At 70.1% G+C, this 56938-nt stretch carries 57 protein-coding genes and 3 tRNA genes (2 of these 60 only partly in view); 28 read left to right on the top strand and 32 right to left on the bottom strand.

Going from position 1 to position 56938, the window contains the following annotated elements:
* The 5 genes from VHA73_12940 to VHA73_12960 form a co-directional block, all read left to right on the top strand.
* Positions 1-401: the end of an MBL fold metallo-hydrolase gene (locus VHA73_12940; protein HVX18932.1), read on the top strand. The gene continues 655 nt to the left of window position 1, outside the view; the window shows 401 of its 1056 coding nt (coding positions 656-1056); the start codon falls outside the window, past its left edge; the stop codon is at positions 399-401.
* Positions 402-601: 200 nt separating this feature from the next.
* On the top strand, positions 602-832 hold the full coding sequence (locus tag VHA73_12945; GenBank protein HVX18933.1) for a hypothetical protein: 231 nt from the start codon (positions 602-604) through the stop codon (positions 830-832).
* 154 nt (positions 833-986) lie between these two features.
* A complete protein-coding gene (locus VHA73_12950; protein ID HVX18934.1) occupies positions 987-1358 on the top strand; it encodes a WhiB family transcriptional regulator in 372 nt (123 codons plus the stop codon).
* A gap of 267 nt (positions 1359-1625) precedes the next feature.
* The gene (locus VHA73_12955; protein HVX18935.1) at positions 1626-2210 is read left to right on the top strand and encodes a TlpA disulfide reductase family protein; all 585 of its coding nucleotides are present in this window, start codon (positions 1626-1628) and stop codon (positions 2208-2210) included.
* 4 nt (positions 2211-2214) lie between these two features.
* Positions 2215-3105, top strand: a complete 891-nt coding sequence (locus tag VHA73_12960) for a cytochrome c biogenesis CcdA family protein (GenBank protein HVX18936.1) — start codon at positions 2215-2217, stop codon at positions 3103-3105.
* Positions 3106-3129: 24 nt separating this feature from the next.
* Here VHA73_12960 and pdxH read toward each other — a convergent pair whose 3' ends face one another.
* The 4 genes from pdxH to VHA73_12980 all read right to left on the bottom strand — a co-directional run bounded on the left by pdxH (position 3130) and on the right by VHA73_12980 (position 6369).
* On the bottom strand, positions 3130-3753 hold the full coding sequence (gene pdxH, locus VHA73_12965; protein ID HVX18937.1) for a pyridoxamine 5'-phosphate oxidase: 624 nt from the start codon (positions 3751-3753) through the stop codon (positions 3130-3132).
* A 59-nt stretch (positions 3754-3812) separates the two neighbouring features.
* Complete coding sequence (locus VHA73_12970; protein HVX18938.1) at positions 3813-4793, bottom strand: glycine betaine ABC transporter substrate-binding protein; 981 nt, start codon at positions 4791-4793, stop codon at positions 3813-3815.
* Between the two features lie 77 nt (positions 4794-4870).
* Positions 4871-5662, bottom strand: a complete 792-nt coding sequence (locus VHA73_12975) for an ABC transporter permease (GenBank protein ID HVX18939.1) — start codon at positions 5660-5662, stop codon at positions 4871-4873.
* Positions 5659-6369 carry an ABC transporter permease gene (locus tag VHA73_12980; GenBank protein HVX18940.1) on the bottom strand — a complete coding sequence of 237 codons (711 nt, stop codon included), beginning with the start codon at positions 6367-6369 and terminating at the stop codon, positions 5659-5661. Before VHA73_12980 ends, VHA73_12975 begins: the two co-directional genes overlap by 4 nt.
* 189 nt (positions 6370-6558) lie before the next feature.
* Here VHA73_12980 and VHA73_12985 point away from each other — a divergent pair, with 189 nt between their 5' ends.
* Entirely contained in the window at positions 6559-7755 is a 1197-nt protein-coding gene (locus VHA73_12985) for a betaine/proline/choline family ABC transporter ATP-binding protein (protein HVX18941.1), read from the top strand.
* 45 nt (positions 7756-7800) lie between these two features.
* On the opposite strand, the gene serS is transcribed toward VHA73_12985, so the two are convergent.
* Entirely contained in the window at positions 7801-9093 is a 1293-nt protein-coding gene (gene serS / locus VHA73_12990) for a serine--tRNA ligase (GenBank protein HVX18942.1), read from the bottom strand.
* Positions 9094-9290: 197 nt separating this feature from the next.
* On the opposite strand from serS, the gene VHA73_12995 reads away from it, so the two are divergent.
* Complete coding sequence (locus tag VHA73_12995; GenBank protein ID HVX18943.1) at positions 9291-10313, top strand: ABC transporter ATP-binding protein; 1023 nt, start codon at positions 9291-9293, stop codon at positions 10311-10313.
* Positions 10310-11041, top strand: a complete 732-nt coding sequence (locus tag VHA73_13000; GenBank protein ID HVX18944.1) for an ABC transporter permease — start codon at positions 10310-10312, stop codon at positions 11039-11041. The genes VHA73_12995 and VHA73_13000 overlap by 4 nt, the downstream gene beginning before the upstream one ends.
* 182 nt (positions 11042-11223) lie before the next feature.
* Here the strand turns inward: VHA73_13000 and VHA73_13005 are convergent, their stop codons facing one another.
* From VHA73_13005 to VHA73_13045, 9 genes are all read right to left on the bottom strand, one after another.
* On the bottom strand, positions 11224-12222 hold the full coding sequence (locus tag VHA73_13005; GenBank protein ID HVX18945.1) for a cytochrome c oxidase assembly protein: 999 nt from the start codon (positions 12220-12222) through the stop codon (positions 11224-11226).
* A gap of 38 nt (positions 12223-12260) precedes the next feature.
* Positions 12261-12602, bottom strand: a complete 342-nt coding sequence (locus VHA73_13010; GenBank protein HVX18946.1) for a cytochrome C oxidase subunit IV family protein — start codon at positions 12600-12602, stop codon at positions 12261-12263.
* Between the two features lie 7 nt (positions 12603-12609).
* Positions 12610-13248: a cytochrome c oxidase subunit 3 gene (locus VHA73_13015; protein HVX18947.1), complete on the bottom strand. Its 639-nt coding sequence runs from the start codon at positions 13246-13248 to the stop codon at positions 12610-12612.
* Positions 13241-15271 carry a cytochrome c oxidase subunit I gene (gene ctaD / locus VHA73_13020; protein ID HVX18948.1) on the bottom strand — a complete coding sequence of 677 codons (2031 nt, stop codon included), beginning with the start codon at positions 15269-15271 and terminating at the stop codon, positions 13241-13243. Before ctaD ends, VHA73_13015 begins: the two co-directional genes overlap by 8 nt.
* A gap of 11 nt (positions 15272-15282) precedes the next feature.
* Positions 15283-16446: a cytochrome c oxidase subunit II gene (coxB, locus tag VHA73_13025; GenBank protein ID HVX18949.1), complete on the bottom strand. Its 1164-nt coding sequence runs from the start codon at positions 16444-16446 to the stop codon at positions 15283-15285.
* 26 nt (positions 16447-16472) lie between these two features.
* On the bottom strand, positions 16473-17360 hold the full coding sequence (locus VHA73_13030; GenBank protein HVX18950.1) for a hypothetical protein: 888 nt from the start codon (positions 17358-17360) through the stop codon (positions 16473-16475).
* A 13-nt stretch (positions 17361-17373) separates the two neighbouring features.
* The gene (locus tag VHA73_13035; GenBank protein ID HVX18951.1) at positions 17374-17973 is read right to left on the bottom strand and encodes a cytochrome c oxidase subunit 3; all 600 of its coding nucleotides are present in this window, start codon (positions 17971-17973) and stop codon (positions 17374-17376) included.
* The gene (locus VHA73_13040) at positions 17973-19595 is read right to left on the bottom strand and encodes a cbb3-type cytochrome c oxidase subunit I (protein HVX18952.1); all 1623 of its coding nucleotides are present in this window, start codon (positions 19593-19595) and stop codon (positions 17973-17975) included. Before VHA73_13040 ends, VHA73_13035 begins: the two co-directional genes overlap by 1 nt.
* A 108-nt stretch (positions 19596-19703) precedes the next feature.
* On the bottom strand, positions 19704-20606 hold the full coding sequence (locus VHA73_13045) for a heme o synthase (protein ID HVX18953.1): 903 nt from the start codon (positions 20604-20606) through the stop codon (positions 19704-19706).
* A gap of 127 nt (positions 20607-20733) precedes the next feature.
* Between VHA73_13045 and VHA73_13050 the strand changes: the two genes are divergently transcribed.
* From VHA73_13050 to VHA73_13075, 6 genes are all read left to right on the top strand, one after another.
* Positions 20734-21732, top strand: a complete 999-nt coding sequence (locus tag VHA73_13050; protein HVX18954.1) for a COX15/CtaA family protein — start codon at positions 20734-20736, stop codon at positions 21730-21732.
* Entirely contained in the window at positions 21683-21985 is a 303-nt protein-coding gene (gene clpS, locus VHA73_13055; GenBank protein HVX18955.1) for an ATP-dependent Clp protease adapter ClpS, read from the top strand. The genes VHA73_13050 and clpS overlap by 50 nt, the downstream gene beginning before the upstream one ends.
* A 9-nt stretch (positions 21986-21994) precedes the next feature.
* Positions 21995-22468 (top strand): DUF2017 family protein, encoded by a 474-nt coding sequence (locus VHA73_13060; protein HVX18956.1) that lies wholly within the window; start codon positions 21995-21997, stop codon positions 22466-22468.
* 109 nt (positions 22469-22577) lie between these two features.
* Positions 22578-22650 (top strand) — tRNA-Glu (locus VHA73_13065).
* A gap of 25 nt (positions 22651-22675) precedes the next feature.
* Positions 22676-22750, top strand: a tRNA-Asp gene (locus VHA73_13070).
* Between the two features lie 64 nt (positions 22751-22814).
* Positions 22815-22887: transfer RNA gene (locus VHA73_13075), tRNA-Phe, on the top strand.
* Positions 22888-22962: 75 nt separating this feature from the next.
* Here the strand turns inward: VHA73_13075 and VHA73_13080 are convergent.
* A complete protein-coding gene (locus VHA73_13080; protein ID HVX18957.1) occupies positions 22963-24384 on the bottom strand; it encodes an NAD-dependent malic enzyme in 1422 nt (473 codons plus the stop codon).
* Between the two features lie 142 nt (positions 24385-24526).
* The gene (locus VHA73_13085; protein HVX18958.1) at positions 24527-24769 is read right to left on the bottom strand and encodes a BldC family transcriptional regulator; all 243 of its coding nucleotides are present in this window, start codon (positions 24767-24769) and stop codon (positions 24527-24529) included.
* A gap of 160 nt (positions 24770-24929) precedes the next feature.
* On the opposite strand from VHA73_13085, the gene VHA73_13090 reads away from it, so the two are divergent.
* The 4 genes from VHA73_13090 to VHA73_13105 all read left to right on the top strand — a co-directional run bounded on the left by VHA73_13090 (position 24930) and on the right by VHA73_13105 (position 29865).
* Positions 24930-26072: a Glu/Leu/Phe/Val dehydrogenase dimerization domain-containing protein gene (locus VHA73_13090; GenBank protein ID HVX18959.1), complete on the top strand. Its 1143-nt coding sequence runs from the start codon at positions 24930-24932 to the stop codon at positions 26070-26072.
* A gap of 41 nt (positions 26073-26113) precedes the next feature.
* Positions 26114-28408, top strand: a complete 2295-nt coding sequence (locus VHA73_13095) for a thiamine pyrophosphate-dependent enzyme (protein ID HVX18960.1) — start codon at positions 26114-26116, stop codon at positions 28406-28408.
* A gap of 99 nt (positions 28409-28507) precedes the next feature.
* The gene (locus VHA73_13100) at positions 28508-29083 is read left to right on the top strand and encodes a hypothetical protein (GenBank protein ID HVX18961.1); all 576 of its coding nucleotides are present in this window, start codon (positions 28508-28510) and stop codon (positions 29081-29083) included.
* 41 nt (positions 29084-29124) lie between these two features.
* Entirely contained in the window at positions 29125-29865 is a 741-nt protein-coding gene (locus VHA73_13105) for a class I SAM-dependent methyltransferase (protein ID HVX18962.1), read from the top strand.
* A gap of 47 nt (positions 29866-29912) precedes the next feature.
* On the opposite strand, the gene VHA73_13110 is transcribed toward VHA73_13105, so the two are convergent.
* From VHA73_13110 to VHA73_13135, 6 genes are all read right to left on the bottom strand, one after another.
* Positions 29913-30506 carry a hypothetical protein gene (locus VHA73_13110; GenBank protein HVX18963.1) on the bottom strand — a complete coding sequence of 198 codons (594 nt, stop codon included), beginning with the start codon at positions 30504-30506 and terminating at the stop codon, positions 29913-29915.
* Positions 30503-31540, bottom strand: coding sequence for a phosphoribosylformylglycinamidine cyclo-ligase (purM, locus tag VHA73_13115; GenBank protein HVX18964.1), 1038 nt, complete (start codon positions 31538-31540; stop codon positions 30503-30505). Before purM ends, VHA73_13110 begins: the two co-directional genes overlap by 4 nt.
* Positions 31533-33128 carry an amidophosphoribosyltransferase gene (gene purF, locus VHA73_13120; GenBank protein ID HVX18965.1) on the bottom strand — a complete coding sequence of 532 codons (1596 nt, stop codon included), beginning with the start codon at positions 33126-33128 and terminating at the stop codon, positions 31533-31535. Before purF ends, purM begins: the two co-directional genes overlap by 8 nt.
* A gap of 73 nt (positions 33129-33201) precedes the next feature.
* The gene (locus VHA73_13125) at positions 33202-33870 is read right to left on the bottom strand and encodes a hypothetical protein (protein ID HVX18966.1); all 669 of its coding nucleotides are present in this window, start codon (positions 33868-33870) and stop codon (positions 33202-33204) included.
* 192 nt (positions 33871-34062) lie between these two features.
* The gene (locus VHA73_13130; protein HVX18967.1) at positions 34063-35997 is read right to left on the bottom strand and encodes a DUF4012 domain-containing protein; all 1935 of its coding nucleotides are present in this window, start codon (positions 35995-35997) and stop codon (positions 34063-34065) included.
* Entirely contained in the window at positions 35997-38246 is a 2250-nt protein-coding gene (locus tag VHA73_13135; GenBank protein ID HVX18968.1) for a hypothetical protein, read from the bottom strand. Before VHA73_13135 ends, VHA73_13130 begins: the two co-directional genes overlap by 1 nt.
* A 235-nt stretch (positions 38247-38481) precedes the next feature.
* On the opposite strand from VHA73_13135, the gene VHA73_13140 reads away from it, so the two are divergent.
* The 7 genes from VHA73_13140 to VHA73_13170 are packed head-to-tail and all read left to right on the top strand — an operon-like array spanning position 38482 to position 44356.
* Positions 38482-39255: a hypothetical protein gene (locus VHA73_13140; protein ID HVX18969.1), complete on the top strand. Its 774-nt coding sequence runs from the start codon at positions 38482-38484 to the stop codon at positions 39253-39255.
* Positions 39248-40102 (top strand): CpsD/CapB family tyrosine-protein kinase, encoded by an 855-nt coding sequence (locus VHA73_13145; protein ID HVX18970.1) that lies wholly within the window; start codon positions 39248-39250, stop codon positions 40100-40102. Before VHA73_13140 ends, VHA73_13145 begins: the two co-directional genes overlap by 8 nt.
* Before the next feature lie 2 nt (positions 40103-40104).
* Entirely contained in the window at positions 40105-41109 is a 1005-nt protein-coding gene (locus tag VHA73_13150; protein ID HVX18971.1) for an NAD-dependent epimerase/dehydratase family protein, read from the top strand.
* On the top strand, positions 41102-42040 hold the full coding sequence (locus VHA73_13155) for an NAD(P)-dependent oxidoreductase (protein HVX18972.1): 939 nt from the start codon (positions 41102-41104) through the stop codon (positions 42038-42040). The genes VHA73_13150 and VHA73_13155 overlap by 8 nt, the downstream gene beginning before the upstream one ends.
* Positions 42037-42492, top strand: a complete 456-nt coding sequence (locus VHA73_13160; GenBank protein ID HVX18973.1) for a dTDP-4-dehydrorhamnose 3,5-epimerase family protein — start codon at positions 42037-42039, stop codon at positions 42490-42492. The genes VHA73_13155 and VHA73_13160 overlap by 4 nt, the downstream gene beginning before the upstream one ends.
* A gap of 35 nt (positions 42493-42527) precedes the next feature.
* Positions 42528-43334: a class I SAM-dependent methyltransferase gene (locus tag VHA73_13165; GenBank protein HVX18974.1), complete on the top strand. Its 807-nt coding sequence runs from the start codon at positions 42528-42530 to the stop codon at positions 43332-43334.
* Positions 43335-43390: 56 nt separating this feature from the next.
* On the top strand, positions 43391-44356 hold the full coding sequence (locus tag VHA73_13170) for a sulfotransferase (protein ID HVX18975.1): 966 nt from the start codon (positions 43391-43393) through the stop codon (positions 44354-44356).
* Here the strand turns inward: VHA73_13170 and VHA73_13175 are convergent.
* Genes VHA73_13175 through VHA73_13190 form a run of 4 tightly spaced genes read right to left on the bottom strand, consistent with a single transcriptional unit; the run spans position 44335 to position 48056 of the window.
* On the bottom strand, positions 44335-45324 hold the full coding sequence (locus tag VHA73_13175; GenBank protein HVX18976.1) for a glycosyltransferase family 8 protein: 990 nt from the start codon (positions 45322-45324) through the stop codon (positions 44335-44337). The two genes, VHA73_13170 and VHA73_13175, sit on opposite strands and share 22 nt — an antisense overlap.
* Before the next feature lie 40 nt (positions 45325-45364).
* Complete coding sequence (locus VHA73_13180; GenBank protein HVX18977.1) at positions 45365-46414, bottom strand: hypothetical protein; 1050 nt, start codon at positions 46412-46414, stop codon at positions 45365-45367.
* The gene (locus tag VHA73_13185; GenBank protein ID HVX18978.1) at positions 46411-47259 is read right to left on the bottom strand and encodes an FkbM family methyltransferase; all 849 of its coding nucleotides are present in this window, start codon (positions 47257-47259) and stop codon (positions 46411-46413) included. The genes VHA73_13180 and VHA73_13185 overlap by 4 nt, the downstream gene beginning before the upstream one ends.
* Before the next feature lie 5 nt (positions 47260-47264).
* Positions 47265-48056, bottom strand: coding sequence for a methyltransferase domain-containing protein (locus VHA73_13190; protein HVX18979.1), 792 nt, complete (start codon positions 48054-48056; stop codon positions 47265-47267).
* Positions 48057-48154: 98 nt separating this feature from the next.
* Here VHA73_13190 and VHA73_13195 point away from each other — a divergent pair, with 98 nt between their 5' ends.
* Entirely contained in the window at positions 48155-48928 is a 774-nt protein-coding gene (locus VHA73_13195; GenBank protein HVX18980.1) for a TylF/MycF/NovP-related O-methyltransferase, read from the top strand.
* Positions 48929-49047: 119 nt separating this feature from the next.
* On the opposite strand, the gene VHA73_13200 is transcribed toward VHA73_13195, so the two are convergent.
* Positions 49048-50304 carry a polysaccharide ABC transporter ATP-binding protein gene (locus VHA73_13200; protein ID HVX18981.1) on the bottom strand — a complete coding sequence of 419 codons (1257 nt, stop codon included), beginning with the start codon at positions 50302-50304 and terminating at the stop codon, positions 49048-49050.
* Entirely contained in the window at positions 50301-51173 is an 873-nt protein-coding gene (locus VHA73_13205) for an ABC transporter permease (GenBank protein ID HVX18982.1), read from the bottom strand. The genes VHA73_13200 and VHA73_13205 overlap by 4 nt, the downstream gene beginning before the upstream one ends.
* A 107-nt stretch (positions 51174-51280) precedes the next feature.
* Between VHA73_13205 and VHA73_13210 the strand changes: the two genes are divergently transcribed.
* Positions 51281-52075 carry a sugar phosphate nucleotidyltransferase gene (locus tag VHA73_13210; protein HVX18983.1) on the top strand — a complete coding sequence of 265 codons (795 nt, stop codon included), beginning with the start codon at positions 51281-51283 and terminating at the stop codon, positions 52073-52075.
* A gap of 46 nt (positions 52076-52121) precedes the next feature.
* Here VHA73_13210 and VHA73_13215 read toward each other — a convergent pair whose 3' ends face one another.
* The 4 genes from VHA73_13215 to VHA73_13230 all read right to left on the bottom strand — a co-directional run bounded on the left by VHA73_13215 (position 52122) and on the right by VHA73_13230 (position 56301).
* On the bottom strand, positions 52122-52874 hold the full coding sequence (locus VHA73_13215) for a class I SAM-dependent methyltransferase (protein HVX18984.1): 753 nt from the start codon (positions 52872-52874) through the stop codon (positions 52122-52124).
* Between the two features lie 93 nt (positions 52875-52967).
* On the bottom strand, positions 52968-53654 hold the full coding sequence (locus tag VHA73_13220; protein HVX18985.1) for a sugar transferase: 687 nt from the start codon (positions 53652-53654) through the stop codon (positions 52968-52970).
* A gap of 44 nt (positions 53655-53698) precedes the next feature.
* Positions 53699-55294: a hypothetical protein gene (locus VHA73_13225; protein ID HVX18986.1), complete on the bottom strand. Its 1596-nt coding sequence runs from the start codon at positions 55292-55294 to the stop codon at positions 53699-53701.
* On the bottom strand, positions 55291-56301 hold the full coding sequence (locus tag VHA73_13230; GenBank protein HVX18987.1) for a glycosyltransferase: 1011 nt from the start codon (positions 56299-56301) through the stop codon (positions 55291-55293). Before VHA73_13230 ends, VHA73_13225 begins: the two co-directional genes overlap by 4 nt.
* A 70-nt stretch (positions 56302-56371) precedes the next feature.
* Here VHA73_13230 and VHA73_13235 point away from each other — a divergent pair, with 70 nt between their 5' ends.
* Positions 56372-56938: the 5' portion of a glycosyltransferase gene (locus VHA73_13235; protein HVX18988.1), read on the top strand. Its footprint extends 351 nt past the window's final position; the window shows 567 of its 918 coding nt (coding positions 1-567); its start codon is at positions 56372-56374; its stop codon lies off the right edge, out of view.

Consider the following 56938-nt stretch of genomic DNA (forward strand, 5'->3'; position numbering starts at 1 on the left):
TGTTGTCGGGCGACCACGTACTGCCCACCATCACCCCGCACATCGGCGGGGTGGGCATGGGGCGCGACCCGCTGCTGCGGTTCTTCCAGTCGCTCGAGCGGATGCACACGCTCGACGGCGTCAACCACGTGCTGCCGGCCCACGGCCACCCCTTCACCGACCTCGGCGGCCGCGCCGACGCCATCCGTCGCCACCACGAGGAGCGGCTCGACAAGCTGCGCAAGGCAATCGACGGCCTCGGGCCGAGCGACGTCACCGGGCTGTCGCACGAGCTGTTCCAACCCCGCTCGTGGGGTCCGATGGCCGAGAGCGAGACCTGGGCCCACCTCGAGCACCTCCGCCTGATCGGCGACGCCGAGCGCGACGAGGTCGCCGGCCGCCTCATCTACCGCACCGCCTGACCAACCCGCCCCCCGATCCAGGGCGCCCACCCGCCCCCCGCTGCTGTGAGCACTCAGCCACCTCCACGGTGGTCAAGTGCTCACACCACGACGGGGTTTGCGGCCGAACTGCCCAGCGCCCGGTGCCCACGCGGCGCGAAACCGGAAGATTTCGAGAAATCCTTTGACGCGGGGCTCGTGATCGTGGTCCCATAGCGGCCATGACCACGCATCCCTCGCACACGGCGCACCTGGCGTTTGCCGGCGCAGTGGCAGTGGTGCGTCCGTCCGCGGCTGCCGGACACTCCCCGGCTCCTTACGCCACCCCGGCCAAGGCCATGTGGCGAAAGGCCACCGCCGTCGACTGCACCACCACTGGGCTCAGCCAGGCCCCGGTGAACACGATCGACGGCACCGATCTCGCCACCCGGCGACCCCCTGGAGGAACGTGAGGGCACCAACCTCACTTCGCAGGACCTCCACGAGGCCGCCGGGTTCGCCCGGCGGCCGTTGTGTTTTTCTGCCGACCAACCCCAGCTGAGACCCCGACCACGACCCATCCACCCACGACAACCCCAGCGCAGTTCCGACGAGAAGGAACCTCCCATGTACGCCGAGTCCAACGAAGAACTCATCCTCGAGCCGCTGCAACCCGCCGAGCCGGAGGCCTGGTGGGGCGACGCACGCTGCCGCGACGGTGGTGGCGCCTTCGCCGGCCTGTTCTTCTCCGAGGAGCTCCAGGACATCGCCAAGGCCAAGCGCATGTGCGCCGAGTGCCAGGCGTTGGTGCCCTGCCTCGAAGGGGCGATCGCTCGGCGCGAGCCGTGGGGCGTGTGGGGCGGGCAGCTGTTCTTGAACGGGAAGGTCCTCGCCAGCAAGCGGCGTCGGGGCCGCCCGCCGAAAGTGGCACGGCCCGAGGACCAGCTCCCCGAGATCCCCGTGCCCGAGCACCTGGCCGGCCACCTCCGCACTGCCTGACACGGCCACCGGAACGCGGAGGACCGTCGGCCACCGGCACGGTTCACGACCTGGCAGCCGAGCGAGCCCGGGTGACGCAACAGGCGAGCCCCGGCCTGCACGATGCCACCACCACGCCGGCCCCACCCGGACTCCCCCACCGGGTGGGGCCGGGCGAGGCGGCCACGCCACCTGCCCCGACGGTGGGCCCGGGCGAGATGGCCCCACCACCTGACCCGTCGACTGTGGGGCCGGCCAGGGCCGGCAGTAGCGTTGGTCCGACCGGCCATGACCCGCACGATCCGCTTTCCCGCCGGCCGTCGCCTGGCCATCGTCGCCGCTGCGCTCGTGGTTGCAGCGCTCGCGGTGGCGCTCGCCGTCGACCTGATCGGCCGCCACGACCGCTCGTCGAACGCGTCGGGCGCCCACGCGGCGTTGCACGGTAGACCGCTGCCGTCGGTGCAGGTCAAGCGCTTCGATGCCACCGGCACCGAGGTCGACATCCGGTCCTTGGCCGAGGGCAAGCCCATGCTGATCAACGTGTGGAGCAGCACCTGCGAGCCGTGCAAGCGAGAGATGCCGGCGCTCGACAGGGTGTCGCGCCAACTGAAGGGGCGCGTCACGTTCGTCGGCGTGAACGTCTCGGACACCGCCGACACCGGCCGCCGCTTCTTCGAGCGCTACGGCGCGACGTACCTGCAAGTGCGCGACCCGCGCGCGTCGCTCGTGGCCGCGGTCGGCTCGCAAGTGCTACCGACCACCTTGATCGTCGACCGCAACGGCGACGTGGTCGACGGGCACCTCGGTGCACTCACCGCCCCAGAAGTGCGCGACCTGCTGCAAGCCGATCTCGGTATCAGGACGTCGGGCTGAGCCCGTGATCGACGCCCCGTTCGCCCTGGCGTTCGCCGGCGGGATGTTGGCCACGGTGAACCCGTGCGGGTTCGCCATGCTCCCCGCCTACTTGTCGTGGTTCCTCGGCGCCGAGGCCACCACCGACGACACGCCCGGCGGACCGCTGCGGGCACTGGTCGTGGGCGGGTCGGTCTCACTCGGCTTCATGGCGGTGTTCGCGGCGGCTGGCGCCCTGCTCGCATGGATCAGCCACCGCGTCTACAACGTCGCCCCCTGGATCAGCCTGGTGATCGGCGCCGGGCTGGTGATCGGCGGCGTGCTGTTGCTGGCCGGACGGGAGCTGCGCGTGGCCATGCCGAGGCTCGACCGCGGCGGGCGCACGCAGGGCCTCGGGTCGATGTTCGTGTTCGGGGTGTCGTACGCGATCGCGTCGATCGGCTGCACGTTGCCGGTGTTCTTCGCGACGCTGTCGACCACGTTCGGCAACAGCGTCGTGTCGGGCTTGGCGTACTTCGTGACGTACGGCTTGGGCATGGCGCTGGTGCTGATGGTGCTGACGCTGGCGCTCGCTCTCGTGGGCCGCTCGCTGGTGCACCACGTGCGGCGCATCCTTCCCGTCGTCAACCGAATCGCCGGGGGCCTGCTGGTGGTGGCCGGCGCGTACGTCACCTGGTACGGCATCGTCGAGATCCGTGGCAAGGGTGGCGACCACGGACCGGTCAAGGTGGTGACCGACTGGTCGGCGAGCATCCAGCGGTGGGTCGACCGGGTGGGCGCGGGCACGCTCGGCCTGATCCTGGCCCTGGTGTTGGCGGTGGCCGTGCTGGTCGCGCTGCTGCGGTGGCCGGCGGACGTGCCCGAAGCGGCCGACGCCGCCGAGCCCGCGGAGCCGGCCGAGCTGCGCGACCGCTGAGGCCTCGACCACGGCGGCGGATCGTCAGGGCATCAACCGCTCGACGACCCACGGATCGCCGGGCGACGCCCGCCGGTACACGAAGCGGTCGTGGAGCCGGAACGGCTGGCCCTGCCAGAACTCGATCTCGGCGGGCACCACCCGGTAGCCACCCCAGTGGTCGGGGCGCGCGACGGGGCGACCGTCGAACTTCGCTTCGAGGGCGTCGTAGCGGGCTTGCAGCGCGGCCCGGTCCGCCACCGGCTCGCTCTGGTCGGAGATCGACGCGGCCAGCTGGCTGCCGCGCAGCCGGGTGTCCCAGTACTGGTCGGACTCGGCGGCCGGCAACGGCTCGCACCGCCCGGTCACCCGCACCTGGCGGTCGTGGTCGATCCACCCGAACGTGAGGGCGACCCGTGGGTTGGCGGCGAGCTCACGGCCCTTGCGGCTGCGGTAGTTCGTGAAGAACTCGAAGCCCCGGGCGTCGTGCCCGCGCAGCAGGACGTAGCGCGCCGAGGGCTGCCCACCGGCACCGACCGTCGACACCACCATCGCCTCGGGGTTGGCGCGCGGCTCGCGGCGCCACGCCTCGTACCACCGGTCGAACTGCTCGATCGGGTCGTCGGCCAGGTCGGCGCGGCGCAGCGGCGGGTGCGGGAGGTCGACCACACCCTGAGCCTACGGGTGGGCCAGGCGTCGGGCCCGGCCCACCCGTCGACGCGGGGGCGTCAGCTCTGCTTGAACTTCAGGCCGTACACCTTCTCGAGGCCCAGCAGGCACGGCTCGCGGGTGGGGCACTCGGGCGGGCCGCCCATGGTGAGCTCGTCCTTCACCTTCGCCAGGTCGGAGATGGTCTTCAGGCCGTACTTCGACGCCGTGTCGGATCGCACGACGTAGACGTTGACGTCGTCGGCCGGTGCCGGCGTCAGCAACGTGAAGCCCTTCGCCTCGGCCAGCTTCTTGGCGTCGGCCGTGACCGTCGCCAAGTCCTGGGACACCGTGGCCTTCGGGTCGAGGAACGTCAACAGCGTGGCGGTGAACTCCGGCACGAGATCGAGGCTGCCGTTCTCGAGCGCCGGGAGGTAGACCTCACGGGCACCGATGTTGGGCTTGTTCTCCACGGTGACGCCGGCCGACTTCAACGCCTCGTAGTAGAGGTCGCCGACGATCTGCGACTCCGGGAAGTTGGCGCTGCCGACCTTGATGTTGCCGGTGGCTGTCAGGTCGCCGGGGAGCTTGTTGGTCTGCAACCAGTCCTTGGCGACGGCGTCGGCGTCCTGGCCGTCGATCACGACGGACTTCACCATGTTCTGGATGGCGTCGGGCGTGATCTTCGCGCTGACGGCGTCGAGCACCTTGGTGACCGCCGGCGTCGCCGCCGACGTGCGGATGGCCGGCACGAAGTGGTCGGGGGCCTGCAGGTGCTTGTCGTCTTGGAGCACCACCCAGTGGTAGGCCGGGATGTGCCCATCGACCGAGAACAGCACGGCGATGTCGATCGACTTCTGCTTGAGGGCGTCGACCGTGAGGGGACCACCGCTGTCGAGCGGCTTGAAGTGGAACGTCGCCGCCGCGCCGCCGGTGGAGGTCGCCGCCTTGCTCGATTTGGAACTGGTGCACCCGCTGAGGACCATCGCCACGCAGAGGCCGAGCGCGGCCCCAACCGCGAGCGGTCGCCGCCGGCGGGAACCGGATCGGACTTGCATCATCACTGTCTGCCTTTCGTTGGAGAGCACGGAGTCGTGGGGGACACGGGCGAGGGAGCGGGCCGGGCACGGCGCCAGCGTCACGCTGCTTCGGCGGCCACCGGCCGATCGTCGAGATCGAAGCCGGGCGTCGCTGCCGGCGCCAGCGCGGGACGGCCGCGGGTGCTGGACCGCAGGCCTTTCGCCGTGGTGGCCCGCTGGAGCGCCGCGAACGCGACTTCCACCAGCACCGCCAGCACGGCGACCAGCACCGCGCCGGCCACCAGCTGCGCCTTGCCGGCCGGGTCGACCCGACCGTCGATGATGAAGCGACCGAGGCCCCCAGCGCCGATCACCGCGGCGAGGGTCGCGGTGGCCACGACCTGCACAGCCGACGTGCGGATGCCGGCCATGACCAGCGGCAGCGCGATCGGCAGCTCGGCGCGGAACAGCTGCTGCGACTCCGACAGGCCCATACCCCGCGCCGCGTCGCGCAGCTCGTCGGGCACCTCGACCATGCCGACGTAGGAGTTGGTGACGATCGGCGGGATGGCGAGGACCAACATGGCGACGAACACGGGGATCGACCCGATGATCGGCCACTCGCGCAACCCCACCAACTTCACACCGACGGCCAAGATCGCGAACGACGGCAGCGCCCGGCCGACGTTGGAGACGTTCACGGCCAGCAGCCCGAACCGGCGCTTGTGCCCGAGCCAGACCGCCACCGGCACCGACACGGCGACTGCGACCGCGAGCGGCACGAACGACATCTGGAGGTGTTGCACCGTGCGGTGCACGATGCCTGCCGCGCCTTGCCAGTGCTCGGTCGCGCGCAACCAGTCGACCACTTGGCTGACGATCGAGGAGGCGACCACCGCAGCCCCGGTCACGACGATGCCCTCCCCGCACGGGCCCAGGGGGTGGCCAGGCGCTGCAAGCCCGCCAAGGTCACGTCGGCCACGACGGCCAACAGAACCGACAGGAGCGCGCCGACCGTGATCGCGGTGCGCGGCAAGGTGCCGCCGAGGCCGGAGTTGATCAGCTGGCCCAACCCGTCGAGCCCCAAGATCGCGGCGATGGTCAGCATGCCGATCGTGCTCACCGTGGCGATGCGGACCCCCGCGATGATGGCCGGCAGCGCCAGGGGCACTTCGACGGCCCACAGCCGCCGCACGCGCGTGTAGCCCATGCCGTCAGCCGCGTCCTTCACTTCGGCCGGCACCGAGTCGAGCCCCGTCACCACGTTGCGCACCAGGATCAGCAACGTGTAGGCCACCAACGGGATCAGCGCCGTGGTGCGGCTCAACCCCGTGTACGGCACCAGCAGCGCGAACGCCGCCAGCGACGGGATCGTGTAGAGCACCCCCGAGAACGCCAGGACGGGTCCGTACGCCCTGCGATGGCGGGCCGACCACAGGCCGAGCGGCAAGGCGATCGCCAACCCGATCACCACCGCCAGCACCGTCAGCTCGACGTGCGCCACCAACGAGCGCCAGATGAGGGGGCGGTGGCCGGTGATCCAGCGCCACACCCACCACGACTCGGTGGGGATCGGGGGCGGCAGCTTGCCCGGCACGGCGAGGAGTTGGAATGTCACGGTCCCCCTCCCGCTGGATCGCAGCGCCCCGGGGTTCGTCGCGGCCGACCGTTCGGGCGGCCGTTGGGTACGGGGCATGACGCTACCGGCCCGATCCCGAAGCGCGCCGGATTTCTGACAATCGTGCGGGTTCGGGGTCGCGGTGCCCTAACGTCATCGTGGCCATCGGCCACTGGGAGGCCTTCGGGCGTGATCCGCCTCGAACACGTCACCAAGCGCTACGACGACGGCACGGTCGCGGTCGACGAGCTCGACCTGGAGATCCCGACCGGCGAGCTGTGCGTGCTGATCGGTCCCTCCGGTTGCGGCAAGACCACGACGCTGCGGATGGTCAACCGCCTCATCGAGCCGTCGAGTGGTCGGATCTGGCTCGACGACGAAGACGTCACCCACGTCGACCCCGTCCAGCTGCGGCGCCGGATCGGCTACGTGATCCAACAAGTCGGCCTTTTCCCGCACCAGACCATCGGGACGAACATCGCCACCGTGCCCCGCCTGCTGGGCTGGGACCGCAAGCGCATCTCCGCCCGCGTCGACGAGCTGCTCGACCTCGTCAGTCTCGATCCCGCCACGTTCCGCGACCGCTACCCGCACCAGCTGTCGGGTGGGCAACGGCAGCGGGTCGGCGTGGCCCGTGCGCTGGCCGCCGACCCGCCGGTGCTGTTGATGGACGAGCCCTTCGGCGCCATCGACCCCATCAGCCGCGACCGGTTGCAAAAGGAGTTCCTCCGACTCCAGCACGAGCTCCGCAAGACGATCGTGTTCGTCACCCACGACATCTCCGAGGCCGTCAAGCTCGGCGACCGCATCGCGATCATGCAGGTCGGTGGTCGCCTCGCCCAGTACGACACCCCCTCGGAGATCCTCGGCAACCCGGCCGACGACTTCGTGGCCGAGTTCGTCGGGGCCGACCGTGGGCTCAAGCGGCTCGAGGTCACCGGCATCTCCGCTGCGCAGCTCGTTTCGCCGCCGGTGGTCACCGCCGCCACCACCGTCGCCGAGGTCCGTGCGCGCCTCAACGGCGACCGCCCGGCCATCGCGCTCGTGCTCGACGACCGCGGCGGGGTCGAGGGGTGGTTGGGTCGCGACGAGCTCGAGTCGCTCGACGGATCGGGCGCCGGGACGGCAGTCGGTGCGCCGACGGCGACCCGAGCCGGCCGGTCGCCGACCGTTGGCGAGCACCTCCGGCCGGTCGCTGCCACCGTCGGCGTCGACGATTCGTTGAGGGACGGGCTGTCGGCCCTGTTCCTGTCCGACGGCGGCTGGGTGCCGGTGGTCGACCGCGAGAACCGCTACGTCGGGGTGCTCACCCCTGACTCCGTGCAGGCAGCCGCGTCCGGCCGTTCGCCGGACACGTCCTCGGCGGACCCGGCGGCGGCGGACTGACCGGCCGGACCGCCGCGCCGCCCCCCGCTGGCGTCGGCGTGCGCCTCAGCTGATGGTCGTGGCGCCGCGGAGGTACGGGCGCAACACGTCGGGGACCGTCACCGAGCCGTCGGGCTGGCGGTACGTCTCCACGACGGCAGCCCACACGCGGGGCACCGCCAGCGCCGAGCCGTTGAGGGTGTGCACGTTGTCGATCGCGCCTTTGGCGCCGTTCACCGGCGCCTTGCGGAAGCGGATGTCGGCCCGGCGAGCCTGATAGTCGCTGAACCACGACACCGACGACACCTCGAGCCACTGGTCACAGCCGGGCGCGTAGACCTCGATGTCGAAGCTGCGGTGGTGCGACTGGCCGAGGTCGCCGGTGCAGATCTCGATGATGCGGTACGTGAGGCCGAGGTCCGCGATGCCGGACTCGGCCCGGGCCAGGAGCTCGTCGAGCATGCCGGGGGCCTGGTCGGGCGTGGCGTACGCCAGGATCTCGACTTTGTCGAACTCGTGAACGCGCAACATGCCGCGGGTGTCGCGTCCCGCCGAACCGGCTTCGCGGCGATAGCAGGGGGTGTAGGCCATCAGCCGCGTCGGCAGGTCGGCCTCGTCGAGGATCTCACCGGCGGCCAGCGACGTCAGCGGCACCTCGGCCGTCGGGATACACCACAGGTCGTCGCGAGGGATCGAGTAGGCGTCGTCGGCGAACTTGGGCAACTGGCCCGACGCGGTGAGCGTGGCGCTGGTGACCAGGGTCGGCGGGCGGATCTCCTCGAACGCGTCGGCGTTGCGGTCGAGCGCGTACTGGCACAGCGCCCGGTCAAGGGTGGCGCCCTGCTTGCGCAACATGGTGAACATGGCGCCGCTGATCTTGGTGGCCCGCTCGGTGTCGAGGATCCCGAGCGCCGCACCCGTCTCCCAGTGCGGCACCCGCTGGTGGTCGGCCCATTCGCCGTTGCGGGGGTCGACCCGTTTCACCACCGGGTTGTCGGCGTCGGACGCGCCGTCGGGGGCACCCGGGTGGGGGGTGTTCGGGATCCGCAACAGCAGCTCGTGGATCTGTCCGGCCAGGTCGTCGGCGGCCGCCGCGCGGCGGCGCTCCTCCTCGCCCAGCTCCCGGCTCTCGGCCTGCACCCGTTCGGCCCCCGCGGTGTCGCCACTCCCCCGCAGGCGGCCGACCTCCTTGGACAGGCCCTTGATCCGGCTGCGGAGCTCGTCGACCGCGGCCGCCGCGTCGCGCCGCTCGACGTCGAGCTCGCGGACCCGGTCGACGTCGGACACGTCGATCCCGCGCCGGCCGAGCTCTGCCTTGACCGCGTCGGGTTCGCTGCGGATCCGGCGGATGTCGAGCATGCGGCGACGTTAGAGCACACCGTCGCTCCCCCCGTCACGCGAATCGCACCCCCACCCCCACCCCCCACCCCCGAGCTGTGAGCACTCAGCCACCCACCAGGTGGCCCGCCGCTCACAGCAGGACGGGGGAGGTGGGCCGGGGGCGGTGGGCGCGGGGCCATTGCGGGGGGATGCAGGTTCGGAACTAGGTTCGGGGGGTGCCAGCGGTGACGGTCGAGGGGTTGGTGGTGCGCTACGGCCCGCTGGCCGCTGTCGACGGGCTGTCGTTCTCCGCGGAGCGGGGCGAGGTGGTGGCGCTGCTCGGTCCCAACGGCGCCGGCAAGACCACCACGGTCGAGACGCTCGAGGGGTTCCGACGCCCGGCCGCCGGGTCGGTGCGGGTGCTCGACCTCGACCCGATCCACGACCGGGCCGCGCTCACCCCACGGATCGGCGTCATGCCGCAAGACGGTGGCGTCTACACCGGGATCCGGCCCCTCGAGATGCTCGAGTTGTACGCGGCGTTCTTCGAGGACGCCGATTCGCCGGTCGACCTGCTCGACCGGGTCGGCCTGACGCATCGCCGGCGCTCGACCTGGCGTCAGCTCTCGGGCGGCGAGCAGCAACGCCTGTCGCTGGCGTTGGCGCTCATCGGTCGCCCAGAAGTGGCCATCCTCGACGAGCCCACCGCGGGCGTCGACGTCTCCGGCCGCCAGGTCATCCGCCAGATCATCAGCGACCTGCGCTCGGGCGGCGTGTGCGTCCTGCTGACCACCCACGAGCTCGCCGAGGCCGAGAAGGTGGCCGATCGCGTGGTGATCGTCGACCGGGGTCGGGCCGTCGCGGCCGGCACGCCGGCGGAGCTGATGTCGGCCGGTGCCAGCAACGAGATCCGCTTCGGCGCGCCTCCCGGCATCGACGTCGCTGCGCTCGGCAAGGCGCTGGTCGCGGCCGTCGACGAGGTGTCGCCCGGCGAGTACCTGGTCGAAGCCGCGGCCACGCCGAGCAACGTCGCGGCCCTGACGGCCTGGCTCGCCGAGCACGAGTTCCCCCTCGCCGATCTCCGCGCCGGTCGCCAGCGGCTGGAGGACGTGTTCTTGCGCCTCACGTCGATCACCGGGGAGCACCGGGCGGTGCCGGGCGACGTGGAGCTCGCGACCGACGAGCCGTACCGGCCGGGTGGGACCGCCGGGCGCCCACGGCGTCGGGATCGTCGGCGCGGGCGACGGACCCGCCCGTGATCCGCCGCACCCTGGCACAGACCAAGGTCGAGCTCCGGCTGACCTTGCGCCGCGGCGAGTCCGTGCTGCTCACCTTCGCGATCCCGATCCTGCTGCTCGGGTTCTTCTCGGCAGTCGACGTGCTGCCCAAGCCCGACGGCGTGAAGGATGCGGTCGACTTCCTGCTGCCCGGCATCTTGGCCCTGGCCGTGATGTCGACGGCGATGGTCAGCCTGGCGATCGCCACCGGGTTCGAGCGCGACACCGGGGTCCTCAAACGGCTCGGGGTCACGCCGTTGCGACGAAGTGAGCTGCTGGCCGCCAAGACGCTCACGATCCTCATCATCGAGGTCGTGCAGGTGGCGGTGCTGTTCGGCGAAGGCGTGGCGATCGGCTGGCGTCCCCACGGCGCCCTCCCCTGGCTCGCCGTCGGCGCCATGTTGTTGGCAACGGTGGCGTTCGCGGGGCTGGGTCTGCTGCTGGCCGGCACCCTGCCGGCCCTCACCACCCTCGCCGCGGCCAACGGGTTGTGGCTCGTGTTGTTGCTGGTGAGCGGGATGGTGTTCCCCATCGACCGGCTCCCCGGCGGGATGCAGGCCGTGGCCAAGGCGTTGCCATCGGGAGCGCTGGCCCAAGGCCTCGATCACGCGCTCGGCTACGGACCCGGCTCCGGCAAGCCGCTGCTGGTGCTCGCTGCGTGGGCCGTGATCTCACCGGTCGTCGCCGCCATCTGCTTCCGCTGGGAGTAACCGCCCACCACCGGGCAACCTCCGGCCCCCACCCCTGCCTTCCACTCACTCGGGCATCTGAGCGCGCCCCCTGGGGCGCGGTGAGGTGCCCAGAAACGGACCGGGCGGGCGGTAGCGACGGGCGAGCAGCGAGGCGGTTGCTCGGCGGGCGCGCCGGACCGGTCGAACTCGGCCTGGGGCGATCAGCGAGGGGGTTGCTCGGCGGGCGCGCCGGACCGGTCGAACTCGGCCTGCACCTCTTCGAAGGTGAGCTCCCCCTTGGGGCGGTGGCGGGGTGCGACGCCGAACGCCACCGCGGCCTCGACGCCCGCCCAGAACTCCTCGTCCTCCCGGCGACGGCGCTCGTCCTCGACGACCGCCTGCTCGTTGTGCCACCGGAAGAACAGCACGAAGATCAACAACCACAAGAACAAGCCGCCGACCACTTTCATGATGAACCCGGCGAGCTGCTGGTCGGTGGTGGCACCCATGCCGAACGCGTCGAACGGGTGGACGTAGGCCTTGTACACCGGCTTGTCGGCGAACACGAGCCAGCCGCCTGGCACGGTGGGCGGGATCGACAGCAGGAACAGGTAACCGATCTGCGCCGGGACCGAGATGCGCAGCTCCTTCAAGGGCCCGCACACACACGACCACATGAGCAGCGACGTGAGCACGTACAGGACGTGGTAGCCGAAGTGGAACGGCTCGCTCCGGGTCTGCAGGTCGACCACCGACGGCCAGTGGCCGAGCGCGAACACCGCGGCGTACAACAGACCGGCGATCAGCGGACGGGTCAGCCGGCGGTAGATCCGGTACGCCAAGTGCGACGAGTCGGGCCCGAGCACGAGCCGCGCCAGCCACACCGGGGTGGCGAGGAGCACAAGCGGCGGGATCACCATGGTCAGCAGCAGGTGCTGCACCATGTGGACGCTGTAGAGGTAGTCCTCGGCCCAGTCGTGCATCGGCCAGTCGGCCGCGATCCACAACGTGATGATCGCCGCCCACCAGCAGCGGCGCTGCACTTTCGTGAGGATCGGCTCGCCGGCGGGCACCACCTTCGGGCCGACCACCCGGGTGGCGTACAGCTCGCACAGCACGAGACCGACGACGAGGAGCCACACCTCGGGGTGGGCCCGCCAGTGCCAGAGGTCGGCCTTCGTCACCCCGCTGTTGCCGACGGCGACCAACAGACCGGACATGGCCGCCTACCGGGTTCGGGTGGGCGAGCTCGCGAAGCTCACACGAAGCTCGCGCTGAAGAAGTGGAACATCGCGAGCGCGGCGATGTACACGCCGACGGCGACGAACAAGCCGAAGTTGAACACCCGCCGACACGTGGGGGGGTCGAACTTCAAGTGCATGAAGTAGTAGGTCACCGTGAAGAACTTGATCACCATCAAGATGATCAGCAACGGGACTTCGACGTGGTGCTGGCGCAGCGAGTGGATGTACGTGACCGAGACCTCCATGGCCGTCACGATCACGAGGAAGGCGAAGACGAGCACGTACGTGCTGTCGGCCGGCGCGTGGTGCTCAGCGGGCGTGTGGCCCGGCGGCGCTTTCGTGACGGGGGTGGTCATACAGCCCTCACTTGATCAGGTAGACGACCGTGAAGATCACGATCCACACGATGTCGACGAAGTGCCAGTACAAGCCGACGATCTCGATGGCTTCGGCCTTCTCGGGACCCATCTTGCCGCGCAACGACATGCCGAACAGCGACAGCAACATGATGATGCCGATCGTGACGTGGATGCCGTGGAAGCCGGTCAGCGTGTAGAAGGCCGAGCCGAACAGGTTCGTCGTGTAGCCGAGCCCGTGGTGGTAGAAGGTCGTGAACTCGAAGACCTGACCGGCGATGAAGCACGAGCCCAGCGTCGCGGTGGTGAACAGCCACAGCCGCAGCCGGCGTGCGTCGGCCCGTTGGGCGGCGGACACGGCGAGCACCATGGTGAGCGAGCTCATCAGCAGCACGAACGAGCTCACCGAGGTGAACGGGATGTTGTAGACGTCTTCGGGGGTCGGGCCGGTGATGGCTCGGTGCTTGTAGAGCAGGTACGTCGAGATCAGCGCACCGAAGAGCAAGCAGTCCGACGCCAGGAACCACCACATCCCGAGCTTCTCGTTCGAGATGCCGGTGGCGGTGTCGTGGCCGAGGGCGTGGGTGCCCGGGCCGTCGTCGTGGGCGTGCTCCTCCGCGGCGGGGGAGATGGTGGTCTCAGTCAACGAGCGCCGCCTCCTCGGGAGTGGCGATGGCCCCTTCGGTGCCGCCGTCGCCGAGCGCAGGCTCGCCGTGGGGACCGTGGTGGGGCACGTCGGGATCGTCTGCCGGTTCGAGCGCCCAGCCGAAGGCGGCGATGAAGATCACCACACCGCCGAGCGCGGCGAGGCCGAGTTGGAAGATGATCCCGTAGCCGAGGATCATCACGCCGATCGCCAACACGATCGGCCAGTACGACGGCGCCGGTAGATGCACGTCGGTGGCGGTGCCGGGGTCGCAGATCTCATCGGCGTTGGCCACGCGCACCAGCCGGCCTTCGGCGTCCTCGCGGTACTTGCGGTACCAGAACTCGTCGAGCCGGGTGATGACGGGGATCTCGTCGAAGTTGTGGACCGGCGGCGGGTTCGGGAGCATCCACTCGGGGCTGCGGGCATCCCACGGGTCGAGGCCGGCGAAGCGCTGGTACTTGTGCGCCTTGTGGTGCGACACGATCACGTTGCCGAGGAACACCGCCACACCGATGGCGATCACGAAAGCACCGATGGTGGACACCAGGTTCCAGCTCCAGTCGATGCCCGCGAAGTGCCACTCGCCGAGGTAGCCGGCCTTGTACGTGTAGACGCGGCGGGGCATGCCTTGGAGGCCGAGGATGTGCTGCGGGCCGAACGTGAGGTTGAACCCGATGAAGGTCAGCCAGAAGTTGGCCTTCCCCCAACCTTCGTGGAGCTTGTAGCCGAACGCCTTGGGCCACCAGAAGAAGAAAGCACCCATGAAAGCGAGGAACGCACCGCCGAACAGCACGTAGTGGAAGTGGGCCACGATGTAGTACGTGTCGTGCTGCTGCGTGTCGGCCGGCGACGTGGCGTGCGTGACGCCCGAAAGGCCACCGATGGTGAACATGGTGACCATGCCGGCGGCGTAGAGCATCGGCGTGGTGAAGCGGATCTTGCCCCGCCACATGGTGGCCATCCAGTTGAAGATCTTCACGCCGGTGGGCACCGCGATGAGCATCGACGACACCGAGAACGCTGCCACCGACAGCGGGCCGATGCCCGACGTGAACATGTGGTGCGCCCACACGCCCCAGCCCATGAAGCCGATGGCGATGCTGGACACCACCATGACCGGGTAACCGAACAGCGGCTTGCGGCTGAACACCGGGATCAGCTCGGAGACCACGCCGAAGGCCGGCATGATCATGATGTAGACCTCCGGATGTCCGAAGATCCAGAACAAGTGCTCCCACAGCAACGGGTCGGCGCCGTGGGCAGCGTCGAAGAAGTGGGCACCGAAGCGGCGGTCGAACAGCAGCAGGAACTGCGCGGCGGTCAGCACCGGGATCGCAAACAGCAACATGACCTGACCCACGAGGGCCAGCCAGGTGAAGATCGGCATCTTCATGAGGGTCATGCCCGGTGCCCGCATGTTGACGATCGTCACGATGATGTTGATCGCACCGGTGACCGAACCGATACCGGTGATGATCAGACCGACGGTCCAGAAGTCGATCCCGTGGGTGGTCGTGAACGGCAATGAGCTGTTCGGTGCGTAGTTGTACCAACCGTTGTTCGGGGCACCACCGAGGATCCAGCTCGAGTTGAGCAGCACACCACCGGCGAGGAACACCCAGAAGCCGAAGGCGTTGAGCCGCGGGAACGCGACGTCGCGGGCGCCGACCTGCAACGGCACGAGGTAGTTGGCCAGCGCGGTACCGATCGGCATGACGACCAGGAAGATCATGGTCGTGCCGTGCATCGTGAAGACCTGGTTGTACAAGTCGGCCGACAGGACCTTGCCTTGGGGCACGGCGAGCTGCAGGCGGATCAGCAGGGCCTCGATGCCGCCGACCAGCAAGAAGAACAGCGCGACCGCGCCGTACATCTTGCCGATCTTCTTGTGGTCGATCGTGGTGACCCAGCTCCGCCAGCCTTCGGTGGCCCGCGGGCGGGCGAACGCGCCGAACGGTCGGGCGACTTGGCCGTTGCCCTCCTGCAGTGCCAGTGGGCGAGAGGGCTCGATGATGGTCATACGCGCTCCCGCTACTTCAGGGTCTCGAGGTAGGCGACCAGATTGTCGAGGTCACCCGGGGTGATGTTGGTGAACGCAGGCATGCCTTGCCGGTTGGCGGGATCCATCGGCAGCTGACCCGGTGCGTCGTGGATCCACGCGCGCAGGTCCGCTTCGTTCACACACGACGGGATGTCGTAGAGGATGCCCTGCGCCTTGCACTTGGCGGTGGGCTTGCGCAGGTCGAACTCGCCGCTCGCGAACGTGGTGCGGCTCATCAGGTGCGTGAGGTTCGGTGCCTCGCCCGACAGCAGCGCCTTCTTGACGTCGGCCGAGGTCGGTTGCTTGACGCCCTTGGACTCGAGGACGTGGCAGCCGGTGCAGAAGTTGTTGAACACCTCTTGGCCGGCGACCGCCTTGGGGCTGGTGGGGGTGGCGGCCGGTTGCTGCTGGTTGCGTAGCCAGTCCTGGAAGTCGCCGTTGGACAGAGCCACCACTTTGAAGCGCATGTTGGCGTGCGACAGGCCGCAGAACACCGTGCACTCACCCGTGTACTCACCCGGGTTGTCGGCTTCGACCGCGAAGTCGGTGGGATGGTTGGGCACGACGTCGCGCTTGCCGTTCAGGCGCGGGACCCACCAGCCGTGCAGCACGTCGCGCGAGGTCATGCGCAAGGCCACCTTCTGGCCCGCCGGGATGACCAACTCGGTCGAGGTGACGATGTCGTCGTACTTGCCGTCGTGGTTGAGGTCGTAGCGGTACTCCCACCACCACTGTTGGCCGACGACCTCGACGTGCAGCGCGTTCTTGCCGGGGTGCTTCGCCAAGTTGAGCACGGTGACCACCGTGAACACGCCGACGACCGCCAAGATCACCGCGGGGAGGACGGTCCAGCCGAGCTCCATCCGGAAGTTGCCGTGGATCTGCGGCGGCATGTGCGTGTCGTCGAGCCAGTCCTCGTCGTTGTTCACCCGGTAGCGCGCCGCGAAGTACAGCACGCCGCCCACCACGATCACGAGGATCACGCCGGCGATGATGAACACCGGCCAGATCAGGTTCCAGATCTGGTGGGCGTAGTAGCCCCTGGGCTTCAACGAGTCATTGGGCGCGTTGCGGGCGCAACCGCCCAGCACGAGCGAGGCGCCGACCAGTACGACGGTCAGCGAACGCAACCGGCTGGTGCGGCGACGGGGCATCGATCCTCCTCGGCGGGCGGGACGCTTCATGAGCTCACCCGCACCACGATGGTGGCCTGCTCGCCCATCGGCGCCAGGCCCTGGCTGGTCGCGCCACCGCTCGGGATGACGAAGGGCTGGAAGTGCTCGCCCTTGTGCTTCGACTCGACGGCGTGCTCACCCCGGGCGAGCCCGACGATGCCGCCGGCGAGGACGAGCAGCGCACCGGCCGCGAGCAGCCCGCCGACGAGCGTGCGGGCAACCTCGGGCCGGGCGTTGAGCACGACAGCGATGATCAGCACCGTGGCCGGCACCGCCGCGAAGATCACGGTCGCCACGTGCTCGTTCGACGACAGCAGCAACCGCGACACCGCGGTGACGAAGAAAGCGATGCCCACCAGCGCGAACAGCGGCAGTTCGAGGGGGTTGAGGATCCGGTGGCGCAGGGTGCGGTTCACGGCGGCGTCGCCGGTGGTGCGCTCGGACCAGGCTCGCACCGCCCACTCCAGGGCGGCGAGACCCACGATCACCCAACCGAACACGAACACTTTGCCGTCGCCGATGAGGCCGAGGATCACGATGGCGAACCCGAACGCGAGCACTGCGGGCCACCAGTTGGCGGTGGTCGGTGCGTTCGCCGCCGGGGCCGCTTCTTCCGGCGCGTCGGGCCCGGCCGCGAGCTCGGCGAGCGCCTTGGGGTCGGCGTCGCGGACCGCGCTGGCGACCACGCCCAGCACGGCGGACCCGGCCGCCAGGCCGACGAGGACGCCGTAACCGATGTGATCGCCGACGCCGCCCTTGTAGCCGAACGTGACGGCGCCGAGGAACGAGTTCAGGCTGATCGGATCGCCGTACGTGGACATCCCGTAGACCACCGCCGCGAGGAGCGCGAACGCGGTGATCCCGAAGAAGTACTTGGCGCCGGTGGTGACCATGTCCGAGGGATCCCTACTTCGTCACGTAGATCGAGTACCAGAGCACGGCGAAGATGGCCACGAGCACGTCCCAGTACAGGATCATCGCCGACATGAGCTCGCCGTCGTTGCGCACGTTGGCGTCGCCGAGGGTGCGGAGCCCGATGATCAACAGGAACAAGATGCCGAGGCCGATGAGGGCGACGTGCGCCCCCGTGACCGTGTACAGCATGAGGCCAGGCGTCTTGTCGACGCCGAGGTGCGAGTTCGACCAGATGTAGGTGCTGGCGTTGATGAACGCCACGCCGAGCAGGCAGGTGACCCCGATCGACACCCAGGTGTTGACGCGGTCGTTGGCCCGCACGGCCTGCCCCGCCCAGTGCACCAGCGGCACCGACAGCAACAGGGTGAACAGCGCCATGTTCGCGGGGGTCAGCGGGATCGATCCGGCAGGGAACCAGTCGCCTTTGGCGTGCGCCCGCGCCGACACGTACATGCCGATGAGGGCACCGAACGCCACGACGATCCCGGCGACCGCCAGCGCGGCGCCGATCAGCACCACACGAGGTCGGGCGGCGGGCGCAGCAGGAACGTCGATGACCGGGACGTCGCCAGCCAGCGTGGACGCAGCCATCAGCGGGCCTCCTCCTGCTCGGACGTCGACCCCGTGGCCTCACGGCGGTCGAGCAAGGGCGCCTCGGACGTCACGTAGGGCACCTCCGCGAAGTTGCCGGGCTCGGGCGGCGACGTCGTGAGCCACTCGAGCGTGTGCCCGTCCCACGGGTCGCTCGGGGCCTCGCCACCGCCGGGCCGCAGGGCAGGCAGGAGGTTGACGACGCCGAGGACGACCCCGAGCAGGGCGACCGCGCCGCCGGCGGCAGCCACGTAGTTCCACCCCACCATGCCGGTGGCGCCGGACTGCACCTGGTTGCCGAACCCGCCGTTGACCATCTCGGCGACGCCGTAGACGAACCCACCGGCGAGCACCAAGAACCCGGCGCCCGCCCCGGCGAGATCGTTCACGGGCTTGCCGATGATCTTCGTGGACCAAAAGTGCAGCGCGCCGATCGCCGCGGCGACCCCGGCGAGAAGGATCAACAAGAAGTGGCCGGAGTCGAACAGCGTGCCTTGGACCTTGGCGGGGGGCACCGAGCGCACCGCGCCGGCGATCGTGGCGACCACCAGCAACACCACGCCCGCCGTGGCGAACATGAACGCGGCGCCGACCTGCGGCTTGCCCACCTTGGCCCCACGGCGGAACAGGTCGCCCGACAGCGCGAGAAGGGCGAGCACGGGAAGGGGCGCCAGGAACGCCATCACGATGAACACGAGCGAGTGCGTCGTCCGGCCGACCGAGGTGACGAGGAAGGCGCCGAACCCGAGCACCGCGAAGGCCCCGATGTTGATGAGCGCGCCTTGGTACTCGAGCAGCTTGCTGTCGTAACGGGCCCGGGCCGTGACCGGCAAGACGTCGCCGAAGAACCCCAGCGCCGGCGCAGCGATCGCGTACAGCTCGGGCTGGCGGACCGCCCACAGCGTCTTGAAGTACAGGCTGCCGGTGGCGACGTCGCCCACCATGACGCCGCCATGGCGGAAGTCGACGTAGTACACGAGCAGCGAGGCCAGCAGGACCGGCAAGGTCAGCAGCCAGATCACCGAGGCGGCGAGGAAGCCCCACGTGAACAGCGGGACGCGGTCGAGGGTCATGCCCGGCGCGCGGAGCGCGAAGACGGTGGTGATGACGCAGCCGGCGGCCAGCAGCAGCGCGATGAGGACCAGCCCGAGGGCCAGGAACCACAGCTCGATGCCCTTGTTGCGGTCGCCTGCGAGACCGCCGTTGGCAGCGATGCTGGCGATCATCAGGGCACCGCCGAGCATGTACATGCCGTACGCCGCCGTGGCGGCGCGGGGGAAGGCGATCGTCCGGGCCCCGATCTGCAGGGGCACCACCACCAGCGCGATCCCGAGGAACAAGGGCAGCAGCCCCAGGAACACGCCCACGTACTCGTGCGTGGTGAACAGCTGCGTGAACGCCTTGGCGTTGGTGAGGAACAGGTGGTGGTCGCCGTGGTCCTCGAGCCGATCGACGGCGAGCAGCTCGGTGGCGGCCACCGCCGCCACGAGGAACACCAACGAGGTGATGATGAACAGCCGCCCGATCACCTTGTGGTCGCCCACGCCGAGCACTCCGAGGCCCGACGGGCGGCCCGCGGTCACGTCAGCAGGAACCTCAGTTCTGGTCTCGGTCAGCGCCATGCAGACAGGGTCCTCGAGGATGCGAGATGGACGGCTCGGGACATTACACAGACCCCCTCGACCGGCGACAACCGACGATCCCGCCCACGGTCCACAACGTAGGCCACGTCAGTGGCCCAACCGGATGAACTGGTCGACGGCCATGGCGCCGAACAGGAGCGTGACGTAGGTGATGGAGTAGCTGAACAGACGCATCGCCACCTTCGGGGTGGGTGTCCGGTACAGCCGCACGGCCAGCCAGGCGAACAGCGCACCGAGCAGCACGGCCGACACCAGATACACCGAACCCATGTCCGCGACCGGTGCGAACACCAACGTCAGCGCCCACAGCGCAACGGTGTACGCGAGGATCTCGAGGGCCACCGTGCGCATCGGCTTCACCGACGGGAGCATCGGCACGTCGGCCGCCCGGTAGTCGTCGCGGTACTTGATGGCGAGAGCCCAAAAGTGCGGCGGTGTCCAGATGAAGATCACGGCGAAGAGCACCGCAGGGGCCCAACCGAGGGTGCCGGTGACCGACGACCAACCGATGAGCACGGGCACGGCGCCGGCCGCCCCACCGATCACGATGTTCTGGCTCGACGTGCGCTTCAGCCACAACGTGTACACGCCGACGTAGAACGAACAGGCCGCCACCGCCAGCACCGCGCTCAACAAGTTGACCGTGCCCCACAGCCACACGAAAGCGACGATCTCGATCGTGACCGCGAACGTGAGCGCTGCCCGCGGGCTCATCACCCCGGTGACCAGCGGGCGGTTCTTGGTGCGGTTCATCACCGCGTCGATGTCGCGGTCGACGTACATGTTCATGGCGTTGGCGCCGCCGGCGGCCAGCGTGCCGCCGATCACGGTGGCCACGATCACCCACAGCCCGGGCCAACCCCGGGCCGCGACGATCTGCGTCGGCACGGTCGTCACGAGGAGGAGCTCGATGATGCGCGGCTTGGTGAGCGCGACGTAGCCGCCCACCCGGGTCCGGAGTGAAGGCCGCCGCGTCAACACGAGGCTCACGTTAGGACCGAACCGCGCGGCTGGGCCAAAGGGGCCACTCCGCCACGGCCGAGTGGCCTGGCGCACCCCGACTCGCGTCCGGTGCGGCGAATGGGCCGAGGTGGGTCGGGCGCCTTACCATCGGCTCGTGGCTCTGCTGCGGCGGCTGGCCGCGTCCCGCCTCTCCCCCGATGCGTACCGCCGGATCACGTTCGGCGCGGTGGTGCTGCTCGTGCTGATCGTCGTCACGGGCGGCGCCGTCCGTCTGACCGGCTCGGGGTTGGGCTGCACCGACTGGCCAACCTGTGAGAACAACCGGATCATCGCCCCCGGCCACTTCCATGCGTGGATGGAGTTCGGCAACCGCCTGGTGACCGGCGGGGTGGCGATCGCCGTCATCATCGCCGTGCTCGGCGCGCTGGTGCGGGTGCCTCGCCGCCGCGACCTGTTGTGGCTGGCGGTCGGCGAAGTGGTCGGTGTCATCGGCCAGATCGTGTTGGGCGGGCTCGTCGTGCTGTTCCACCTGTGGCCTCCACTGGTCATGAGCCACTTCGTGATCTCGCAGCTTCTCGTGCTCGACGCCCTGGTGCTCCACCACCGAGCCGGGCGGCCCGACGGCTTCGTGACCCGCCCCGACGTCGACCACCGCATGATCTTGCTCGGCCGGTTGCTCGTCGGGTTGGCGGCCCTGGCCATGTTCACCGGCACGATCGTGACCGGTGCCGGACCGCACTCCGGCAGCAACGGCAACGACCTCGTCAAACGCCTGCCGTTGGACATCTCGTCGGTCGCCCGGCTGCACGGGGTGATCGACATGACCTTCGTGGTGTCGGTGTTGGCGTTCGTGGTGCTCGCGCATCGCACCGGTGCTGCCGAGCGCGTCTACCAACGAGCCGAGCTGGTGCTGGCCGTCGGGATCCTGCAAGCCGGCATCGGCTACACGCAGTACTTCACGGGTGTTCCCGAACTGCTCGTCGGGCTGCACATCCTCGGCGCGACGGTGCTGTGGATCACGGTCCTGTGGCTGCATCTCGGCCTGTTCACCTATCCGAGCGACCAGTTGACCGAACGCGTCCCGGGTCCGGCAGACTCGCGGGGTGGACGCGCCGACCATCACCGCACCGGAGCGGACTTGGTCACCCAGTGACGAGGACGTCGTCGAACCCGATCTGCCGTGGATCGTGCTGGTCTGGAACGACCCCATCAACTTGATGACGTACGTGACGTGGGTCTTCCAGAAGCTGTTCGGCTACTCGAAGCACAAGGCGGAGCAACTGATGATGGACGTCCACACCAAAGGCAAGGCGGTGGTGTCGCAAGGCCCGCGTGAGAAAGCCGAGCTCGACGTCTTCCGGCTCCACGAGCACGGCCTCTGGGCCACCATGCAGCAGGACAAGTAGCGGGCGACCTTGGCGTTCTTCCTCCGGCGTTCGGTGAAGCGGCGCGGCGACGGCAACTTCGACCTGCGGATCGGGACGGAGGAGCGCGAGCTGTTGGTGCGCTTGATGGACGACTTCCAGACCGCGCTCGACGAGGAAGCTGACGACCCGTCGCTGCGCCGGTTGTTCCCGCCGACGTACGGCGACGACGCCGTGCTCGAGGCCGGATTCCAGATGATGGCCGGCGACGACTTGCGGCGCTCACGGATCGAGGCCGCGGCGACCGTGGCCGAATCGGCGCGCCGCGATCGACTCACCGAAGACGAAGCGGTGGCGCTGGCCCAGGCGCTCAATGCCGTGCGGCTGGTGCTCGGCACTCGGCTCGACATCGACGAGGAAGGCGGCGAGCCGCCGCCGCCCGACGACCCCTCCGCGCCGGCTTGGCACCTGTACCACTACCTGAGCGCGCTGCTCGGCGAACTCGTCGACGCGCTGGCCGGATGAACCGCGGCCCGGCCTCGGGGTCGGGCCGCAGCGGTGCCCGTGGCCCCGATCTGGCTGGCAGGTCACCGGCGGCCTGCTGCTAGAGTGCCCCTTCGCCCAACGGGTCTGAGCCCCCATCGTCCAGCGGCCTAGGACGCCTGCCTTTCACGCAGGTAACACGGGTTCGAATCCCGTTGGGGGTGCGAGACCACAACCGAATCACCTCCAGGTCCCGTGGTGCAGTTTGGAGTGCACGCCGCCCTGTCAAGGCGGAGGCCGCGGGTTCAAATCCCGTCGGGACCGCGGGTCGAGCTCCGGCTCGACCTCGGCCGCTCACGCGGCCATCGGCCGTCACGTGCGGCTGCCGGGTCGGGTAGCTCAGTTGGCAGAGCACGCGCCTGAAAAGCGCGGGGTCACCGGATCGACGCCGGTCCCGACCACCTCATCGCACCGCCCGGGCTTCCGGCCCGGGCGGTGGCGCGTCCGGGCGACCGTCGACCGTGCGTCGCGGACCGTCAGTCGCGGGTGACGCCCTCGGCCACCGCCGCGGCCGCGACCTGCCGCGCCACGATCGGCCCCACCGTGGTGTCGAACACCGACGGGATGACGTGGCCCGGCGCGAGGTCGTCGGACGACACCGCGCCTGCGATCGCATCCGCCGCGGCGAGCTTCATCGACTCGGTGATCTTGGTGGCGTGGACGTCGAGCGCGCCGCGGAAGATCCCGGGGAACGCCAGCACGTTGTTGATCTGGTTCGGGAAGTCGGACCGGCCGGTGGCCATGACGGCCGCGATCCCCTCGGCTTCCTCGGGTCGGATCTCGGGGTCCGGGTTGGCAAGGGCGAACACGATCGGATCGTGGTTCATCTTGCGGAGGTCGTCGGCCGTGATCAGCCCGGGGCCCGACACGCCGATGAACACGTCGGCGCCGTGCATCAGCTCGCCGAGCGGCCCGGAGATGCCATCGGGGTTGGTGAGCTCGGCGAAGCGCTGCTTGGCGACGTTGAGGTCGTCGCGACCACGGTGGATCGCGCCCTTGCGGTCGGCGCCGATGATCACGGGGACGCCGGCCTCGCGCAAGATGTTGGCGATCGCCACGCCGGCCGCGCCGACACCCGCGATCACCACCCGCAAGTCCTTCATCTCCTTGCCGACGATCTTGAGCGAGTTCTTCAGCGCGGCCAAGGCGACGACCGCGGTGCCGTGCTGGTCGTCGTGGAACACCGGGATGTCGAGCAGCTCCTTGAGCCGATCCTCGACCTCGAAGCACTGCGGTGCGGCGATGTCTTCGAGGTTGATGCCACCGAAGACCGGCGCGATCCGCTCGACGGTCTCGATGATCGCGTCGACCCGGGCCTCGAGCGTCTCGGCCTTCGACACGTCGACGCAGATCGGAAAGGCGTCGACTCCTGCGAAGTTCTTGAACAGCAGCGCCTTGCCTTCCATCACCGGCAGGGCGGCGGCGGGACCGATGTCGCCGAGGCCGAGCACGGCCGTGCCGTCGGTGACGATCGCGACCGTGTTCTTCTTGATGGTCAGGTCGTTGACCAGCGCGGGGGTCGCGGCGATGGCGTTGCAGACGCGGGCGACGCCCGGTGTGTAGGCCATCGACAAGTCGTCGCGGTCGTGCACGTGCGTGCGCGACACCGTCTCGATCTTGCCGCCCTCGTGCATCTCGAACGTGCGGTCCACCACTTCGAGCAAGTGCACGCCGTCGGCGTTGCGCACGGCTTCGGCGACCTGGTCCATGTGCGCTTCGGAGGAGCAGTGGACGATGATCCGCTCGGACAGCTGCGGCCCGGTGACCTCGAACCCGTCGATGGCGGCGATGTTGCCACCCACCTGCCCGATCGCGCTGGCAAGCGCCCCCAGCGAGCCAGGGCGGTTGTCGAGGGTGACGCGGAGGCGGATCGAGAACGCCGCGGACGGGGTTGGCATCTGCGTGACGGTACTCGCAGGGCCTTTGTCGCTCCCAAGTGGCGCCCTCGACCAGCCGGTGGGCTGACGGTGACCGGCCGGTCGCGGCAGCAGCGCCGCGGCGCACTGGCAGCCCGGCGGGCCGGCCGACCGGCTCGGGTGCTCAGTAGCGGTCGGCCTCGTGCGACATCTCGTCGAGGCAGCGCCGGATTTCCGAGGCACGGAAACGGCGGTGACCGCCGAGGGTGCGGATGGCGTGGAGCTTGCCGGCTCTCGCCCAGCGTGTGACCGTCTTGGGGTTCACCCGGAACATCGCGGCGACCTCGGCGGGCGTCAACAGGGCTTCGTTGCCGTTGACGTCGTCGGTGACAGCGTCGTGCGTGCTGTCGTTTGGGGTGTCGCTCATTTGGGTTCTCCGTTTGTTCGATTCGAGCGGCGTGGAGGATCTGGGGTGCAGATACCTTCTGTGCTGAAGGTACCGACCTACCCCTAAGTGGTCGATAGCCCATTCGGGCCATTTCCGGCATCCAGATCGCCGCCGGCCAGGCGGCGGTACCCTCGATTCCGTGACACTCGACACTGCCAACGATGCCAGTTTGACCGTCGAGAGTGGGCGCGGGCCAGAGCTGGCGCCGCAGGGGGTGTTCGACCACGCGCAGATGGAAGGCTTCGAGCAGATCGCGTTCTGCCACGAGCCGACCACCGGGCTGCGCGCCATCGTCGCCATCCACTCCACCACGCTGGGCCCGGCGCTCGGCGGAACCCGCTTCAAGCCGTACTCGTCGGAGCAGGCGGCGATCACCGACGCCTGCCGCCTGGCCCGAGGGATGACGTACAAGCACGCCGTGTCGGGCCTCGACCACGGCGGCGGCAAGGCCGTGATCCTCGGCGATCCGAACGTCCTCCGGAGCGAGGCGTTGCTGCGTGCGTACGCACGTTTCGTCGACGGCCTCGCCGGGCGCTACCTCACCGCGGAAGACGTCGGGACGACCCAGGCCGACATGGACCTCGTGCGCCGCGAGACGCCGTACGTCACCGGGGTCAGCGAGTCGCTGGGGGGCTCCGGCGACCCGTCCCCCGCCACGGCGTGGGGCGTCTGGGCCGCCATGCGAACCATCGGCGAGCGGCTGTGGGGCGACGCCGACTACGCCGGGCGGCACGTGGTGGTGTCGGGCGTCGGCAAGGTGGGCCGAGCGCTGGTGGAGCACCTCGCCGCGGCCGGTGCCCGCCTCACCGTCGCCGACGTCGACCCCGCCGCAGTCCGCTGGGCGGCCGAGCAGCACGGCGCCGCGCCGGTCGACCCGGCCGAGGCCCACAAGGTGTCCTGCGACGTCTTCGCGCCGTGCGCCCTCGGCGGGGTGCTGAGCGAGACGACGGTCCCGGAGCTACGGTGTGCAGCAGTGTGCGGATCGGCCAACAATCAGCTCGCTGACAGTGCAGATGGTCGTCGTTTGGCCGATATCGGTGTGCTGTATGCACCTGATTTCGTCGTGAATGCAGGCGGAGTGATCAACATCGCTGAGGAGCCCGCCGGCTATGACCACGACCGTGCCTGGCAGCGCATCTCCGGCATCGCCGACACGCTGCACCGCGTGCTCGATCGAGCCGAGCACGACCACTCCACGCCCGCCGAAGCAGCCGACCGGCTGGCCGAGGACCGCATCGAAGCCATGGCGCGGGTCCAGCGCATCCGCACCAGCCGCACCTGACATCGGGCCGGGGAGGCCCGCCCACCACCTTGGGGGACACGATGGCCAGATCGACCAACCCGGCAAAGCGCACGACCAGCGCCACCCGCACGGCCCGCTCACGGACCTCGACCCGCAAGTCGTCGACCGCCGCCGAGTCCGACCCGACCGCGGCCACCTTGGCCGCCGCGAGCAACGGCGACGGCACCGCGGAATCGGCGGCACACCGCACGGCCCGCCGACCGCACCAGCCCGCGGGCGACGATCTGGCCCGCCTCCACCTCCACGATCGTCACAGCGACCTCGGGCTGACCGACGACGACCTGGTCGGCATGTACTGGTCGATCCTCCTGGCGCGGCGCCTCGACCAGAAGATCTGGGGTCTGAACCGGATGGGCAAGGCGCCGTTCGTGGTCAGCGCCCAGGGCCACGAGGGGGCACAGGTGGGCTGCGGGTGGGCGTTGCGCGGCGGCGAGGACTGGGTGCTGCCGTACTACCGCGACACCGCGCTCATGCTCAGCCTCGGCATGTCGGCCGAGGAGATCCTGCTCGGCGTGTTCGCCCGTGCCGCCGACCCCAGCTCCGGCGGGCGCCAGATGCCCAACCACTGGGGCCACGCCGAGCTCAACATCGTCACCGGCTCGTCGCCGATCGCCACGCAGCTCCCCCACGGCGCAGGCCTGGCCTACGCCACGAAGCTCGCCCGCGACGGCAAGGTGGTCGCCTGCTTCTTCGGTGAAGGCGCCACCTCGAAGGGCGACTTCCACGAGGCCCTCAACTTCGCCGGCATCCACGACCTGCCGATCGTGTTCGTGTGCGAGAACAACGGTTACGCGATCTCCGTGCCGATGACCAAGGAGTCCGCCGTCGACAACGTGGCCGATCGGGCGCACGCCTACGGGTTCGGCGGCGTGATCGTCGACGGCAACGACCCCGTCGACGTGTACCGCTCGATGCACATGGCGCTGCGGCGGGCCAGAGCCGGGGAGGGTCCGACCCTGCTCGAGTGCAAGACGTACCGCTACCTTGCCCACACTTCCGACGACGACGACCGCACGTACCGCTCACCCGAAGAGATCGAGGCTTGGAAGCGCAAGGACCCGCTGCGCCGCATGAAGCAGTACCTCATCGAGCAGCGACTGCTGTCGGAAGCCGAAGAGGACCGGCTCGAGGCCGAGGTCACGTCGCACATCGAGGCCGCGACGGCCGCCGCAGAAGCTGCCGAGCCGCCCTCGCCCGCCGACGCGTACCGCCGGGTGTTCGCCCGCCCCCTCCGCCGACTCGCGGGGGCGGCCGCCGACCTCGGCGACCATGTCGACCCGCTGCCGGCGGCGACCGAGCCCGAGCCCGACCCCGCCACCGACGGCCCCTGCACCGAGCGCAACATCGTCGACACCGTCCGCCAGACACTCGACGACCTGCTGACCAACGACCCCCGCACGCTGGTGCTCGGCGAGGACGTCGGACCCCGTGGCGGGGTGTTCCGCGCCACGGATGACCTCGCCGCCAAGCACGGCGGCGGCCGCGTGCTCGACACGCCGCTGGCGGAGTCGTCGATCATCGGGATCGGCATCGGGCTGGCCGTCGCCGGCCTGCGGCCCATCGTGGAGATCCAGTTCGCCGACTTCATCCATTCCGGTTACGACCAGATCGCCAGCGAAGCTGCCCGTATCCACTACCGATCCAACGGCGCCTTCGACGTGCCGCTCGTCATCCGCGCGCCCTGGGGCGGTGGCGTGCACGGCGCGCTCTACCATTCGCAGTCCATCGAGGCCACCTACGCGCACGTGCCGGGACTGAAGGTCGTCGCACCGTCCACCCCTGCCGACGTCGCCGGGCTGTTGCGCTCGGCCGTCGACGATCCTGACCCCGTGTTGTTCCTCGAGCACAAGAAGACGTATCGGCTCGTGAAGGGCCCCGTGCCCGATCGCATGGATTGGACGGTGCCGATCGGCCTCGCGTCGATCGCCCGGGCCGGCACCGACTGCACCGTGGTCACGTACGGACTCCACCGTCACTTCGCAGTCGAGGCCGCGGATCGGCTGGCGCCCGACGGCATGTCGGTGGAGGTCGTCGACCTGCGAACCATCGCGCCGCTCGACACCGACACGGTCGTGGCGTCGGTGTGCAAGACCGGCCGCTGCCTCGTGGTCCACGAAGACAACCGCAGCTTCGGGGTGGGCGCGGAGGTGGCCGCGCTGGTGGCCGACGAGTGCTTCTACGACCTCGACGCACCGGTCCGGCGCCTGGCCACGCCCGATGTGCCCGGGTTCCCGTTCGCGGCGCCCCTCGAAGCCGAGCTCACCATCGACGCCGCGCGCATCGAGGCGGCCCTCCGCGACTTGCTCTGCCACTGAGCGCGGCCCCTGCCAGCGAGCTCGGAGAGGCAGAACCGAGGGGGAGATTGGACGGGCCGGGGTGAATCTACCCAGACGGCCATCCCGGCCGCCGGAGCCATGCCTCGCCGTCACCGTCCCCGTCGCCGCCACGACCGGCGTGCTGCCGCAGCGTTCGCCGTGGCAGCCGTGGTGCTGCTCGCCGCCGGGCTGTGGCTGCTCACGGGGCGCGCCGCGTCGCACTCCACCGCCACGCCGGACACGCGCGAATCGGTCCGCTCGTTCGGCGGCATCCCCGGCGCCGACGTATCTCCTCTGTCGCAAGGCGACGACAGCCCGACCACGTTGCCGGGTGCGATCGGTGCCTTCTGCCAGCAGATCCACCAGCTGTATGTGCTGCGACCCCAGCTCAAGTACGCGTACAAGATCGGCAACTTCTTGCTGTACCAGTCGATCGTCGACGAGTTCGCGCTCCAGACCAGCTACTTGACACCGATCGCGCCTTCCGACGTCGCAGCCGACACGCAGGCGCTGGTCAAGAACGTCGACGACTTCAAGGAAGTCGTCGACCGCTCCACGAGCCTGGCGCCCATCACCGGCTACATGAACGCCAACTTCCCGTGGATCCTGAACGACGCCGTACCTTGGCTGACGTGGGTGGCGTCGTACTGTCCGCTCACGACGTTCCACCCGTGACCAGCCCGTCCCGCGACCCGCTCCGAGGAGCCCCAACCGACATGTCCCGAGACACCGACACCAGCCCGGCGCGCCAGGGCCCCCCTGACCTCGTGCGGGTGCTGCTGGAGGAGCGACCTTCGCTCCACGGCCAGGACGTGCAAGCTCCCGTGAACTGGCAGCTCGGCGATCAGCTGCTTCACTGGCTCGACGAGCACCTACCCGACGGCGCGCGGACGCTCGAGACCGGGTGCGGCTACTCGACGCTCGTGTTCGCGTCGCGAGCTGCCCACCACACCGTCGTGTCGCCGATCGGCGCCGAGCACGATCGGGTGCGGGCGTGGTGCGACGAGCACGGCCTCGACCACACTTCGGTGCGGTTCGTGTGCGAGCCGTCGCAGGCGTTCCTGCCGCGGGCCTGGGCCGCCTCGGAGCTCGGGGAGCTCGATCTGATCCTCATCGACGGCGACCACGCCTACCCCGCGGCCGGGATCGACTGGTACTACAGCGCGCCGGCGCTCAAAGTGGGCGGCCTGTTGATCGTCGACGACATCGCGATCCGTGCCTGCGGGCACCTCGCCGACTTCCTCGCCGCGGAGAAGGGTCTCTGGGAGAGCGTCGCGACCCTGAGCGACGCGACGGTGTTCCGGAAGGCGTCGCCGGCGGCCACCGAGTTCCGTCCCTGGGACTCCCAGCCCTGGAACCGGCGGCGCGTCACGGCGGCTGACGTCGTCCAGCGGGTCAAGTCCCGGACCAGGATCCGCAGCAGGATCCGCGCCCGGCGGTCAGCCCGGACGAGCTGAACGCGCCTGGCTCGTCGCGGTCGGCGCGGACCGGCACCGCCTCCGCGTCAGGCGACGTCGCGCTCGAAGGGGAAACCGAGGTCGGGTGCGCCGAGCAGCGGGCGGAACGCGATCCCCGCTTCCTTCGCCATCGCCTCGCACGTACCGCCCCGGTCGAGCACCGGCACCAACATGACGGGCACGGCGCCCGCCTCCCGCACCACTTCGGCGGCCTCGAGCATCGACACCCCGCGGGTGACGGCGTCCTCGGTGATGGCCACGCGGTCGCCCGGAGCGAGCGCACCGGCGATGCGGCCGCCGCCGCCGTGGTCTTTGACTTCCTTGCGGACGCTGAACGCCTTCAAGAAGCGGCCGCGGGTGGCAGCGATCCCGGCGGTGGCGAACGCGGCGGCGTCGGCGCCCATGGTGAGCCCGCCGAGCGCGGTGATCTCGGGCGGGAGGATCGACAGCAAGGCGTCGGCCACGAGCAGCATGCCGTCGGGACGGCACGTGGTCTGCTTGGCGTCGCAGAACCAGTTGGTGCGCTTCCCGGACTTCAGCACGAAGTCACCGACCTTCACCGAGTGCTCGAGCAGGTGGTCGCGCAAGCCCACGAACGGCACGTCGTCGGGTGGGGTCGACGGTTGGAGCGGAACGCTCATGAGGTGAACGTGACCTTGCCGGCGCCGGCGACGAGGCGGCCCACGGGCGTGGCGCCTCGGAGCCCGTGGCTGCGCAACACGTCGAGAGCGCGGTACTGGTCGTCTTCGGGCACCACCACGATCATCCCGATGCCGAGGTTGAAGACCTTGGCCAGCTCGTCGGGGTCGATGGCTCCCAGGCGTTGGATCTCGCCGAAGATGCGAGGCGGTTCCCACGTTCCCTGGTCGATGACCGCGTCGACACCCGCCGGCAGGATGCGAACCAGGTTGCCGGGGATGCCGCCGCCGGTGATGTGGGCCACGGCCCGCACGTCGACGACGCGCTGCAGCGCGAGGACCGCCGGCGCGTAGATGACCGACGGCTCGAGCAGCTCATCGGCCAACGTGTGATGGGCGCCCTCGAATGCCGGGTCGCGGAGCTCGCGGCCGGCCACGTCGAACAACACGCGGCGGGCCAGGGAATAGCCGTTGGAACGCAGGCCTGGCGAGGGCAGCCCGATCAGCACGTCGCCGGCCGCGGCACGCGACCCGGTGATGAGCTGGTCGCGCTCGGCGACCCCCACCGCGAAGCCCACGAGGTCGAACTCCCCCGCCTCCATGGCGCCGGGGTGTTCCGCCATCTCACCGCCGATCAGCGCGCAGCCCGCCTGCCGGCAACCTTCGGCCACGCCTTCGACGAGCTGCTCGATGTGATCGGGCTCGAGCTTGCCGACCGCGATGTAGTCGAGGAAGAACAACGGCTCGGCGCCCTGGCACACGAGGTCGTCGACGCACATGGCGACGAGGTCGACCCCGATCGTCTCGAAGCGCCCGGTGGCTTGGGCGATCAGGGCCTTGGTGCCGACACCGTCGGTCGACGACACGAGCACGGGCTGACGGAAGCGGTGCGACGGGAACGCGAACAGGCCACCGAAGCCGCCGATGTCGCCGATGACCTCTGGCCGGAACGTCGAGCGGACCTTGTCCTTGATGCGGTTGACGGCCTCCTCGCCGGCGTCGATGTCGACACCTGCACCGGCGTACGTCTCACCCACCGGCGCGACCCCGACGGCGGACGTCATCGGCTGGGAAGTGGGCCGCGTCCTCGCCGAGCAACGGCACCGCGACGGCGGACTCCCCTTCGACGGCGGCGGGGCCGTCGTCGGCTTCGAGCATCGCCTTGGTGAGCTCGACGGGCACCTCGACGGGGTAGTCGCCGGTGAAGCACGCCGTGCAGAACCCCGCGCCCGGCGCGCCAGTGGCTTCGGTGAGCCGATCGATGGACAAGTAGGCCAGCGAGTCGACGTCGAGGTACTGGGCGATCTCGTCGATGCTGAGGTTGGCCCCGAGCAGCTCCGAGCGGGTACCGGTGTCGATCCCGTAGAAGCACGGCCAGCGGACCGGCGGCGACGTGATCCGCAAGTGCACTTCGGCGGCTCCGGCTTCGCGCAGCATGGAGACGAGTTGGCGCTGGGTGGTGCCGCGCACGATCGAGTCGTCGACCACGACCAGTCGCTTCCCCGCGATGTTCTCGCGGAGCGGGTTGAGCTTCATCCGCACGCCACGCGCCCGCATGGCTTGGCTCGGCGCGATGAACGTGCGACCGATGTAGCGGTTCTTCACCAGCCCTTGGCCGTACGGGATGCCGCTGGCGCGGGCGAAGCCCTCGGCCGCGGGCAGGCCCGACTCGGGAACGCCCATCACCATGTCGGCTTCGGCGGGCGCCTGCGCGGCGAGCTCCTCGCCCATCTGGACCCGCGCTCGGTGCACGCTGCGGCCGTAGAGCTGGGCGTCGGGCCGGGCGAAGTACACGAACTCGAACAAGCAGAGCTTGGGGTCGAGCCGCTTGGCGGGGAACACCGCGGTCGACCGCACGCCCTCTGCGGAGTCGATGACGACCATCTCGCCGGGATCGAGCTCGCGGACGAACTTGGCGCCGACGATGTCGAACGCCGGCGACTCCGACGCCAACACCCAACCGTCGTCGAGGCGGCCGAGGGCCAAGGGGCGGAACCCGTTGGGGTCACGGACCCCGATCAGCCGATCGGCGTCCATCAACACAAACGAGAACGCACCACGCAGGCGGGGCAGCACGTCGACGAGCGCGGTCTCCAGCGCGCGGTCGGCCGGCACCGACGGATCCTGGCTGGCGATCGCCCGTGCCAGCAGCTCGGCCACGAGCGCGCTGTCGGACGTGGCGACACCCGGCAGCATCCCGAGCTCGTCGGCCAGCTCGGCGGTGTTCACCAGGTTGCCGTTGTGGCCCAGCGCGATGCCGGTGTCGCGGATGTCGCGGTACACGGGTTGGGCGTTGAGCCACGAGCTGGCGCCGGTGGTGGAGTAGCGCGTGTGGCCGATCGCCAAGTGCCCGGTGAGCGGTGCGAGCGTGCGCTCGCTGAACACGTTGGACACGAGCCCCATGTCCTTCACCACAGTGAGCGCCTCGCCGTCGCTCACCGCCATGCCGGCCGACTCCTGGCCCCGGTGCTGCAACGCGTACAGCCCGGCGTACGTGAGCTGGGCGACGGCCTGGCCGGGTGCGTAGACACCGAAGACGCCGCATGCTTCCTTCAGCGTGTCGTCGCTCAACGCGAGATCACCGGGCGTGTGGTCGGCTGACGTGTCGTCGGCGTCGGCTGGCACCTCGCCATGATCGCATGTCGGGCGCGCAAATCAACCATCACGCGACGTACCAGGTGCGGGAGGGGTGGGAGGTTCAGCGACGTGCAGGGCGCCGGCTGCGGCGGTACAGCACGTAGCCGGCGAAGAGCAGCGCCAGCGCGACGACCACCCACAGCAAGATCGTGGCGCCGGTGTGGGCCAGCGAGCCGCTCGAGCTCGACGGGCTGCTGGCCGCGCTGAGCGCACCGATGACCTCGAACGGCCCGAGGTTCTTGCTGAACGACTGGCCCGAGATCAGCCCGTTGTACGTGCGCAGCGCGATGGCCGGCACGTCGAAGGTGATGTGGGTCATCCCCGTGGTCTGCGCGGCGTGGTCGGGCACCGCAGCCCTGCCGAACGCGACGGCCGGGGCCGCCGCGGCGCCGTTGACCCCGTTGGGGGCGTCACCGGCGAGCAGCTGGCCGAGCGCCACTTGGATGTGGTCGAAGAACACCCGCACCGTGACACCGGGCGCCACGCCCGTGCACACGACCGAGACGCGGGTGCCGACGGGACCGCGGGTGATCGTGAAGTGGCACTGGATCTGGCTCGCCGGCGGCGTCGAGGTGGTGGTGCAGCCGTACGTGGGGTCACAGGTCTGCGCCGCGCTGCCAGCCGAAGTCGACCGGGCGCCGCTCGCGCCCGCCGGCAGTGCCAGCGCGAGCAGGCACGCCAAGGCAACGGTGACGAACAGCCCAACCTTGCGCTTCATCGCGGTGGTCATGGTGCAGGCTCCCGGGCGGTTGGGGGTTCCTGACGGGCGTCGGACCCAACACCTGAATCGTACAGAACGCGGAGTGTAGTGGCGAGTCACGGTGTTTGTCCGTGTTGTTCACTATATGTGGTTATGAGCACGCAGAACGTGTCGGTGAGGCTGACGGCCATCTGCCACCTCGCAGGGCGGCGGGCCTGACGATCAGCCGATGCGACTGCTCGCGGTCTTCGGACCGCTTGCGGGGATCGGGGCCCGCCCGCCTTGCAGCAACCACGACCCGGTGAGGGTCACGGACGCGTCGATCGGCTTGGTTCCGCTGGCCGTCAGGTTCACGCGCGCGGTCGTCGGCCGCACGCGCGCTTGGGGCACCAACAGCCACCCGATCGGGCTGGCGCTCGGCAACAGCGCGAGGTGGATCGTGAACGTGTCGGTGGTGGAAGCGCGCGTGTTCACCTCAAAGCTCACGACCTCACGCCCGCCCTCGGTGTACACCGCCGCCGGCGTACCGGTGGGCCCGTCGACCCCTTGCAGTTCGGTCCCGGTCGGCACGTACAGCGACGCGACGCCGTGGTACAGGCCGCGCTGCAGCGGCGCTTCGAACGGACCGAAGACGTACTGCAGGGTTCCGTTGGTCGGCGCGGTGTTGTGCAGGGAGACCTGCACGTCGACGAAGCGGCGCGTGTCGCCTTTGGGGGCAGCGACCGAACGCACGTCGAGCGCGGTGTCCATGTAGTAGTCGAGCTTGTTGCCGCTCATGTTCTGAAGCGTCAGCGACAAGTAGTCGGAGTCCGGTGCCGGCATCGCACCGTCGGCGTCGAAGAAGCGGAGCTGGGTCGATGCCACCGACTGGGTGGACCACATCAGGAGGTGGCGACCCCCGACCGCGTCGGACAACGAGCTCGCGAGCTGCCGCATGCTCGGGTAGTCGCCGTTCAACAGCCGGTCGAAGCAGGCACGAGCGACGTCGCCGAGCACGTTCTCGCGCTGGTCGCGGTCCTGGAACAAGAAGTACGCCTGGTTGACCGTGAAGTCGACCAGGTTGTCCGCGCTGACGCGGCCCACGCCGGGAACGTCGACGGGCCCGATGGCCTGCAGGATCGCGGCCAGCCCCGCCGGATCGATCTGGATGACCCCATCGACGGGCTTGCCGGTGGCGGTGGTGTACAGCTGCCCGAGCACGGGCGCCACCGTCGGGAAGTCCGCGCCGAGCGTGGCTTGGCGGAAGTTGGTGTCGTACGCGTAGCCGTCCCAGCGGCGCCGGAAGTCGTCGGGCAGCTGGTCACCGACGTGGGTCGTGACGGCCGGCAAGGTGCCGACGTTGCCGAACGGCCCGAGCGTGAAGCGGCCGTTCGCGGCGTCGAGCTCGCCGTACGACAGGATCATGCCGCCGGCGCCGCGCTCCTCGGCCGTGTTGGCGACGGCGATCAGGTAGCGGCGGGCCCCGTTCGCACCGGCCATGTCGTCGAGCAGCGCCATGCCGCGCGAGAGGATCTCGAGCTGGCGACGCCGCGCCACCGCCTCGTCGTGGACGCTGCGCTGGAGGTCGGCCACCGGGCCGATCAGCCCCGAGCTGCTCGGCTGCTGCGACGACCCCGGGAGCACCGAGGCGAGCTGCGCGGTGGCACGCTGCGCCGCGACCACGGTGCGCAAGGGGATGCCCCCTTTGTCGAGCGACACCTCGAGCTTGCCGTTCGGACCTTGGAGCGGCCGGGACACATCGAGGATCTGCGCGCCGCCGCTGACCATCGTGTAGGCCAAACCGACACTCGACCGCAGCGCGTGGATGTTCTGGTGGACGACCGGCAGCCAGTCGATGAGGTCGAACTCGATCCCCCCGTACACCCGGCTGTTCGCTCGCGAGATGATCCGCTGCGCCTGCGACAAGTTCGAGCGGGCGGCGGCGAGTTGCCCGTCGCTGACCTGCTGCTCCACGGTCTGCAAGATGTTGCGTGCGTGACGCAGATCGCTCGCCACGCTGCGGAGCTTCCACAGCGCCACGAGTCCCGCCACCACGAGGACCACGAACGCCACCAGCACGACGAAGACGAGCGCCTCCAGGCCAGGCCGGTCGCGCAGCCATCGGAAACGAGGTCGTCGCCGGCTCGATGAACGGGCCGCCGCCGAACGGACGGCCATCAGTCGGACGCGTCGGGCTCGAGCAGATCGCGGAGCCGCTTGGTGACGGCATCGGCCAGCCGATCAAGCTGCTCGTCGTCGAGGGCAACGGGCGAGGGGCGGGCCTTCAGGTTCAGCCGCCGGCGCAAAGCAGCGATCTCGGTGCGGAGCGCTTCGAGGGCTTCGGCGTCGGCCGTGCCGCCCGGCGCGGCCTTGCCTGCGCTCTTGCCAGCCCTCCCGGCGGCTGGCGCCGGCTGGCGCATGCCCTCGAGGCTCTCGCGCAGTTCGGCGAGGTCACGTCGAACCGCGGTCAGGCCCTTGTTCGACCCAGACGCCTCGATCAGGTTCCGCAGCTCGCTGAGCTCGGCGGCGACCTCGGCGGGGTCCACGTCCGAAGCCGAGTCGGCCCGCCATGACGCCAAGTCCGCGTCGAGCGCCGCGGCCGCGCGTCGCAGCTCGCCGACTTCGTTGCGCAGCGCCGCCAAGTCGGCCTGCACCGGCTCGAGGTCGACGGCAGCCAAACCTGCGGACGCAGCCGCCGGCGACGCCAGATCTTCGTCGTCTTCGATCGGGACGAGCTCGATCACCTCGCGCAGCTCCAACAAGCCGTCCGCTGCTTCGCTGAGGTGCAACTGACGCTCGTGCACCTCCTCGAGCAGCGCGCGCAGCTCGGTGACGTCGGGAGGCGAGACCGCGGGTGAAGGCCGCGCGTCGGTCTGGTCGGCAACCGAGTGCCGGAGCGCGGCGAGCTCCTCTTGGATGTCCGCGAGTTGGGCCGACAGCTGCTCGGGATCGAGCGACAGCGAGGCCAGACCACCGAGGTCGTCATGCAGCCGAGCCAACTGCCGGACGACTTCGGGTTGCGCCGCGGGCGGTGGAACCGACGCGAGCGACGCGCCTTCGAGCGACCCCGCCGGCGCGGCCTCGGCGAGCGACTTGCGGATCCGGGCGCTCTCGGCGCGGCCCGCACTTATCTCGGCTCCCAGCGCAGTGTCGAGCTCGTCGATCCGATCCAGCATGCGATCGCCGAACAAGTCGAGACCTTCGACGACCTGGCGCGACAGCTTGTCCGTGGCGATGGCGAGCTCGCGGCCGGAGTCGAGCTGGCTCGTCAGGCGTCTCGACATGTCGGCGATGACGGTCTCGAGCTCGCCGATCCGCACGCTCAACGAGTGCAGGGCGTCGTCGCCGTCAGCGGCCGCCCGCACGAGCTCGGCCAAGGAACGATCGGTGTTGCGGACGCGCTCCTCCGCTTCGTCGGCCTGGTTGCGGACGAGCCGGCTGACCGTGTCGGTGTGGTCCTCGAGCCGGTCGGTGAAGGCCGAACGGAGACCCGACGAGCTGGCGGCCAGCGCGTCGACCCGGGAGGAGAGCGTGCGAATGGCCGCCGACATGGCGTCGGCGTCGACCGGCCCCCGCGGGCCGACCGACGAGGCGGGCAGCGAACCGGGTCCGACCAAGTCGAGCGAGGTGCTGACCGGCGGCCAGGGCTCCTCCGCGGCAGGCCGAGCGCCGCCGGGCGTGGCCGCGGCCTCGTCGCGCGGGGCACGGTCGGAGCCCGCAGCGCGCGCCGAGCCGCCGGACGGAGCGGCAACCGGCGGCGGCTCCTCACGGGTCGCGTGCCCGCTGGAGGTCGCTTGGCCGACGGGCGTGACCAGGGCGGAGGGGTCCGGGGGCGGGAGCGCAGCCGATGATCCTTCGCGAGAAGCCTCGGACCCGGTCGTCGAGGTGGCAGCCGGGGTGCGGGCCGCCGGCGCATCGGCTGGCGACGCCGCCGCGGCGGCCCCCGGCGCGGCGGCTGCAACCGAGCCCGATCCCGGCGCGTCGGGCTCGGTGTCGGGGCTCCCCATCGGCACGTCGGCCCCTGGCCAACTCAGCCGCACACCGAAGTCAGAAGCCCCCGAGCTCGGCGCCGCCGCCGGCGGGGACGGCGGTGCCCCGCTGCCGGTCGCACGCGGTTCGTCGGCGGCGCCGGCGGGCGGCGTGCCGGCCGACTCGCGCGCAGACTCGTCCGCGGCAGATGCGACAGGAACGCCGGCGGTCGGCTCCTGGGCGCCGTGGTCGGGGGGTTCGCCCGGGGAGCTCGAGCTGGCCGGCGCGGCGCGCGGATCCGGCTCGTCGGTCGAGGTCGGCGAGTCGCGGCGGTCGGCCGCGGCGTCGGGGTCCGTCGCTCCCGCTCGCTCGCCGCGGTCGCGCGGCGCTACGTCGGGCTCGGCATCGTCCGCCAGACCGTCGCCTGCATCGTGATGGTTCGAATCGTCAACGGCCATGGTCGATCAGTTCTCCCCCGCTGCTGCACACCCCTGGCCCAGCCCACGGTTCGACGAGGCTACCGCCGCCCCTGGACCCCCCGCCGCCACCTGCCGCGGAGGCGCCGCCGGGGCGACGTGCGCTTCGCCGAGTGCAGGAGAGATGCCTCGCCGTGACGAACCGCTTCGCGAACGCCTAGATTGCGCCTTCGGTCCGGTGGCCCCTCTGGACGACCGCGCGCCCGCAAACCCCAACATGGAACTCCGTCGCTACCTGTCCATAGCTCGCCACCGGCTGCCCTTGATCATCGTGATCGTCCTGGCAGCCCTGCTCGGCGCGTACCTGATCACGCCACGCCAGTCGCGCTATTCGGCCACCACCACGATCTACGTCGGCCCAAAGACGCTGTCGCTCAACCAGACCGGTGCGGCGGCACAGGCCGGCTCTGCGACCACGGGTTACGACCGCTTCATCAACACGTTCGTGCAGATGATCCAGACGCTCGACATCGCGGACTCGGCACAGGCCAGGGCCGACGTGCCACGCACACCGAAGGAAGTCCTGAGCGAGGTCTCCGCCCAGCAGATCTTCGCCACGAACCTCATGCAGATCACCGTCACCGATCGTGACCCGACGGTGGCCAAGCAGCTCAGCCAGGCGGTGTCGGACGCCTTCATCGCCAAGGCGAACACGCTGTCGCAGGGCAACGACGCAGAGGCGTACGTGACCGTCCTGCAACCGCCGGTGCTGCCGACCACCCCGCTCGACAACGGCATCATCCGCAACATGCTCATCGGGCTCGCGCTGGGCGTCGTCGTGGCCGGCATCGTGGTGGCGTTGCTCGAATACGTCGACATCACCATCCGGGTGCCCGACGACGTGGAGCGGCGCCTCGGCCTCCCCGTGTTGGGGGTCATCCCCGCGCTGGGCGACCGCCTCCCGACGAGTCGCACGACCCGGGTCCAGCCGGCACGGGCTTCTCGCCGCCACGAGCCCACCAGCGCGCCGCGGGCGGCGTCCCATGGCTAAGCGCCGCGCGCCAGCCACCAGGCGTCGCCGCCGGGGCGGCGATCCCGACCAAGCCACTCGCACCGTCACGCGCGACGAAGCGTTCCGCGTGCTGCGCTCGAACCTGCAGGTGGCGATCGACGACTTGTCCAACCCGGTCGTGCTGATCACGTCCGCGCAGGGCAGCGAGGGCAAGACGTCGCTCAGCGTGAACTTGGCCGAGTCGCTCGCCATGGCGGGCTCACGGGTGGTGCTGGTCGACGCCGACTTCCGGAACCCCGACTCCCATCGATTGCTGGGCGCGCACAACGAGGTCGGCATGTCCGACGTGCTGCTCGAGCGCTCGACCCTCGAAGACGCGCTGCAGTACGTGGAGCTCCCCAGCCGCCGCACCGACACGCCCCCCGCCGGCCTCTACTTCTTGTCGACCGGGCAGGATGTCCACGACCCGGCTGAGCTGTTGGGGTCGCGACGCACGGGCAAGTTGCTCGAGGCACTCTCCAAGCAGGCCGACATCGTGCTGCTCGACACCCCTCCTGTCCTGCCGGTGGCGGACACGCTGGTGATCGGCCGTTTGGCAGCCGGCGCGGTCTTGGTGATCGAGGCCAGGCGCACGCCGATCCCTGCCGTGATCCGCGCCAAGGACGCGCTCACCCGGAACCAGACCCGGGTCCTCGGTGTGGCGTTGAACCGGTTGCAGGACCGCGACGCCGGCGAGAGCACCGGCTATGGCTACGGCTACGGCTACGGCTACGGATCGGGGGCCAGCGCCGGCGAGCGGCCACGGCCCGGCGAGCGGCGGCGCGGTGCCGACGACAACGGCCTGCCGCACCCCGAGTTGGTGGTCGACGGCCAAGCCGAGGAGTGACGATGGCGGGCTTCACCCCCGACCAGGGGTTCTGGCGCCACCGCCCGGTGGCGGTGACCGGCGCGACGGGCTTCCTGGGCAGCCACCTCGTGGCAAAGCTCGTGGAGCTCGGGGCCGACGTCGTGATCTTGCAGCGCGACCTCGTGCCCAGCCACCCGATCATCGACGGGTGGCGCGCACAGGTACACGTCGTCGAAGGCGCGGTCGAGGACCAGGCCAGGTGTGAACGGCTGCTGGGCGAGTACGAAGCGCGCACCGTCTTCCACCTCGCGGCGCAGACGCAGGTGGGCGTCACGAACCTGAACCCGATCTCGACGTTCGAGGCCAACATCACCGGCACGTGGGCGCTGCTCGAGGCGGCCCGACGCTCGCCTCGCGTCGAGCAGGTGGTGACCGCATCGAGCGACAAGGCGTACGGCGCGCAGCCGGTCCTCCCGTATGAGGAGACCATGCCGCTGACCCCCGTGCACCCTTACGACGTGTCGAAGGCCTGCGGCGACTTGATCGCGGCGAGCTACCACGCCACGTGGGAGGTCCCGGTGGCCGTCACCCGCTGCGGCAACTTCTTCGGCCCCGGCGACACGAACTGGGAACGCCTCGTGCCCGGCACGATCCGCTCCGTGCTCGAAGGTCGACGACCGATCGTGCGGTCCGACGGGACGTTGCTGCGCGACTACCTCTACGTCACCGACGGCGTGCTCGCGTATCTGTGCCTCGCCGAAGCGATGGCGGCCGACCCCGGGCTCGCCGGGGAGGCGTTCAACTTCTCCAACGAGCAGCCGCTCGACGTGCTGGGGCTGATCGCGCTCATCCAGGACGTGGCCGGCACCGATCTGGAGCCCGACATCCAGAGCACCGCGCGCCACGAGATCCAAGCGCAACACCTCTCGGCGGCGAAGGCCCGCAAACAGCTCGGTTGGGCGCCCACTTACACCATGCGCGAGGCGATCGAGGAGACGGTCGCGTGGTCGCGCGAAGTCCTCGCCGCCGGGGGCGCGAATGGCTGACCGACCCGTCGTGGCCGTGACCGGCGCGTCGGGCTACGTCGGCGGGCGACTGGTCGAGGCGCTCCGCGCCGCCGGCTGCCCGGTGCGGCCGCTGGTGCGCCACACGCACGCGTGGCTCGGCGCCGACCAAGTCGAGGTCGACCTTCTCGCCGCGGGGGCGTCCAGCCGGCTGGAAGGCACGTTCGATGGCGTCGACGCCGTGGTCCACTTGGCCGGGCCCAACGAGACGGCCGGCAGCGAAGAGATCCTGACCGCCACGATCGTCGGGACTGACCGGGTCGCCCGGGCTGCGCAGGCCGCTGGTGTCCAACGGCTCGTGTACCTGTCGACGATGCACGTGTACGGCGCCGCGATCCGCGACGGCGCCGTGCTCACCGAGGCGACGGTGCCCGAGCCTCGGCACCCGTACGGCGTGGCGCGGCTCGCCAGCGAGCACCTGGCTGCGAGCGGGCCCGACCCCGTGATCCTCCGCCTCACGAACTCGGTGGGTGCGCCGGCCGAGCCTTCGGTCGATCGTTGGTCGCTGGTCGCCAACGATCTCGCGAGGCAGGCGGTCACCACCGGCACGGTCCGGCTGGCCACGTCGGGCCGGCAACGCCGCGACTTCTGCGCGCTGGCCGACGTGTGCAGCTGGCTGACCGCGGCCGCGACCTCACGCGACCGCGTCGCCGCTGGCACGTACAACGTCGGGTCCGGCCACACCATCGAGGTGCTCGAGCTGGCCGGCCTGGTGGCCGACGCCGTCGCGCACGAGACAGGCCGCCGTCCGGAAGTGGTGGTGGGCCCCGACGGGCCGCAGGCCGTCGACTACCGGGTCGACGTCGGTCGGGCTGCCGGGGTCGGGCTCGGGCCCACCACCCCGCTCGGCGACGCCGTCGCCGAGACCGTGGCCGCCTGCCGCGACTGGTTCGCGAGAAAGGTGCACCAATGACCGACATCGACGGCGTGACCGTCCGGCCGCTGCGGCGCATCCCCGACGAGCGGGGCGCCATCTTCCACATGTTGCGGGTCGACGCACCTCATTTCGAGCAGTTCGGCGAGATCTACTTCTCGATGGTGCAGCCCGGTGCGATCAAGGCATGGCACCTCCATCGGGAGATGACGCTCAACTACGCGGTGCCGGTGGGGATGATCAAGCTGGTGTGCCACGATGCACGGCCGGGGTCGCCGACCGCGGGCAACACCCTCGAGCTGTTCGTGGGTGAGCTCGACTACCAGCTCGTGACGATCCCCCCGGGGGTGTGGAACGGTTTCAAGGGGATCGGCACCACGTCGGCGCTGGTGGCGAACTGTTCGACCATCCCCCACGACCCCGACGAGATCGAGCGGATGGATCCGTTCACTGACCAGATCGCCTATGACTGGGCGCTGCAGCACGGCTGAGCAGGGCGAGCAGCGGGCACTTGCAGGGAGACGACATGACCGAAGGAACCAACACGCTGGCCGACAAGATCGCGTCGGTGCCCTGGTACCACACGATCGACCTCGGCGGAGGCGTCAGCACGCCAGGTGAGTACGACCACCGGGAGATCGTCGACCGTGTGCCGATGCCGGCCCGCCTCGACGGTCTCCGCTGCCTCGACGTCGGAACCCACGACGGGTTCTGGGCCTTCGAGATGGAGAAGCGGGGGGCGGCCGAGGTGGTGGCCATCGACCTCGAGGACTGGCGCGAGCTCGACTGGCCCGCACCGCGCCCCGAGATCGATGACGGCACCCAGGAGTGGATGATCAAGCGGCAGCAGGCGTTCGGCATCGCCAAAGAGGCGCTGGGGTCCAACGTCGAGCGCAAGAACGTGTCGGTCTACGACCTGACCCCCGAGAAGGTGGGCGAGTTCGACCTGGCGTTCATCGGCACGCTGTTGCACCACCTGCGCGATCCAATCGGTGCGCTGATGGCGATCCGGCGGGTCACCAAGGGCACGTTGGTGGTGGCCGGCGTGATCTCGGTCTCGGAGACCGTGCTGCACCCGCGCAAGCCGCACGCCGAGCTGTACACGATCGACGGCCCGTTCTGGGCGCTGCCCAACTTGGCGGGCCTGAAGCGCCAGATCCGGGCCGGCGGCTGGGAGATCGAAGAGGTCGGCAAGCTGTTCTTCCACCCGTTCGGGTCCAACGTCCCCAAACCGAAGCTGGAGCTGTCGCGCGACAAGCTCACGTCGGTCCCGCGGCAGCTGCTGTACCGCAAGGGCATCCCCCACGTGGGCATCCGGGCCTCTGCCCGGTGAGAGGCCGGTGACCACTCCGTGACCACGTGGCGGTCCGGGGTGCCGGCGGGGCAGGCGTGAAGCACCGCGACGGTCGGCCGATCGTGGTGACCGGCGCGCCGCGCAGCGGCTCGACCTTTGTCGGCAACGTGCTCGCCTCGGCGCCAGGCGTCGGTTACGTCCACGAGCCGTTCAACAACGAGTTCGGTCTCGTCGGGGTCGAGCGGAACTTCCCGTACGTGTGGGCCGGCGCGCCGCACGAAGCCACCTACCGGCGCCTCGTCGACGACCTGCTCGCCGGCAAGGCGCGCTTTCGCACGCCACCCGACTACGTGCCACGCCCCGGGCTACCGGCCCGCGAGCGCCTCCGCGACGCCGTGGCCCGCCCGCTCGTCCGCAGCCGTGCCAACTTCATGTACACCCGCACGAAGCTCGACCCGCGGGCTCGCCGGTATCTCCTCAAGGATCCGTTCGCCTGCTTCTCGCTCGAGTGGCTGCACCGCTCGGTCGGCACCGACGCAGTGGTCCTGTTGCGCCACCCGGCGGCATACGTCGACTCGATGTTGCGCATGGGCTGGGCGCCGAGCCTCGACGACCTGCGCGGGCAGCCGGAGCTGCTGGCGCGGTTCCCGACGATCGGCGAGCTGGTGGCCGACCGGCCGGGTGGCCCGCTCACGGTCGTCGAGTCGCACGCGGTGTGGTGGGTGGCCATTTACTCGGTGCTGCTCGCGTTCGCCGACGCCAACCCCGCCATGGTGGTGGTGCGCCACGAGGACCTGGCGCTCGAACCGGTCGACCGGTTCGCGGCGCTGTTCTCGCAGCTCGACTTGGAGCTCACGGACCGGGTCCGGCGAGGGATCGCCGAGCGGACGGGCGTGGAGCGGGTGGTCAGCGGTTCCGAGCAGCGCGTGCACGTGCTGCGCCGCGACAGCGCGTCGGCCGTGCGTCGCTGGCGCGAACGGCTCGATGACGTGGACGTGGCCTGCATCGCGGCCATCACCGGGGTAACGGCCGCCGAGCACTACCCCCTCGCCGAGTGGTGAGGGTCGACCCGACGGACACGACCCCTCGCGGCGGCGGCACGCGCCCGGACCCGGGACGCCAGGCCGCGCTGGCGGTACCACCAGCGGTACACCGGTAGCTGGCGGTCCTGCGGGAGGCGCCGGATCAGCCGGGTGGCCGGCGTCCGGTCCTCCAACACGGCTTCGCCGGCCCACGGGGTGCGGGCCAGCGCGTCGCGGAACTCTCGCCAGTGCGGTGAGGTGGTCAGGTAGTGCCACGGCTTGCACGTCGACGGGCCTTCGAAGTGCCGGATGCCCGGACGGTCGCGGGCTTCGGCGAGCTCGCCGGCCGGTACGACGTTCGCGGCCAGCTCGGCGAGCGTGTAGTAGCTGTTCTGGGCGTTCCAGCGGGCAGCCAGCGGCCGCCAGGCGCCGGCGAAGCCGAGGTTCAAGACGTCCTGGTCGGGCCACCAGAGCTGCTCGCGGCGCTCGGCGCCGATGGAGAGGAGCCGTTCGACGCTGCCGATGGCGCGCATGGCCGCGAGGTCCATGAGGAGCACACCGCTGTTGAACACGGCGCCGGGCTCGAGGCCGAGCGCTCGGACGTGTGCGTCCATCTCGGCCTCCACCACGTTGCGCACCGCCCCGATCGGGGCACTGGCGAGGTCGGTCGCCCACAACGGCTCCAGGCTGTCGCACACCAGCGTGTCGGCGTCGAGGTACAGGACCCGGTCGGTTTCGGGCAACAAGCGCGGGAGCAGCAGGCGCATCGAGACGATCGGGCGGAAGATCCGCGAACCGGGCAGCCCGTCGACCACGGAGCTGTCGAGCGCGACGACGTCGAGGGCCGCGCCGTGCCCGTCGAGCCAGCGCGCCAGCCGGTCGGTGTCGGCGGCCGGGACACCGCCGTCGTGCAGGAAGTGGAAACGCAGCCGTCCCGGGTCGTGGTGGTCGAGCGCCGAGCGCATGACGGCCGCGGCGTACGGGAGGTAGCCGCGATCCACGCCCATGGCGACCTCTATGGGCGGCGCCGTCGGGTGCGGCACGGGCTCAGCGGGCCCGGGTGAACAAGCAGAACCGGTCGGGGACCTCGAGCAGCTCGCGCACCGCCCGGTCCTCGTACATCGGCCGATCGACCGTGAGGCGGTACCCGTGCCGCTCGATCACGCCCAAGTAGTCGAGGCGGGTCTTGTCGGGCTCGGTCGACAAGAAACCCTCGGGCTCGTTGGGCACGAGGAAGAACGTGGGCACGTCGAGCCGTTCGAGCTGCTGCATCCACCACTCGATGGCCACCAGCGGGCACTCCGAGAAACTGTGGATGTTGAACGCGAGGTCATAGCCGCCGGCGGGCAGGTCGGGCACGTTGGGCAGCTCGACCACGTCGACCCGGTCCAGCTCGCGAAAGCGCGTGTAGTACTCGCACAAGAACGTGGACTCGGGGATCGCGTCGAGGCACGTGTAGCGCGCGAGGCCAGGAACGGCCTGGCTGACCCGGTACGCCATCCGGCCGTAGCCCGCGCCGATGTCGAGCACCCGCAGGCCGTCGCTGCTCAAGATGCCGAGCTCCTTTTCGAGGAACAGCAGCTCGTTGACCGAGTCGAGCAAGTCGCGGCCCACCACCGGACGGTCGGGGTACTCGAACGTGAACGCACCGAACGCGCCGTCCTCGCCGAGCCGCTCGATGAGGTGGTGCTCGTCGAGCGCCGCTTCGTAACCGAGCAGCACGAAGTACTTCAGCTCGGTGATCCGCTCGGACTCGCGGTAGTGCCAGATGTAGGGGTTGTCACCCCGGAAGTACGCCAGGTTCAGCCAGGCGACGCTCAGCACTTCGCCCCAGCGGGAGCGCACGGACACGGGCCAGTCGAGCGCGTCGTAGCGCTCGTGCAACTCCCGGAGCCGGGGGTTGTCGCGCTGCAGGTACCCGGCGGCGCCGTCGGGCAGAAAGCCGCGGTGGTCGTGGTGGGTGGTGTCGTACGTGTCGTGATCGGGCGGTGGCGGGTCAAGGCGCACCACGCCGTAGCCGAGCTTCCCGAGCGCACGGCGGGCGACTCCGCCGATCACCTTGCGCGGCAACGGCTGCTGGCTCGAGGTGGGGCTCACGGCACTTCGACCCGGTGGTCGCCGCCGATCTCCCGCCACACTTTGCGGACCCGCTTGCTGGCGCCGCCGACCGGGGCCACCCGCAGGCACAGGGCGTCCATGACGTCGGTGTACACCTCGTACCCGTGCGCGCGAAGGTGTCGCCAGCTCGCCGTCTTGTCGTCGTCGCTCAAGTGGTAGTGCTCGAACATCAACAGCGTGGGCCGGTAGCGGTCGAGGTCGATCAGCTTGATGACCTCCCAGTCGAACCCCTCGGTGTCGATCTGGATGACGTCGACGGTGGCGAGGGCGTGCTCGGCGCACAGCGAGTCGAACGTGCGGCACGGCACGTCCATCGACGCGATGCGCTCGTCGATGTCAGGGATGAACTCCACGTGCTTGCGCAGCACGTCCTCCCGGAACGAGGCCAAGGCGTCGTACCACTGGGGCAGGCCGTCGTCGTCGGACTCAGGCAGGTAGTAGAGGGTGCGGCTGCCGTCTTCGTCTGCCACGGCGGCGTTGACCAGCGTGATGCGGTCGTGGCCGCCGTAGTTGCGCCGCAACCGATCGAACACGTAGGGCACCGGCTCGATCATCAGGCCGTGCCAGCTCGTGGTCTGGATCTCGTGACGCAGCGGGTCGCGCTGCTCGCCGTCGTTGGCGCCCACTTGCACGAAGGCCGCGTCGCGACAGCCTCGCCCGAACTCGTAGATCACTTGGCTGAACGGGTGGTCGATGGCAGGCCGCTCCTGGGGGAGCACGCGCCGCACCCGGCGCAGGCCGCGGTGCAGCCGGCCGTCGGTGGGGATGCGGCGGCGGACCTGGCCGGCGACCCGGTTCACGCCGGCGGCCACCCGTTGCTCCATCGCGGTCACGAGACGCCTCCTGCGAGATCAGGGCCGGCGCCGGCTGGCTCACCAACGGCCCGGCGTGCCAGCACGCCGAGCACCAGCGCGTTCTCGCGCCGCGACTGGTCGGAGTAGCGCCGGTCCGACCAGGCGATGGCCTTCTGGAACGCCAGCAGGTACGGCCGCCACAGCTTGCGCGGCAAGTGCTGGCAAGTGGCGTCCTGGAACAGCTGCAAGGCAGTGGGCGCCAAGCCGAGCAGCCCTTCGAGGCGCTCCACTTCGAAGCCCTGCTCCTCGACGATCTTGGTGAGCCCGTCGCACGTCCAGCGCCAGTAGTCCTCGGGGTCGCGGTGGAAGTACATGAGCCCGTGCGTGGTGAGGATCAGCGCACCGCCCGGCCGCAACACGCGGCGAGCCTCGGCCAGGTAGCGCCCTGGCGACGGCACGTGCTCGAGGACCTGCGTCGACAGCACCACGTCGACCGAGGCGTCGGGCGCCTCGATGCGGCCGGTGGCGTCGATCGCCCAGTCCGCGTCGGGATTGCCCTCGAGGTCGGCGCCGATCAACTCGACACCGGCGGGCACGAGATCGGCGTACGGCTTGGTGGCGCAGCCGAAGTCGAGCACCCGTCCGCCAGGCGCCACACCGGCTTGTGCGAGGAACGAGCCGATCTGGTCGCGGAGCCGCGCGCTGACGTAGCTGTACTGCGACCAGGCATCGCGAGCATGCACTTCGGGACGGGCCGCGTTGAACTTCTGCCCGGCGACGATCGGCGCGCTGGGGGGACCGGTGGCCGGCGCCGGAGAATCAATCACCGCCGACTCCCTAGGCTCAGGCCACCGAGACGGCGGGCGGGCAGCGAACCACGCCGCGACGAAGCACACGACCAACCACACGACGAGGAGAAGACGGGGTGCGATTGCCACGAGCGGTCACGAGAGGCCGGCTGGCTCGCCCACGGCACCCGGCGACCCAGCACGACCCCACGGCGTTCGAGCGCACGATCGACGACTGGGCGACGGAGATCATCGAGTCGGCCCGGCCGTACACGATGACCAGCACCGAACGGCTGGTGGCGGTGATCGACGCCGTGTCGTACGTGGTGGCCCGCGGGGTGGGCGGGGCGCTGGTGGAGTGCGGGGTGTGGCGCGGCGGCTCGATCCTCACGATGATCCGCACGCTGCAGCACTTCGGCGCGGACGACCGTGACGTCTACCTGTTCGACACGTTCGACGGCATGACCGCACCCACCGACGAGGACACGTCGTCGTTCGACGGGTCGGCGCGCACCGAGTGGGAGGCCGCCACCGAGGCCGGCGAGCAGCCCTGGCAGGGGTTCTTCCGCGCCGAGGTGTTCAACCTCGACGACCTGCGCGCCATGCTGGCGGCCACGGGCTACCCCGAAGCACGGCTGCACTTCGTGCAAGGGCCGGTCGAGGAGACGCTGCCGGCGCAAGCGCCGGCCGAGGTGGCGCTGCTGCGGCTCGACACCGACTGGTACGAGTCGACCCGCCACGAGATGGAGCACTTGTACCCGCGCCTGGTCGACAACGGCGTCCTGATCGTCGACGACTACGGCCACTGGGACGGCTGCCGCCAGGCGGTCGACGAGTACTTCGCGGCCCACGGCGGCCACTTGTTGCTGCACCGCAGCGACTACACGGGGCGCATGGCGATCAAGCACTGAGGGGGCGAGCCGACCGGCGAGCCGACCCGTCAACACGCCGCAGGTTCGCCGGGCACGGCCTGGCCAACCGGACGGTGACCCACGATCGGGGCGACCTGGCACGCTCATGTCCGAGTGCCTCACATCCCGCTCTCGGGGAGGTGTGAGCCCCCGTCGAGGCGGTGGTTGCCATCGGAGTCGATCACTTTGCCGTCGACCGCGAACTCGCCGTCGAGCTTGGCGATCCCGTACGACCACGTGCCCGGGTCGACGAAGAACTGCGCCACGGCGGTGTCGCTGCAGTGGGTCTGGCTCCGGTCGCCGGACGTGACCGCGAAGCCCATGCGGTACAGGCCACCCTCGAGCTGCGCGGTGAACCCGAACTCCAAGTCGGACTCCTCACCTGCGCGGAACGTGCGGTGCGACGCGGCCACCGGCGTCTCGGCCGCGTACACGAGCGTGCCGGCTTCATCGTGGATCGTGAAGTAGTAGCCCGGGTCGACGAGCTCGTGCTCGTAATGGAGGCGCAGCCGGAAGCGCAGCGGCATGCCGGGGGTGACGGTGGTGAGCCGGCCGTTGGGCCCGGTGAGCTCGCGCTCCACGATCGTGACCCCACCGACCACCGACGCCTCGCCGGGCCGTGCCGTGCCTTGTTGCTCGCGGGCTTCCTTCTCGAGGATCTCGTGGTGCAGCGCGATGGCCTCATCGGGGTCGCCGTCGTGCACGACCCGCCCGTGCGCCACCACCATCACGCGGGGGCACAGCACCCGGATGGCCTGCACGTTGTGGCTGACGACCACCAGCGTGGTGCCGGCCTCGCGGATCTCCTTCATCTTGTCGAAGCACTTCATCTGGAAGGAGATGTCGCCGACGGCGAGCACTTCGTCGACCAGGAGGATCTGCGGGTCGGTGTGGACGGCGACCGAGAACCCGAGCCGCATGTACATGCCCGACGAGTAGAACTTCACCGGCGTGTCGATGAAGCCGGCCAACTCGGCGAAGCCGACGATCTCGTCGAACCGCTCGTCGATCTCCTCTTTGCTGAGGCCGAGGAGCATGCCGTTCACATAGACGTTCTCGCGGCCGGACATCTCGGCGTAGAACCCCACGCCGACGCTGATGAGCGGCGCCACCCGGCCGCGGATCGTGACCGTGCCCTCGGTGGGGCTGGTGACCCCGGCCATCATCCGCAACATGGTCGACTTGCCGGCGCCGTTGCGGCCGAGGATGCCGAGCACCGAGCCGGTGGGCACTTCGAGGTCGACCCCCCGCAGCGCCCAGAGCTGCTCGCGCTTCTCGCGCCGCATCGTGACGAGCGTCTTGAGCAGCAACGGCTGCTGTTCGATGCGGTCGTAACGCTTGCCGACGCCGCTGAAGGAGATGGCTGAGTCGGTCACAGGAGATCCACGAACACGCGGTCGCGGCGGCGGTAGACCTCGATCGCCGCCACGAGCAGCACCACCGTGGTGGCCACGCTGACGATCAAGGCCTTGGTGAAGTCGGGCTCGTGCACGCCGATGGCGTTGTGGAACAACCCGAGGATGCCGGTCATCGGGTTGTAGGGCAGGTACTTCGCCAGGCCGCCGAGCGCCTTGGCCGGATACGCCAGCGGGGTGACGTAGAACCACAGCAGCAGCACGGCCTGCACGATGAAGCGCACGTCACGGAAGTACACGTGCAGCGCGGCGAGCACCATGGCGAGCGACCACACGAACAGCAACAGCAGCGCGATGCCGGGGATGAGGGAGAACGTGAACCAGCCGAAATGGCCCCCGAGCGGCACGTTCATGGCGAGCAGCGCCGTGACGGTGACGAACAGCCCAGGGCTGTTCGACAGCACCGGCGAGGTCGGCAGGATCGCCCGGGAGAACCACACCTTGTCGGTGAGGCTGGAGCCGTCGACGATGGCGGTCGACCCGGCGTTGAGGGCGGCGCTGAAGTAGCTCCAGGCGGCGATCCCCGACAACACGTACGCCGCGAATCCTTGGTTGCCCCGGATCGAGATCAGCCGCGAGAACACGATGGCGATCAGGGCGGCCTGGATCAGCGGGATGCCAACGGCCCACAACATGCCGAACGCGGCGCGCTTGTAGCGGGCCTGGAAGTCGGCCTTGGCCAGCTTCAGCGTGATCGGCCGGTACGCGAGGAAGTCGCGGAACCACGCCACCCGGCCCATGGGCACGGACGTGAGGACCAGGTCGGGTGGGGCGCTGGCCGGCGCGGTGGTGACCGGCTCGGCGAGCGGGGCGGTGGTGGCGGCGTTCACGGCAGGTCAGGGCTCATCTGGGGCGGTAGGACGCTACCAGAGGGGGTTCCGCGCCCAGCCGGGGAGGAGACGCGCGGGCGGGCCGTGATGCTACGGTCCTGCGCGCCATGGCGGACGAGATCCCCACCATCATCTTGTGCGGCGGGCGCGGCACCCGGATCAGCGAGGTCAACCCGCTGCTGCCCAAGCCGCTGCTGACGATCGGCGAACGGCCGATCCTGTGGCACATCATGAAGCTGTACTCCGCCCATGGCTTCCACGACTTCGTGCTCGCCCTCGGCTGGCTCGGCGAGGAGATCCGCCGCTTCTTCTTGCACTACCAGGCGCTCACCGCCGACTTCCGGATCGACCTGACCCGCCCGCAGGAACTCGACTTCCTCGGCGACGGGCCGGCCGAGCCGTGGACGGTGAGCTGCATCGACACCGGGCGTGACTCGCTCACCAGCACCCGGGTTCGGGTTGCCGCGGCGCACACGGGCGACGGTCCGGTGTTCGTCACGTACGGCGACGGCGTCGGCGACATCGACGTCGCGGCGCTGCTCGACCACCACCGCCGCTGCGGCCGGCTCGCCACCGTCACGGCCGTGCGCCCGCCGGGGCGGTTCGGCGAGCTGATCCTCGACGGCGACCGTGTGGTGGAGTTCGCGGAGAAGCCCCAGACCAGCGCCAGCTCGATCAGCGGCGGCTTCTTCGTGTTCGAGCGCGAAGCGATCGATCGCTACTTGACCCGCGACGACGACGTGATGCTCGAACGGGAGCCGCTGAACAACCTGGTGGCCGACGGCGAGCTGACCGTGTACCGCCACGACGGCTTCTGGCAGCCGATGGACACGCCGCGCGAACGCGACCTGCTCAACGAGCTGTGGCTGGAAGGCCGGGCTCCCTGGAAGGTGTGGCCGTAGCACTCGGACTGGGGGGTTGGTGGAAGTCGCGGGACGCAACGAACGGTCAGCCCTCGGCCTGCGCCCAGATCCAGGCGAACAGCGTCCCCTCACCTTTGGTACCGGCGGGCCGCAGCCCGGCCGCCTCGCACGCCGATCGCATGAACTCGACGGTGGCGGTCGTCCCGAGGAACGGTGCCTCGGCCTGACGGGCCACGTGCGCGTCGAGCGCCCAACGCTTGGGCACGAGCGGCAGCTTCGACAGCGCCCGGCGGCGGCGCCACTTGGCGACGCGCTTGGCGTACTCGTCGGCCGGGATGTTGTTCCACTGCGCGGCGATCACCCCGCCGGGTCGTAGCACCCGCCCCGCCTCCCGCAGGTAGCCGGCGAGGTGGTCGGTGGTGGGCTGGTGCTGGAACACCGTGAACGTCAACAAGAAATCGACGGAACCGTCGGCGAGGTTCGAAAGGGTGGTGCCGTCGCCGAGCTCGAAATGCACTTTGGGGTTGTCGACCAGATCGGTGGCCCGCTCCACCATCGACGGCGCGATGTCGATGCCGGTGACCTCGTCGAAGTGGTCGGCCAGCGCCAGGCAGATCCGCCCGAGGCCAGACCCGATCTCGACGGCGTGCCCGTGGCCGGTGGGCTGCACCGGCGCGGAGACCAGCGCCTGGTCGACGATGTCGCGCCCCGTCTCGAAGAACTGCTCCATGTCGGGGTCGTCGTAGCTGAGGGAGGTGTCGACGTAGTACGCGGGGTTCTCTCGGCCCCGGTCGTCCCAGAAGCGTCGGACATCGTCAACGGCTCGTCGGGCCGGCATGGTGGTTCGTTCCTCGGTTGTGCGGTGGACAGGTACGTGTCGTGTGCGGTGACCGGTGGTCCGGCGGGATCGGCAGGTCGGGGTGACCTGGGTTCAGCGCCGTCCGGAATCGACGCCGGTGACGTCGCCCGAGCCGATGGAAGCAGCCACCGAGACCACCGGGCCGACGCGACGCTCCGGGCGCTCCTCGACGTGGTCGATCCAGGTGGGGAGGCGGTCGACCGACACCGGCTTGGCCAGCCCGAGGGCGATGAACACCGTGCGGAACAAGATCCACAGGTCGAACCGCATCGAGCGGTGCTCGATGTAGAGCAAGTCGAGCTTCGTGCCTTGCGAGATCAGCTCCGAGGCGAGGTCGCTGACCTGCCACAGCCCGGTGCAGCCGGGGCGGACCGACACGCGGGCTTCGGCCACGCCGGGTTGCATCGACTCATGCAGGTGGCGCATCTCGGGTCGGGGGCCCACCAGGCTCATCGTGCCGAGCACAGCCAGGTAGATCTGCGGGAGCTCGTCGAGGTGCACGCGGCGCATCGCCCTCATGGGGGCGGGGATCGGCACATCGGCGAGGCCGTGCTTGTCGATGTAGCGGGGCGTGGCCACGGGCAGCGTGCGGATCTTCACGATGCGGAACGACCGGCCACCCAAACCGACACGCTGTTGCACGAAGAACGGCCAAGAGCGGAGGCATACGGCGGACACGAGCGCACCAGCGGCCACGAAGGGGAGCGCGACGACGCCCAAGAGTGCGCCCGCCAGTAGGTCAAAGGTTCGTTTTGCCATCCTCCGCCCCTCACATCCCAGCGTCGTCAGGGAACTGCGGCCGTTCACGGCACCCTGCTTGCCCTGCGGAGAAATTCGACGCCATCGCCCGGGTTTCCTCCCGCCAGGGCGACGAGATCTGTCGACCCGTCAGATCGATTGGTCGAGTCAGGAGCATAGGCCCGCGTCCCGACGGCCACCGTGCCGAGCGCGATCAGGATCCACGCGAAGGACCCGGAGTTGATGTCGGTCCAGGCGTTGTGGGTCAGCCCTACCACCAAGCCCCCGATCAACATCAACATCGCCCCGCCGGGCTCGGGCCCATCGTTCCCGCTGCGGTTGTGGCGGCGGGCCTCGACGAGGGCGCTGACGACCAGGGCGATGAACAGGCCCATCACGAGCCATCCGCCCTGCATGCCGATGCCGAGCACGGCGTTGCCGGAGACCAGCAGGCGGACGGTCGAGCTGCGCCGCAAGATGGCCCCGTCGGACCCGATCCCCTGTCCGATCGGGTGGCCGCCCACTTCACCCAAGCTCGTCGTGAGCTCGTTGGTGTGGCCCTTGTTCGAGATGCTGTTCTGGCTGCCGGTCAACCGGCTGGTGAGCGCGCCCGGCACGAACGCGAGCAGCGCGACGAGCGCGATCGCCACGAACCGCACCCGCGCCGCCTCCGAAAAGCCCCGCACGGCGAGCACGGCCCATGCGCCGACGATGCCGAGGGCGATGATGTCGATGCGCGTGCCGGACAGCACGACCCCGGCGCCGCACAGCCCGAGCACCGCACCGTCGCGCCAGGTGAGCTTGCGGGTCATGCCCGCGATGCCGATGCAGGCGCCCGCGAGCATCAGGTCGGCAAACGAGAACGGTGCCAGCACGAAAGACGTTCCACGGAAGTTGCCGACGCGGAACCAGGCCAGCGCGTCACTCAAGGCGGTACCCGTGAGACCGGCGACTTGCGTGTAGTAGGTGGGAAGGCCGGCGGTCTGGGTGAGGAACCGGGTGAAACCGCCGCGATCGAGCCGCTGCCAGATGCCGCCCAACGCCAATGCGACGGCAACCCCGGTGGCGAAGCGCCAGATCGCGGATCGTTGCTCGGCGTCCGGCTTCAGCCAACGCACCCCCACGAACAGCAACACGATCAGGCCGAGGCTGCGCAGGCCGATCACGCGGGCGTTGAGGTGCAGGCCAGGCGCCAACAGCGGGGTGATGGCGAACCAGAAGAGCAGGGCCCAGAGATAGGCGAGAGCGATCCGTTCGATGGTGGGGAGAGTGCGCGCTGCACGGTCCCGGCGTGCCTTCCAGCCGGCCAGGAAGATCGCGATGGCGATCAGGTCCTTCACCAGCGCGCCGCCGCGGACCACGCCGTGGGGCAGCCCGAACTTGTACAGGAACGACAGGCACAGCACGCCGAACGGGATCCAGAACAGCATGAACATGATGGCGCCGACCGGTCGCCGGTACGCGAGGTAACCGACCAGCAGCCCGATCAGCAGGCCGAGCACCAAGTCGGGCCCGAAGCCCGCGAAGGCACCGAACACCTCGACGACGATCAGCACGAGCGGAACGACGATCTCGTACCAGCGGGGCCGTCGCGGCCTCGGGATGGTGAACCGGGCCCGACGCCCGATGGGTCGGCGACGTCGCCGCATCGCGAGCGTCACAGGACCAGCTTGCGGTAGCGGCGCGACCCTTCGGCGAGCGCCACGACCTCGCCCATGTCGATGGCGAGCGCGTGGGGCAGGTACCGCACCCGCCCGGCCTTGTCCGCGACGATCGGGTCACGCCGGACGCGGTACTGCGCGTACGGCGCGTTCGCGGCGGCTGCGACGGCGAGGCCCACGATCGGTCGACCTCGCAACGCCAGGCCGGCGCCGGTTGCGAGACCAACCGTGGCCGCGATGGCGCGTGGGTGCGACGGCTTCCAGAACCACCGGCTACCGATCAACTCGTGCAGCTCGGGGTGGCGGGCGAGTGCCCCGACCACGCCGCGCCAGCGCCAGGTGTCCTTGAGCGCGGCGCGGAAGCTCGACGGGCGCACGTCGTGCTCGACGACGGCCTCGGCGCAGAACGCGAACGATGCCCCCTGGTCAAGACAGCGCAGTGCCAAGTCGGTGTCCTCACCGGCGGGCTGGTCGAACGCCTCGTCGAAGCCGTCGACTTTCTCGAGCCAGGTGCGCCGGTAGCCCATGTTGCAGGTCTGGAAGGTCCCCGACGGCTCCCGGACCTCCAACGTGCGACTGAAGACACCCGAGTTCTGGAGCTGGTCCGGGGCCGGGATCGTGGTGCCCTGCACGAAATCGTGGTCGTCGAGCGCGGCGAGCAGCGTGGCCACCCAGTCGGTGTGCGGCACGCAGTCGTCGTCGGTGAACAACACCCGGCTGGCCGGGCTCGCGCGCCAGCCGCGGTTGCGGGCCGGGGCCGGTCCCGCGCGGCGTTCCTGGCGGAACCACTGCAACGGCAGCGACGACGCGCGGGCCAGCTCGGCCAGCACCGACGGGGTGTCGTCGGACGAGCAGTCGTCGACGATCACCACCTCGAACGCCGGCGCGCCCACCTGCGCCTCGAGGCCGCGGACCAAGCGCGGGAGCAGCTCGGCCCGGTTGTGAGTGGCCGCGACCACCAAGACGTCGGGCGCGGTGCCCCGGGTCGTCTGCAGGTCGGCGCTCATCGTGTGGCGGTCCTCATGTGGCGGAATCGGCGTGGAGAGTGACGTGGAGCGCGGTTGGTAGCCTGCCGCCGTGTCCGACCGTGGGGAGACGATCACCGCGGTGATGCCGGTCCACGACGCTGCCTCCCTGGTTGGCGACGCGGTTGCCGCGTTCCTGCCGGCGCTGGAGTCTACGGGAGGCCGGCTGCTCGTGGTCGACGATGCCAGCAGCGACGGAACCGGCGACCTCGCGGCAGCCGCCGGCGCCGAGGTCCTCCGGCTCGACACCGCCAGCGGCCCGTACGTCGCCCGCAACGCCGGCTGGCGCCACGCGGCGGCGGACTTGCTGGTGTTCGTCGACGTCCGCTGCCGCCCCACGCCCACCTGGCCCGGCTCGCTCTTCGCCGCTTTCGACGACCCCGACGTGGCGCTCGCAGCCGGCGACGTGCGGGTCCGCACGGGCCCCACGGTCGCCGCCCGCGCCGCCGCCGAGCTCCAGCCCTTGTCGTCGTCACACGGCAAGCAGCACGCGTTCCTGCCGTACGCGCCCACCTGCCACCTGGCCGCCCGGCGCTCCGTGCTCGAGCACCTCGACGGCTTCCGGCCGGTTCGGGGCGGGGGCGACGTCGACCTCTGCTGGCGGGCGCAGCTCGAAGGC

Source organism: Acidimicrobiales bacterium (genome assembly GCA_035547835.1).
Classification (GTDB): Bacteria; Actinomycetota; Acidimicrobiia; order Acidimicrobiales; family Iamiaceae; genus DASZTW01.

Bases quoted from the DNA above. Each gene is read 5' to 3' on its own strand.
- VHA73_13185 (HVX18978.1), bottom strand. From the start codon at position 47,259: ATGGAGCAACGGGTGGCCGCCGGCGTGAACCGGGTCGCCGGCCAGGTC.
- serS (HVX18942.1), bottom strand. From the start codon at position 9,093: ATGCTCGACATCCGCCGGATCCGCAGCGAACCCGACGCGGTCAAGGCA.
- VHA73_13030 (HVX18950.1), bottom strand. From the start codon at position 17,360: ATGGTCACCACCGGCGCCAAGTACTTCTTCGGGATCACCGCGTTCGCG.
- coxB (HVX18949.1), bottom strand. From the start codon at position 16,446: ATGCCCCGTCGCCGCACCAGCCGGTTGCGTTCGCTGACCGTCGTACTG.
- VHA73_13160 (HVX18973.1), top strand. From the start codon at position 42,037: ATGACCGACATCGACGGCGTGACCGTCCGGCCGCTGCGGCGCATCCCC.
- VHA73_13080 (HVX18957.1), bottom strand. From the start codon at position 24,384: ATGCCAACCCCGTCCGCGGCGTTCTCGATCCGCCTCCGCGTCACCCTC.
- VHA73_13165 (HVX18974.1), top strand. From the start codon at position 42,528: ATGACCGAAGGAACCAACACGCTGGCCGACAAGATCGCGTCGGTGCCC.
- VHA73_13140 (HVX18969.1), top strand. From the start codon at position 38,482: ATGGAACTCCGTCGCTACCTGTCCATAGCTCGCCACCGGCTGCCCTTG.
- VHA73_13125 (HVX18966.1), bottom strand. From the start codon at position 33,870: ATGACCACCGCGATGAAGCGCAAGGTTGGGCTGTTCGTCACCGTTGCC.
- VHA73_13105 (HVX18962.1), top strand. From the start codon at position 29,125: ATGTCCCGAGACACCGACACCAGCCCGGCGCGCCAGGGCCCCCCTGAC.
- VHA73_13215 (HVX18984.1), bottom strand. From the start codon at position 52,874: ATGCCGGCCCGACGAGCCGTTGACGATGTCCGACGCTTCTGGGACGAC.
- VHA73_13210 (HVX18983.1), top strand. From the start codon at position 51,281: ATGGCGGACGAGATCCCCACCATCATCTTGTGCGGCGGGCGCGGCACC.
- VHA73_13035 (HVX18951.1), bottom strand. From the start codon at position 17,973: ATGGCTGCGTCCACGCTGGCTGGCGACGTCCCGGTCATCGACGTTCCT.
- VHA73_13150 (HVX18971.1), top strand. From the start codon at position 40,105: ATGGCGGGCTTCACCCCCGACCAGGGGTTCTGGCGCCACCGCCCGGTG.
- VHA73_13110 (HVX18963.1), bottom strand. From the start codon at position 30,506: ATGAGCGTTCCGCTCCAACCGTCGACCCCACCCGACGACGTGCCGTTC.
- VHA73_12970 (HVX18938.1), bottom strand. From the start codon at position 4,793: ATGATGCAAGTCCGATCCGGTTCCCGCCGGCGGCGACCGCTCGCGGTT.
- VHA73_13040 (HVX18952.1), bottom strand. From the start codon at position 19,595: ATGGCGCTGACCGAGACCAGAACTGAGGTTCCTGCTGACGTGACCGCG.
- VHA73_13130 (HVX18967.1), bottom strand. From the start codon at position 35,997: ATGGCCGTCCGTTCGGCGGCGGCCCGTTCATCGAGCCGGCGACGACCT.
- VHA73_13155 (HVX18972.1), top strand. From the start codon at position 41,102: ATGGCTGACCGACCCGTCGTGGCCGTGACCGGCGCGTCGGGCTACGTC.
- VHA73_12945 (HVX18933.1), top strand. From the start codon at position 602: ATGACCACGCATCCCTCGCACACGGCGCACCTGGCGTTTGCCGGCGCA.
- VHA73_13085 (HVX18958.1), bottom strand. From the start codon at position 24,769: ATGAGCGACACCCCAAACGACAGCACGCACGACGCTGTCACCGACGAC.
- VHA73_12955 (HVX18935.1), top strand. From the start codon at position 1,626: ATGACCCGCACGATCCGCTTTCCCGCCGGCCGTCGCCTGGCCATCGTC.
- VHA73_13100 (HVX18961.1), top strand. From the start codon at position 28,508: ATGCCTCGCCGTCACCGTCCCCGTCGCCGCCACGACCGGCGTGCTGCC.
- VHA73_13220 (HVX18985.1), bottom strand. From the start codon at position 53,654: ATGGCAAAACGAACCTTTGACCTACTGGCGGGCGCACTCTTGGGCGTC.
- VHA73_13175 (HVX18976.1), bottom strand. From the start codon at position 45,324: ATGGGCGTGGATCGCGGCTACCTCCCGTACGCCGCGGCCGTCATGCGC.
- VHA73_13010 (HVX18946.1), bottom strand. From the start codon at position 12,602: ATGACCACCCCCGTCACGAAAGCGCCGCCGGGCCACACGCCCGCTGAG.
- VHA73_12950 (HVX18934.1), top strand. From the start codon at position 987: ATGTACGCCGAGTCCAACGAAGAACTCATCCTCGAGCCGCTGCAACCC.
- VHA73_13230 (HVX18987.1), bottom strand. From the start codon at position 56,301: ATGAGCGCCGACCTGCAGACGACCCGGGGCACCGCGCCCGACGTCTTG.
- ctaD (HVX18948.1), bottom strand. From the start codon at position 15,271: ATGACCATCATCGAGCCCTCTCGCCCACTGGCACTGCAGGAGGGCAAC.
- VHA73_13145 (HVX18970.1), top strand. From the start codon at position 39,248: ATGGCTAAGCGCCGCGCGCCAGCCACCAGGCGTCGCCGCCGGGGCGGC.
- VHA73_13095 (HVX18960.1), top strand. From the start codon at position 26,114: ATGGCCAGATCGACCAACCCGGCAAAGCGCACGACCAGCGCCACCCGC.
- VHA73_13005 (HVX18945.1), bottom strand. From the start codon at position 12,222: ATGTCCGGTCTGTTGGTCGCCGTCGGCAACAGCGGGGTGACGAAGGCC.
- VHA73_13135 (HVX18968.1), bottom strand. From the start codon at position 38,246: ATGGCCGTTGACGATTCGAACCATCACGATGCAGGCGACGGTCTGGCG.